The following is a 55,131-nucleotide window of genomic DNA, read 5'->3' as shown; positions in this document are numbered from 1 at the left end:
CTGAGCCTGCGAATGGTTTAACCCTTTACCCAAAAAGAGGTATAGATAATCAGAAAAATATTATTAATCCCCCGTACTGAATTTCGGGTAATAGCTCCCCATACCCATTTCCATTGGAGATGAGAGCCGACCTTAGCCTAATATGAATTAAGAATTTACTTACTTCTTAACTGATTCGCAGCATAACAAAATGTGGTATAGGCAACTACACCCACAATGTTAATGTGGTGTTACAACTAAGAAAAATCATGGGGTTTCTGGACAAACTCTTAAAAATGGCCTTTCAAATGAAACTAATAAAGTCATTGTTATTTAAGTGAAATTTAAAAATACCCGGATGTACATTTTTGCGTTAATTTCCACGCGCGTCAGACACAAAGATTTTCAAAGAAATGTCAACTTAAGTAGCGCCGCCCTATTTATTGGCATAAAAAACCTAGCAAATGCATTTTTTAGGAATTTTATTGGTTTAAATAGTTTCTTAATAGAACAACAAACCAGTAAAGCGAAATTAACTGGTTACAAAGTCCAAACAGCCAGATAAAACATCGTCATAACATATTGATTACCCTTAGAAACCGTTCACTTATATTTAATCAATAACAGCTCAATTATCACGCAACTGAACTAATGTGTGGTTGCCCTTTTCTCTGCGACAAAATGCTGTATTATGCGAACTATTGCGACATTTTGCAGGATTGCTGCCATGCACAAAACCGCGCGTCAAAAATATGTGCTCGACATCATCAGCGAGCAGGGACAGGCCAGCATCACTGAGCTGGCAGAAAAGCTGCAGGTCTCTGCAGATACCATTCGCCGCGATCTCACGGACCTCGAAAAACAAGGGCTGGCGCAGAAGAACCACGGAGGCGCTATCGCGCTCAATCTTTCGGCCATGAATCGCCAGGGCAGAAATACGCTCCTGCCGGCGACCAAGCAGCGGCTGGGAAAACAGGTGGCACAGCAAGTTCCGCCGGGCTCTACGCTGTTTCTGGATGCGGGCAGTACGGTCATGGCGGTGGCCTCTTTTCTTCAGGGGCCGCTGACGGTGATCACCACCTCGCTGGATATCGCCCACGCTTTTAGCGACCGGGAGGATATCGAGCTGATCCTGCTCGGCGGGAAATGGGATCAGAAGCAACGCCTGTTTGCTGGCGGTGCCACCCTCTCCCTGCTTTCACGGTATCGGGCGGATATCGCCATCCTTGGCGCCTGCGCCCTTCATTCATCACTCGGTCTGAGTGCCGGGACGGAAGCCGATGCAGAAGTCAAACGGGCGATGCTTGCCGCCAGCCAGACGCACTGGATCGTCGCAGACCATCTGAAAGTCAACCGCTGTGAGCCGTATCTGGTGTGCGGGTTAGACGAAATTCATCAACTGTTTTTAGATCGTCCCTGGCCTGAGCTTGGGGACCAGAGCACCGTGCCCGTCACGGTTTGCGCTCATTAACGTGGAGAAGGTCATGAGTAAAATGAAGACAATCAACATTGCGCTGATCGGGTATGGTTTTGTCGGTAAAACCTTCCATGCCCCGCTCATCCAGTCTGTGGACGGGCTTACGCTGGCGGTGGTTTCCTCCCGTGATGAGGAGAAAGTTAAGCGCGATCTGCCGGACGTGCAGGTGGTTACTACCCCGGAAGAGGCCATTACGCACCCTGATATTGACCTGGTGGTGATCGCCTCCCCTAACGCCACCCATGCTCCGCTGGCCACGCTGGCCCTGAACGCCGGAAAACACGTGGTGGTGGATAAACCCTTCACGCTCGATATGCAGGAAGCGCGCGATCTTATTGCCCTGGCGGAGGAAAAGCAGCTTCTTCTCTCCGTGTTCCACAACCGCCGCTGGGACAGTGATTTCCTGGGCATTAAGGACGTTATCACACAGGGCACCCTCGGGAAGGTGAAACTGTTTGAGTCGCACATTGACCGCTTCCGCCCGGAAGTGCGCGTGCGCTGGAGAGAACAGAACGTACCGGGAAGCGGACTGTGGTTTGACCTGGGGCCGCACCTGATCGACCAGACGCTACAGCTCTTTGGTCTGCCTCACTCGGTGCAAGGGAATATCGCGACGCTGCGCGACGGCGCAGAAGTGAACGACTGGGCGCATGTGGTCTTAAACTACCCTGATCATAAGGTTATTTTGCACGCCAGCATGCTGGTCGCCGGGGGTACCGCGCGCTTTACCGTCCATGGGGATAAGGGCAGCGTAGTGAAGGCCCGTATCGATCAGCAGGAAGCCCAGCTGCTGACCGGCATCGTTCCGGGAAGTGAAACCTGGGGTGAGGACAGCGACAGTATGGTGTTCTTTGGGGCTGACGGCGCGCCGCAGACCATTACCACGCCGAAAGGCGATCAGCGCCAGTATTACATTAATGTGCGCGATGCTCTGCTCGGGAAGATTGCCAATCCGGTTCATCCTGTCGAGGCATTAGCGGTGATGGCGGTACTGGAAGCGGCGGTGAAATCGTCAGAGACCGGGTCAACCCAGGGGCTGGCATTAACAGCTGAAGAGCGTGCTCTGCTGCAATAAAAAACGGGTTTTGTAGGCCGGGTAAGCGCAGCGCCACCCGGCGAGAAAGGCGGCAAAAGTGTTGAGGGCTATTGCCGCTTTTTCGGCATCATGCGCAGCAGCGTATTATCTTTCCAGAAATAGTGATGCATCAGCGCCGCCGCTGCGTGCAGGCCAATGACAAAATAGCCGAGGTTCGCCAGCGTCTCGTGCCACTCTTTTAGCCCATCAGCCAGATCAAAGTTGGATTCCGCCGCGTGCGGCATGGCGATGCCAAAGGCAAACCAGTCGTTTCCACGGTTATACATCATCACCAGGCCAATCAGCGGCAAAGCAATAAACAGCAGATAAATCACCAGATGCCCCAGATGCGAAAGGCCTGTGATCATCGCTTTCGGTTTCGGCTCAATCGGCGGCGCGCGGAACTTCAGGCGCACCAGCAGACGTGTCACCATCAAAACCAGGATAGCGATCCCGCATGAGACGTGGATCATATTGATCAGCGGTCGGTCGGTACGCGGAAAGAAGCCTCTGAACTCCATGGCGCAGTAGGCGACGATAACTAACAGAAACACCAGCCAGTGAATGCCGATTTGCAGGCCTGTATATTTAGTGCGCATGTGATTTTCCGATAAAAAACAGTTACCGCGCCAACATAACGACCTTTCCTTAAAAATTCATTAACTTTTCTGTATGGATTTTCAAATACTTCCCGGGGCATGAAGCATCTTCAATTGCTGCCCCGCCCCTCATGGTCTAAGCCTGGATAAGTTCAAACTGTCGCATCGACACGTTTACAGGAGAAAACCATGAGTAAAATTGGCATTAACGGATTTGGACGCATTGGACGCCTGGTACTTCGTCGCCTTCTTGAAACCCAGGACAGCAACACCGTCGTCGCCATTAACGACCTCACCTCTCCCAAAGTACTGGCCTATCTGCTCCGGCATGATTCTAACTACGGCGGCTTCCCATGGAGCGTGGATTTCACCGAAGACGCGCTGATTGTGGACGGTAAAACCATCGCGGTGTACGCCGAGAAAGAGGCCAGACATATCCCGTGGAAAGCCGCTGGGGTGGATATCGTCGTGGAATGCACCGGTTTTTATACGTCGGAAGAAAAATCCAGAGCGCATCTGGATGCTGGCGCCAAAAAGGTCCTGATCTCCGCGCCAGCAGGTGAGATGAAAACCATTGTGTTTAACGTTAACGACGACACCATTGACGCCAGTGATACCATTATCTCTGTCGCCTCCTGCACCACCAACTGCCTCGCCCCGCTGGCAAAAGCCCTGCACGATGCTTTTGAGATTAAAGTGGGCACCATGACCACCATTCACGCCTACACTGGTACTCAGGCGCTGGTGGATGGTCCGCGCGGGAAAGATCTGCGCGCCTCACGCGCGGCGGCGGAGAACATCATTCCCCACACCACGGGTGCTGCCAAAGCGATTGGCCTGGTGATCCCGGCACTCAGCGGCAAACTGAAAGGTCATGCCCAGCGCGTACCGGTGAAAACCGGCTCGGTAACGGAACTGGTCGCCATTCTGGGCAAAAAGGTCACCGTTGAAGAGGTGAATGCCGCACTGAAAAAAGCGACGCAGGGAAATAAATCCTTTGGCTATACCGATGAAGAGATTGTGTCGTCAGATGTCATTGGCTCGCACTTTGGCTCGGTGTTTGACGCCACGCAAACCGAAGTGACCGAGGCGGGCGAACTGCAACTGGTGAAAGCCGTCGCCTGGTATGACAACGAGTATGGCTTTGTGACGCAGCTGGTGCGCACGCTTGATAAATACGCCGCACTTTAATAACGCTGACGGGTGGTCATACCATCCGTCGCTCTCCCTTACCGCATGGCTTACTCTTCATCATCTGTTTTCCAGAATAAAATTATTCACGAAATTTTTGAATCACACGTTAATTATCATTAGAACTTCTAAAATGAAGTTTTAAATATGCTTGCTTTAATTTCATAAACACTCCCAATAATATAAATCACAAGACAGGCAAGCGGTCTGTCAAAACAAATACCCCCTATGAAATTGTTAAGGAACAACAATGAAAAAAGTTATTTTGGCTTCATTAATTGCACTGGCCAGCGCATCAGCTTTCGCAGAACCTACCGCTGTATTAAAAGTACACGGAGCGTTGACCAATGCGGCGTGTACGCCTTCTATCGGCAACGGCGGGGTCATTGATTACGGCTATATTCGCCTCGGAGAACTTTCTGCACTGGAAAATAATAATTTGGGACAAAAACAGGTGCCTGTCACCATTACCTGTTCTTCGCCAACCAAAGTGGGCTTTACCATTCTTGATAACCGTAGCGACAGCAACGCGCGGCTGCCGGTTGATATCGGTAAAAACTTAAACCAGTCGGTGAAATATTATACTTACGGCGTGGGTACCACGTCCGAAGGCGTAAATATTGGTGACTACGGCATGTGGATGACGGATGTCACGGCAGATGGCAAAGTCGTAGACCCGATTGTCAACAACCACGACTGGAATCCTGATATCTGGAAAAAAAGCGGTATTCCGCGTAGTGATGCGTTCCAGACCGTCGCCTTTGCTGATACAGGGACCACCGCACCGTTGGCTATCACCACAGCTAACTTTAACTTTGTTACTAATCTGACGATTCGTGACACTACTGCGCTGGCGATTACCGACGATACTCCTCTCGACGGTCAGGCGACGATGACCCTGGTATATCTCTAATCCTATAATTTGCTTATACCGGTTCAGCGTAACCCTGAACCGGTACTTTTCCCCGTTATATTCACACAACAAATAAAAAGCCTTCTTTTATTTGTCGCTTTCGCATATCTTTAGTTTTTCTACAAAATAAATTCAACTTTAATAAATATACCAAAAACTCAATACTCAATATTATTTCCGCCAGGTGAATGGGAACGCCATCGCTGCGTTCATTTATCATTCCCGCATGTCTTATATTCATGAAAAGGAAAAATCAAGGATGAAAAAAATCATTCTGGCTACAGCCATCGCGTTGAGCACCACATCAGCTTTTGCAGCCGGAACTGCTGTTATTAAGGTTAAAGGTACATTAACCAACGCAGCATGTACTGCTGAGCTGGGTAACGGCGGTGTTATCGATTACGGCTTTATTCGTCTCGGTGAGTTATCCGAAAACTCACATAATCAACTCGGTCAGAAACAGATACCTGTGACCATAAATTGCTCTGCGCCAACCAAAATAGGTTTCACTATCACCGATAATCGCAGCGACAGCAACGCACAACTTCCTGTTGATATTGGGAAGAATAAGAATATTACAAATAAATATTATACTTATGGCGTTGGTTTCACGAACGACGGGAAAAAGATCGGTAACTACGGCATGTGGATGACCGGTACCACCGCAGACGGTAAAACTGTAGACCCTATTGGGCATAACCACGACTGGCCTGCAACCAGCTGGAAATATTCCGGTATTCCACGCAGCGATACTTTCCAGACCATCGCCTTTGCTGAAACCGGCACCACCACCCCATTGGCTATCACCACGGCTAACTTTAACTTCGTGACCAACCTGGTGATTTGGGATACCTCCACCCTGGCCATTACCGACGATACCCCACTGGACGGCCAGAACACCATGACGCTGGTTTATCTGTAATTTTTCGCGCTTTATTCAATACCGGGTCAGCGGCTAACGCTGGCCCGGTATTTTTTTGCGTCCACATTCACAACAGGGATCGGCTTACCAGCGCATCGGTCAAAATGACATCGTTGCGTAAGATATTCCATGCCGCCGCAATCTCATCAGGTATCTCCACATGGGCAATAAAATCACGTCCTGCCGGACCGTAACCGTTAACATCGTCGCGAAGGCGCGGCAGTTCCCCCAGCACCAGCGACAAATAGCGTTCCACCGGCCAGAGCCCTTCACCGGAATCGCTGAACACCAGCCCATCGTCACCGTTTTGCAGCACGGGCGTAAAGCCCGCGTGGCTTACCCATTCCAGCGATACGGGTTCGTCCCGACATACACGGGCGAATGTTGCCATGGTGCGGCGCTGCATGGTTGGATCCTGCACCACCAGCACCCTTTCAGGGGCAAATTGATGGTGCTTCATTAATTCGCGGCTAAAGCGGGCGTTCTCCCCGCAGTTCGTCGATTGATCTTCCACCCACACCCGGTCGGCCGGGATCTGCCAGAATTGACGGGCGATATCCGCCAGGATAGCCGCCTCTGCCCGGCCCGTGGTGGGAATGGTGTGATAGCGCGGATGTTTCGCAATCGCGGCATAGAGAAAAGTGGTGGAGTGTCCGATGCCTCCGCTAATGATCATGGGCACCCCCTGCTCCGCCGCCAGACGGCAGGCAGCTTCGATGGTTGGAATGACGGCATTCCCCGCCAGAATCACCATATCCACAGACTGACCCGGTTGCAGGTCATCCTGCGCCAGCCACTGCCCAACCGTATTTACGGCACTGAGCGTGCTGCCGGGCAAACAGGGAAAAATTGTCGGTATCATCGTAACCTCCTTACAGCATTTGGATTAGCGTACCGCACTTATCGCGTCAAAACAGGCGTTGATTCCTAAAGTGCCAGAGATAAGGCCGCTCTTTTTCCTAAAACCTTCAGTTCAACATTTGATTAACATGCGTAAATCATATTCACTTGTATTATGTTTTACGGCAGACGTAGAATCGCCAGCCTGTTAATTCTCCCATTTTATCAAAGGTAAACGACGTTATGCGCCTGCCCGAACGCGACCCTTATGCTCCTCGCGAGTGGCAGCCACACGAGAAACCCGCCCTGCTGGGTTCACCCTCCACGCCGGAGCACAGTACGCCAAAGCGGATTGCCTATGGCGTTGTCGGTCTGCTGGTTTGCCTGACGGGCGCCCTGGGGAATGCGGTAGTCACCGCCAACCTGCAAAATTTGCAGGGCACCTTTGGCGCCTGGTCAACCGAGATCGCCTGGCTACCGGCGGTCTATGTAATGACCAATATCTCCATTAACCTGCTGCTGGTGAAATTCCGCCAGCAGTATGGTCTGCGCGCCTTCACCGAAGGTTTTCTGGTGCTGTATGTGCTGGTCACTTTTTTCCACCTGTTTGTCAACGATCTTAGCTCGGCGCTGATGGTGCGCGCCGCGCACGGGATGGTGGCCGCCGCGCTCAGCTCGCTGGGCATTTATTACCAGATCCAGGCCTGGCCGGCGAAACACCGCCTGAAGGCGTTGACCATTGGCATCACCGGCTCGTCACTGGCCATTCCGCTGGCGCGACTCTTTTCAACCGAGCTGTTGCAGCTTGATGAGTGGCGCGGGCTCTATTTCTTCGAGTTGGGGCTGGCCCTCATCTCGCTGGCGTGCGTGATTGCGCTGAAACTGCCGCCGGGCGATCGGCGTAAGGTCTTTGAGAAAAAAGACTTTATCACCTTCTTTTTACTGGCACCGGGGATGGCGCTGCTGTGCGCGGTGCTGTCGCTGGGCCGTCTGGACTGGTGGTTTGAAGCGCCGTGGATCGGCTGGTCGCTGGCGCTCTCACTGGTGCTGATTGTTTCCGCCATCGTGTTTGAACATAACCGCAGTAACCCGCTGCTGAACACCCGCTGGCTGTCGAGCGGCAGTATTGTGCGCCTTGGGTTGATTATGCTGCTGATCCGCATCGTGCTGGCCGAGCAAAACACCGGCGTCATCGGCTGGCTGCAGTACGTGGGGTTACAGAACGAGCAGATGACGCACCTGGCGTGGTCCATATTTGCCGGGATCGTCTGCGGGATCGTCACCAGCTGTCTGACCATTAAGCCGACCAAACTGGCATGGCCGATTATCACCTCCCTGGTGCTGATGATTGTCGCCTCGCTGCTGGACAGCCAGTCCAACAACCTGACGCGCCCGGATCAACTGATGCTCAGCCAGTTCCTGCTGGGCTTTGGCAGTGCCTTCTTCCTCTCCCCCGCGATGCTGGCCGCCATTGGCGGCGTCATCGCCGACCCGCGTAATCTGGTGAGCTTCTCGGTAATGTTCGGCATGAGCCAGAACCTCGGCGGCCTGCTGGGCTCGGCTATTCTCGGTACCTTCCAGACCTGGCGCGAAAAGTATCACTCCAGCCTGCTGGCGGACCAGCTCACCACGCTCAATCCGCTGGTTAACGAGCGGATTCAGCTTTATACCCAGATGTACAAAAGCCTGATTGGCGACAGCGCCCTGTTGGGCACGCAGGCGATCACCCAGTTGCAGACGGTGACCGCGCTTGAGGCAAACATTCTGGCTTACAACGACACCTATTTACTGACCGCGAGTATTGCCGCGGCCACGCTGGTCTGGATTTTATGGCGCTTGCTGCGCCTGCGCATCACTGCCCGTATGGCGCTTAAGAACGCCACCGGCAACAAATAATTGAAATATTTCTGGAGAGTTTATGAGTCAGCAGGATGCCGCCAAAGAGCAGGCCAACACCCGCAAAAATGTGCGCATTGTTTCCGTTTTCACCGCCGCTGCCATCGGTATTGTCGGCGTGCTGGTGATCCTTTACGCGTGGCAGCTCCCGCCGTTCACCCGCCACGCGCAGTTTACCGATAACGCTTACGTGCGCGGCCAGACCACGTTCATCAGCCCGCAGGTAAATGGCTACATCACCGAAGTGAAGGTACAGGATTTCGCGCAGGTTAAAAAAGGCGAGCTTCTGCTGCAGATCGATGACCGTATCTATCGCCAGCGGGTACATCAGGCCGAGGCGCAGCTGGCGATGAAAATTGCCGCCCTGAATAACAACCTCCAGCAGCGTAAAAGCGCGGAAGCCGTCATCGCAAAAAATGACGCCGCGCTGAAAAATGCCCGCGCCCAGAGTCTGAAAACCCAGGCGGATTTAAAGCGGGTGAAAGACCTGACGGCTGACGGATCGCTCTCCATCCGCGAACGCGACGCGGCGCTGGCCAGCGCGGCCCAGGGCAGCGCCGATATTGAGCAGGCCAAAGCGACGCTTGAGATGTCGCGCCAGGATCTGCAGACGGTGATTGTGAATCGCGGTGCGCTGGAGGCGGATGTGGAAAACGCCAAAGCGGCGCTGGAGCTGGCGCAAATCGACCTGCAAAACACCCGCATTGTGGCGCCGCGTGACGGCCAGCTGGGGCAGATCGCGGTGCGTCTGGGCGCGTATGTGACGGCCGGGACGCATCTCACCACCCTGGTGCCGCCGCAGCACTGGGTGATCGCCAATATTAAAGAGACCCAGCTCGCGGAGCTGCGCGTGGGCCAGCCGGTGAAATTTACCGTCGATGCGCTCAATAACAAAGCCTATCAGGGCCGCGTGGAGAGCATCTCCCCGGCGACCGGCGTCGAATTCAGCGCCATCACGCCGGATAACGCCACCGGGAACTTTGTCAAAATCGCCCAGCGTATTCCGGTGCGTATCGAAGTGCTGGATAAACCTGAAGAGTCAGCACTGCTACGTCCTGGCATGTCGGTACAGGTGACCATTGATACGCGGGAGGCGAAGCAATGACCCTTCGCCCGCTAGCCAGCCTGCTGGTTGCCGTTCTGCTTGCCGGATGCCAGTCGGTGGATGTAAAACCTGCCCAACCGTCACTGCATATTCCTGCCCAGTGGCGGGCGGCATCCGGCCCTGCCAGCGCGCCAGAACAACTCTGGTGGCGAAATTTTCACGACAACAATCTCAACCGCTACGTGGATCAGGCGCTGAAAAATAACAGCGACGTGCTGATCGCCCGCGAACGGATCAATGAGTATCAGGCAAGAGTCTATGCCGCTGACGGCAGCCTGTTTCCGTCGCTGGATGCGGGCGTAACCGGCACCCGCGCCCGGACGCAATCGGCCGCCACGGGGTTACCGGTATACAGTACTCTGTACAAAGGCAGCCTCACCGCCAGCTATGATGTGGATATCTGGGGCGTCAACCGCAGCACGGCCAATGCCGCGCAGGCCTCGCTGGAGGCGCAAAAAGCCGCCGCCGCTGCCGCAGATTTAACTGTCGCCTCGTCGGTGGCCTCCGGGTATGTCACCCTGCTCTCGCTTGACGAACAGCTTCGCGTCACCGAGTCCACGCTGAAATCACGCGAAGAGGCATTTAATCTTGCTAAACGGCAGTTTGAAACGGGCTACAGTTCGCGCCTGGAGCTGATGCAGTCTGACTCTGAGCTGCGGGCCACCCGGGCGCAGGTGCCGCTGCTGCAGCATCAGATCGCGCAGCAAGAGAATGCCCTGAGTCTGCTGCTGGGCAGTAACCCGGGCGAGGTGGCGCGCAGTGAAAGCTTCAGCACGCTTACACCGCTCAGGCTGCCTTCACAGTTGCCGTCATCGTTGCTTAACCGACGACCTGACATCGTTCAGGCGGAGCGTCAGCTTATTGCGGCCGATGCCAGCCTTGCCGCCTCGCGCGCCAGCCTGTTGCCGTCGATCAACCTGACGGCGACCGGATCGATTCAGGATCGCACCCTTTCCGGCCTGCTGGACAACCCGTTACAGCTCTGGAGCGCAGGCGGCAGTATTCTCTCCCCGCTGCTGAACCGCCAGGCGCTGAATGCGCAGGTGGATATCTCCCAGTCGCAGCGTAATCAGGCGCTGTACGCCTATGAGAAAACCGTGCGCAATGCGTTTGCCGAAGTGAACAACAGCCTTGACGCCATTACGCGTTATCAGGAACAACTTAGCGAACTGCTGGCCCAGCAGGAGGTGGCCCACGAGACGCTGCGCATTGCGCAGAACCGCTATCGCACCGGCTATTCATCTTATCTGGATGTGCTCGACGCACAGCGTACACTTTACTCGGTGCAAACCAACGTGGTGCAGGTGAAAAATAACCTGCTGCTGGCGCAGATTGATTTGTATAAAGCGCTGGGCGGCGGTTGGGTCAATGTCTGAAGGCGCTTAACGGGCCTGGCGTCACACAGGCCGGGTAAGGCGCAGCCGCCACCCGGCGATTCCCCCTCAGGAGACAATTTATGCAACAACAGTGGTCTGCAGTTGATAATTTCATGATTTCGTCGCTTATTCCTGAAGATGAGGTACTGAGCAAGGTACTGGAAAACAACCAGCGCGCCGGACTCCCCGAACACGATGTTGCGGCCAATCAGGGGCAACTGCTGGCACTGTTCGTGCGCATGACGCAGGCGCGGCGCGTTCTGGAGATCGGAACGCTGGGTGCTTACAGTTCAATCTGGATGGCGCGCGCCCTGCCGCCGGACGGAAAGCTGATTACGCTTGAGGCCGATTCCACGCATGCCCGCGTGGCGCGGCAGAATATTCAGCTTGCCGGTCTCAACCAACGCATTGAACTCATCGAAGGCCCGGCGCTGACTTCTCTGGAAAATTTTGGCGACGTTCCGCCGTTCGACCTGATCTTTATTGATGCTGATAAGCCAAACAATCCCGGCTACCTCGAATGGGCGCTGCACTACTCCCGCCCCGGCACGGTGATTATCGGCGATAACGTGGTGCGCGATGGCGAAGTGATTAACGGCCAAAGCGACGACGCGCGCGTGCAGGGTGTTCGCCGGTTTATCGAGATGATGGGGGACAATCCGCGCTTAACCACCACCGCGCTGCAAACGGTCGGGGTTAAGGGGTGGGATGGGTTTACGCTGGCAATTGTGAACGGGTGAAAATTGTGCGGCCTGATGCCCTCACCCCGGCCCTCTCCCACCGGGAGAGGGAGAAAACAGGGTGTTAAGCCGAAATCTGCTCCATCGCCTGCAAAATACGTTTATCCGAAATCGGATACGGCGTACCGAGCTGCTGGGCAAAGAAGCTGACGCGTAACTCTTCGATCATCCAGCGGATCGCCTGAACGTCTTCATCGTCACGACGTGCCGGTGGCAGTTTGTTCAACCACTGCTGCCACGCCTGCTGCACGTTTTCCACTTTCAGCATCTGGGCACGGTCACGATGCGGATCGATGGCCATTTTCTCCAGCCGTTTTTCAATCGCCTGCAGGTAACGCAGCGTGTCGCCGAGACGGTTGAAGCCATTGCCGGTGACAAAGCCCCGGTACACCAGGCCCGCCATCTGCGCTTTGACATCCGACAGCCCCAGCGCCATGGTCATATCCACGCGCCCTTTCAGGCGTTTGTTGATATTGAACACGGTGGTGAGGATCTGCTCGACCTGTTTGGCAATATCCACCACGGTGTCGTTCAGCTCCGCGCGTACCTTTTCATGAAGCTGAGCAAAGCCCTCTTCTGACCAGACCGGACCGCCCGCCTCGTGGATCAGCTTGTCCACGCCGCAGGAGATGCAGTCGTCGATCAGATCCAGCACTTTGCCGTACGGGTTAAAGTACAGCCCCAGCTTGGCTTTGTTCGGCAGCTTCTCGTGCAGATACTTGATCGGCGACGGGATGTTGAGCAGCAACAGGCGGCGCAGCCCGCGCCACATCATCTGCTGCTGTTCCTGCGGGTTATCAAACAGCTTGATCGCCACGCTGTCGCGCTCATCCACCAGTGCAGGCCAGGCCTTCACTTTGTAGTTGCCGCGTTTTTGCTCGTAGCTTTCGGGGAGCTGACCAAAGCTCCAGATGTGCAGCCCGCTCTGCTCAATCCCATCATCCGCCACCGCGGACAAGGTCTCCTGCACTTTGCCTTTCAGCGCCTCTTTCAGCGCGGTGAGCGAACGGCCTTCCTGCAGCTTCTTGTTTTTATCGTCCACCACGCGGAAGGTGATTTTCAGGTGATCGGGCACCTGATCCCAGTTCCAGTCTTCGCGGTCAATGGTGGTACCGGTCATGCGGCGGAACTCACGCTCCAGCGCATCCAGCAGCGGCATCTCCAGCGGCGTGACGCGGCCTAAAAACGCTTCGGCGTAGTTAGGGGCCGGAACAAAGTTACGCCGCACCGGTTTCGGCAGCGATTTGATCAGCGCAATCACCAGTTCGCGGCGCAGGCCGGGAATTTGCCACTCAAATCCACTCTCATCTACCTGGTTTAGCAGTGGCAGCGGGATATGAACGGTGACACCATCCGCGTCCGTTCCCGGCTCAAACTGATAGGTCAGCCGCAGCTTAAGGTTGCCCTGATGCCAGAAGTTCGGGTAGTCGAGCTTACTGACCGACTCCGCCCCTTCTTTAATCAGCATGCTCTTTTCAAAGTTGAGCAGATCCGGCGTCTCTTTGCTGGCCTTCTTCCACCAGCTGTCAAAGTGGCGGGCGGAAATGACATCGTGGCTGATGCGCTGGTCGTAAAATTCGAACAGCGTCTCGTCATCCACCAGAATGTCGCGACGACGGGATTTGTGCTCCAGCTCTTCCACTTCGGCACGCAGCTTGAGGTTTTCACGGAAGAAGGCGTGACGCGTCTGCCAGTCGCCCTCCACCAGCGCGTGGCGGATAAACAGCTCGCGGCACAGCGCCGGGTCAATCTGGCTGTAGTTGACCTTACGCGCGGCCACCACCGGCAGACCGTAGACGGTCACTTTTTCGGTTGCCATCACCGCCCCCTGCGCGCGCTCCCAGTGCGGTTCACTGTATGAGCGTTTCAGCAGGTGTTGCGCCACCGGCTCCACCCATTCCGGATCGATACGCGCGGCAATACGCCCCCACAGACGGCTGGTTTCCACCAGTTCAGCAACCATGGTCCACTTGGGTGGTTTCTTGAACAACCCGGAGCCGGGGAAGATGGAGAAACGGGCGTTGCGCGCACCGGTATACTCCTGCTTTTCGGCATCCTTCATGCCGATATGGGACAGCAGTCCGGTCAGCAATGCGATGTGAATTTCGCGGTACTCCGCCGGTTCACTGTTCACCGGAATACCCAGCTCTTTCACCACCTGGCGCAGTTGGGTGTAAATATCCTGCCACTCGCGCACGCGCAGGTAGTTGAGGAAATCCACGCGGCACTGACGGCGGAACTGGTTAGATGACAGCGCTTTCTGCTGCTCGCCGAGGTAGTTCCACAGGTTCACGAAGGCAAGGAAATCCGACTCTTTGTCGTGGAAGCGACGGTGTTTTTCATCCGACGCCTGCTGTTTGTCCATTGGCCGTTCACGCGGATCCTGAATGGAGAGCGCCGAGGTGATGATCATCGCCTCGCGCACACAGCCGTGTTTTTGCGCTTCCAGCACCATGCGCGCCAGACGCGGGTCCACCGGCAACTGGCTGAGCTGCCGTCCCAGCGGCGTCAGTTTATACGCGGTGGCCTGCTCGTCAGTGGTGATCGCCCCCAGCTCTTCCAGCAGGCGTACGCCGTCCTGAATATTGCGTTTGTCCGGCGCTTCGACAAACGGGAAAGCGGCGATATCGCCCAGCCCCAGCGCGGTCATCTGCAGGATGACGGAAGCGAGGTTGGTGCGCAGGATCTCCGGGTCGGTAAACTCCGGGCGGGAGAGGAAATCGTCTTCTGAATAGAGACGAATACAGATCCCCTCCGACACACGTCCACAGCGCCCTTTACGCTGGTTGGCCGACGCCTGTGAAACCGGCTCAATCGGCAGACGCTGTACCTTGGTGCGGTAGCTGTAGCGGCTGATACGCGCCGTACCCGGATCAATCACATACTTGATGCCCGGCACGGTCAGCGAGGTTTCCGCCACGTTGGTTGCCAGCACGATGCGGCGCCCGCTGTGTGGCTGGAACACGCGGTTCTGTTCGCTGTTGGAGAGACGAGCGTAAAGCGGCAAAATTTCCGTGTGGCGCAGATCGCGCTTGCTGAGCGCATCGGCGGTATCGCGGATCTCACGCTCGCCGCTCATAAAGATCAGAATGTCGCCCGCGCTCTCATTGCCCAGTTCGTCAACGGCGTCGAAAATTGCCTGCAACTGGTCGCGCTCGGTATCCTCCGCCTCCTCCACGATCGGGCGATAGCGCACTTCTACCGGATAGGTACGACCGGAAACTTCAATAATCGGTGCGTTATTGAAATGTTTTGAGAAACGCTCCGGGTCGATGGTCGCGGAGGTGATAATAATTTTCAGATCCGGGCGACGCGGCAGTAGCTCTTTCAGGTAGCCGAGCAGGAAGTCGATGTTCAGACTGCGCTCGTGCGCCTCATCAATAATGATAGTGTCGTACTGCATCAGCAGACGATCCTGCTGAATTTCCGCCAGCAGGATACCGTCGGTCATCAGCTTGACCATGGTGTTATCGCTCACATGGTCGCTGAAACGCACCTTATAACCGATGCAGCCGCCCGGCTCCGTTTGCAGCTCCTCGGCAATACGGTTCGCCACGGTACGCGCCGCCAGACGACGCGGCTGGGTATGACCAATCAGGCCCTTCACCCCGCGGCCGAGCTCCATACAGATTTTCGGCAACTGTGTGGTTTTCCCCGAGCCGGTCTCCCCCGCCACGATCACCACCTGGTGGTCGCGCACGGCGTTGAGGATCTCCTGCTTCTTCTGACTGACGGGCAGATTTTCCGGATAGGTAATTGCCGGACGAGCCGCTTCGCGCAGCACAACTTTCCCTGCCGCCTGTTCAATCTCTTTCGCCATCTCCTGGAAAATGGCCTGTTGTGCATCAGGATTTTTAACCTTCTTCACCCCGTGCAAGCGGCGAGCAAAGCGCTGTTTATCGCGCAACATCAGTGAATCAAGCTGTTGCAGGAGCATCGGGAAGGTCAATTTTTGTTGTTCTGTCATAGCATTAACGGGCAGTGCACTGCCGGATAAAATCTCTTTGTAATGATTGCTATAGAGTACCACATCAGCGCTTTCCACGCCTTATTCAAAAAATTCGAACATAGGCTTCGATATATTGCGCTATCTCTGTGGCAGGATTGTGAATAAAGTGTCAACAAGCAACGGGGCAACCCCCTTCAATCAAATGCAAAACAGGAATCACCCATGAGCAAAGTATTAGTTTTGAAATCCAGTATTCTGGCAGGGTACTCTCAGTCTGGTCAGCTGTCTGATTACTTCGTTGAACAGTGGCGTGAACACCATTCCGCAGACCAAATCACCGTGCGTGACCTGGCTGCAAACCCAATTCCTGTGCTGGATGGCGAGCTGGTTGGCGCGCTGCGTCCAAGCGATGCACCGCTGAGCCCACGCCAGCAGGAAGCCCTGGCGCTCTCTGATGAGCTGATTGCTGAACTGCAGGCGCACGACGTTATCGTGATCAACGCCCCAATGTACAACTTCAACATCCCAACCCAGCTGAAGAACTACTTCGACCTGGTGGCTCGCGCTGGTGTTACCTTCCGTTACACCGAAAATGGCCCGGAAGGTCTGGTGAAAGGCAAGCGTGCCATCGTGCTGACCAGCCGTGGCGGTATTCATAAAGATACCCCAACCGACCTGGTTGCGCCGTACATGAGCCTGTTCCTGGGCTTCATCGGGATCACCGACGTGAACTTCGTGTTTGCAGAAGGTATCGCTTACGGTCCTGAAGTGGCGACCAAAGCACAGACCGACGCGAAAGCCGCGATCGACAGCCTGGTGGCTGCCTAAGATTTCCCCCTCTCACCGCCCGGTGAGAGGATTTTTCTTTTCTCCCGCATTTCGTTATCATCCGCTCCCACTCTCCAGCCGGGCGGCCTGATGTCTGCGATTATTGATTCTTTTATTGCCCCACCGTGTCATGACGACATTGAGATCCTCTGGCAGGATGAACATCTGCTGCTGATCAATAAACCTTCCGGTCTGCTTAGCCTCTCGGGTAAAAATCCGCAAAATCTCGATTCGGTGCACTATCGTCTGGTTCAAAACTTTCCTGGCTGCACGCTGGTGCATCGCCTGGATTTTGGCACGTCCGGCCTGATGGTGATTGCACGTAATAAGTCGATCAACGCCGCGCTGTGTCAGCAGTTCAGCCAGCGCAGCGTGGAAAAAGTCTACAGCGCCCTGCTTTGCGGCCACCTGGAAAACAATGAAGGGATAATTGACGCGCCGATTGCCAAAGACCCGGCGCTGTTTCCGCTGATGTCGATCTGTGCCGTTAACGGCAAACCCGCCCGTTCACGCTATCGGGTGGTGGAACGCCTGCATCAAAACGCGGCGATGCCGCTCACGCGGGTAGAACTGACGCCTGAAACGGGGCGAACCCACCAGTTGCGCATTCACTGTCAGCTGCTGGGCCACCCGATTTTAGGCTGCGATTTATATGGAGGACGGACGTGGCCTGGCAGCGGAACAACGCCGAGGCTGATGCTGCATGCCAGTCAGTTGAATTTTATTCATCCGGTGAGCGGCGAGCCGGTTAACGCCCGTCACGCCGCACCGTTCTGAACCGTCTTACCACATCAAATCGTCAGGGATTTTGAAATCGGCATACGGATCGTCTTCATCCTGCTCTTCCTGACTCAGGGCGCTATTTAACACAATACTGTCGGCATCGCGCTGGGCAATTTTATCCGCCACCACCGCCGGGATAATGGCGTATTCGCAATCGCCATTAGCGTTAATCACCAGACGTGCGATGGCCAGACGACCGTTAATTAACTGGGTCTGGGTTGCCTTATCCACCTCGATTTTTTTGATCAAATTGCCGTCGGTGAAGTTAAAGGTGATGTTGCCTTTTGCCACCGTGATGCGGTTCATCTCAATCAACTGCTTCACCTGCGCCTTAAACTCTTTGGCGAGCACGGCCTGTTTTTGCTGCTCGCTCAACTGTTTGTCACGCTCAAGCTGCGCTTTTTTGTTCTCTTCTACCGCCTCTCTGGCCTCACGCGCCTGCACGCGGGATTTCTTGGCCGTGCGCTGAACTTTGGCCATTTTCTTGCTGGAGACTAAGCCCGCTTTCAGCATCTGCTCTTGTAAGGTGAGTTTTGTCATGAGTGTGTTTAAACCGGTTGGAAATTTTGGGCAGTATAACTGGAACTGAGCAGTTCATGAAGTTCGCTCATGTTGCTGTGAAATTAAGTCACTTCCCCTGCGCCACCGCGTCAGGCATAAATTATGCATTGATAACTTCCTGGCAACATGAACTTAGGATGCATAACCAAGATGAGTAAAGCTTTTACATTTACCCTTAAGCGCAGTTGCTTCGATGAAAATTATAACCCGTCAGAGAATACGCGTACGACCACCAACTTTGCCAACCTCGCCCGCGGGGAAAAACGTCAGGAGAACCTGCGTAATACTCTGGTGATGATCAATAACCGCTTTAATGCCCTGGCGCGCTGGGATAACCCCAATGCCGATCGTTACGCGGTCGAGCTTGAGATCGTCTCTGTGGATCTGAATATTGGTGCGGAGAAAACCTTCCCGGCCATTGAAATATTGCAAACCACAATCGTCGATAAAAAAACCAATGAACGCATCGACGGTATTGTCGGCAATAACTTCTCCTCTTACGTGCGCGATTACGATTTCAGCGTCCTGCTGCTGGAGCATAATAAAAACCAGCCCCATTTCACCATTCCGGAGAAGTTTGGTGTCTTGCACGGCAATATCTTCCGCCATTTTGTTAATTCACCGGAATACCGGGAGAATTTCAAAAAAGCACCGGTGATTTGCCTGAGCGTGTCCAGCAAAGACACTTATCGTCGCACGGGTAACCAGCACCCGGTGCTGGGCATTGAGTACACGCCGGATGGCGAGTCATTGACGGAGCAGTACTTCGCGAAAATGGGCCTGAAGGTACGCTATTTCATGCCTGAAAACAGCGTGGCGCCGTTTGCCTTCTTCTTCACCGGCGATTTGCTCAGTGATTACACCAATCTTGAACTGATCGCCACCATCAGCACGATGGAGACGTTCCAGAAGATCTATCGCCCGGAAATTTATAACGCTAACTCGGCGGCAGGACACTGCTATCGCCCCGATCTGAATCAGCAGGATCACTCATTAACCAAAATTGTTTACGACCGTGTCGAACGCAGCCAGCTGGCCATTGAGCAGGGTAAATTCACGGAAGAACAATTTATCAAGCCTTACAAACACGTACTCGAGCAGTGGTCTGATAACTACGCGCGTTAATTAATCGAATTTAAAAGGGTTATACATATGAAAACATTGCTCCCGACGTCAACCGCTGGCAGCCTGCCTAAGCCAACCTGGCTTGCACAACCTGAAACGCTGTGGTCACCGTGGAAATTAGAGGATCAGGAGTTACTGGCCGGTAAGCAGGATGCGCTGCGTTTATCGCTTGATGAGCAGATCCGCGCGGGGATTGATATCGTCAGCGATGGCGAACAGACGCGCCAGCACTTTGTGACCACCTTTATTGAACACCTCAGCGGCGTGGATTTTGAAAACCGTCAGACCGTGCGCATTCGTAACCGCTACGATGCGAGCGTGCCGACGGTGGTCAGCGCCGTGGCGCGTCAAAAACCGGTGTTCGTGGACGACGCAAAATACTTACGGCAGCTCACGGATAAGCCAATCAAGTGGGCCCTGCCGGGGCCAATGACCATGATCGACACTCTTTACGACGCGCACTATAAAAGCCGCGAAAAGCTGGCCTGGGAGTTCGCTAAAATCCTCAATCAGGAGGCAAGAGAGTTAGAGGCCGCAGGTGTCGATATCATTCAGTTTGATGAGCCGGCATTTAACGTCTTTTTTGATGAGGTCAACGACTGGGGGATTGCGGCGCTGGAGCGTGCCATTGAAGGGCTGAAATGCGAAACTGCGGTGCATATCTGCTACGGATACGGCATCAAGGCCAATACCGACTGGAAAAAGACCCTTGGCTCAGAATGGCGCCAGTATGAAGAGGCGTTTCCTAAGCTTCAGACATCGAATATCGACATCATCTCGCTGGAGTGTCACAACTCCCGCGTGCCGATGGATCTGCTGGAGCTGATCCGCGGCAAAAAAGTGATGGTAGGCGCCATCGACGTGGCAACCAACACCATTGAAACCGCGGAAGAAGTGGCTGACACCCTGCGTAAAGCGCAGCAGTTTGTCGATGCCGACAAGCTTTACCCGTCAACCAACTGCGGTATGGCGCCGCTTTCCCGTCAGGTTGCCAACGGTAAGCTGAAGGCGCTGAGCGCCGGAGCCGCGATTATCCGCAACGAGCTTGGCGCGTAATCACCTGCCCTGCGTTTGCCAGTACAGCGGCGTACCGAAACACCCGACGTAATGATCAATTACCGCCCTGACGTTAAGGGGCGGATGCCGCGCGTTTGGGTAGATCGCCGCAATATTCAGGGGCTCCGTATGAATGGCGCACTCCAGCCCTGGCAGGAGTGCGACCAGTTCGCCCTGCTGCACGCGGTCGCCAATCAGCCAGTCCGGAAACAGCACAATTCCCATCCCACCCAGCGCGGCAGCAAGCAGCGATTCCGCATTATTTGACGTCATTAATGGCATCACCGGGTAGTGCACCCACTCCTCCCCCGGACCGCGAAATAGCCAGCGGTTAGGCCCCGACGAACCACGGTAGACCAGGCATTTATGATGCGCCAGATCGTCCGGCCCTTGCGGCGCGCCGTGCTGTCGCAGATAGTCCGGCGAGGCGGCCAGATGGTAGCGCTGCTGACCAAAAATGCGCGCGTGAAAGGTGGAGTCCGTCAGCACGCCGATGCGAAAGATCACGTCGGCGGCATTCTTGTGCGGGTCGATAAAATCATCGGTCAGCGTCAGCTCGATATTCAGCCGCGGATAGCGCGCCGTCAGACCAGGCAGCCCTGGCGCAATGTGCCGCTGGCCGAAAAAGACCGGTGCATTAATGCGGATCGTGCCGGAAGGCTCCGTTGAACGTGCATCCAGCTCCCGACGAGCCTCCTCAAAACTCGTCATCATCTCCCTGGCATAGCGGATAAACAGATGACCACTTTCTGTGGGGATCACCGCCCGGGTATTGCGGTAAAAAAGCTGCTGGCCGAGTGCGTCCTCAAGCTGGTGGATAATGCGCGAAACCTGCGAGGCGGAAAGGCCCTCGCGGCGCGCGACCACGGAAAAATTTTCGGCTTCAAAAACCGCGATAAAAATCTTCAGCGAACGGAGGTTCATGCTCCCGGCATCGTACATTCGTGCATATCCTGCAAAGGTGTTTCCTGCATTATGGCATTTTTCTCATGACCAGACCGACGTAATCTTCTCCGCCTGCAAAACGGAGGAATAACAATGCAGCTTGTTTTGATTTTACTGGTGATTGCCGGGGGGATGGGGCTTTCCGTAGAGGCTGGCCTGCTGGGGCCGCTGGGTGGAAAAGTCGGTGATTTATGGGCCACGTTCAGCATTTTTGGCGTCGGCGCCGCGCTGACGTTTCTGCTGATGCTGTTCTTCAGCCCGCGCAACAGCCCGTCGTTTTTTGCCCAGCCTGGCTGGCAGTTGCTCGGCGGGGTACTTGGCCCGGTTTACGTGGTGATCCTGACCCTAGCCACCCCGGCCATCGGCATCGCCCTGACGATGATTGGCATTCTGGCGGGGCAGGTTTTTAAAAGCCTGCTGATCGACCATTACGGTCTGCTGGGCACACCGCACAGGAAGATCAACGCGAAACGGATCGTCGCGCTGGGTTTTATTATTGCGGCACTGATTCTGGTCGCACAGGGGTAACACGATGACACTGATGATGATTATTCTGGCCGTGTGCGGCGGCGCGACGCTGAGCATTCAGGCGGCGATCAACGGGCAACTCGGCAGCCGCGTGGGCGTATTCAAAAGCGCGTTCCTGACGTTCTCCGTTGGCGCGCTGGTCACCGCCTTGCTGATTTTTTTCTTTGAACCAAAACAGACAGTCACCCTGCTGGACGTGCCGAAATGGCAGCTTCTCGGGGCGATGTTTGGCGTGCCGTACATTGTGATCATGGTCGTGGCGGTGCAGCGCATCGGCACCGCCGTCGCCACGGTCGCGGTGATTTTTGGTCAGCTCACCATGAGTATGCTGATTGATAACTTTGGCTGGCTGGGCAATGCGGCCATTCCGTTTTCGACGAGCCGACTGGCCGCCGTCCTCTGCCTGGGTATTGCGCTGTTTTTCATTTACTCAGGCAGTAAAAACGCCCCTCCCCACGATTAACGTTACGCCTTGCGGGTAAAGAACAGCGTCACCGTGGCGACGGTGACGCCAAATTTCTTCATCTCGGTTTTATTAAACAGGTGTGTGCCATCCTGCAGGTACATCCAGTCGTCGAAGTGCAGCAGCCAGGTGCTGCCGTTGGCCTTCACGTTCATGCTGTACCTCCAGTTGAAGGCATTGCCCGCCGCCTGCCCCGTCGCCACGCCGTCGATATCGCCCGCCGTGCCCTCATAACGATCGGTCGCCACGCGGCGGATATGCCATACCCGCTGCTGTTTTTCACCATCGTCGTAGACAAAATGTTCATTCAGCGTCAGCGTGTCGCCAATCACGTCCCCGGCAATCTCCACGTGGAAGCGGCGGATCTGCTTCCCGCTGCGATCCTGCACCATCCCCCACGCTTCCGTTTTGCCCTGGAAATAGTGGAATATATCAAGCCGCGGCTGCTGCTGGCGGTACTCCGTCACGTCCGTGCTGCAGCCTGCCAGCAACATCGTCACACCCAGCGCCATGATCAAAAAACGTTTCATTGTTGTCCTCCGATTAACTGCTGACGCAGCTCAGGGTATTTCGTGCGGGGATCAAGCCAGATCCCCAGAAAACGTGTGCTGAACGCTTGCGACTGAGGCGGCCCCAGGGGTCTGAAAGTGCCCGATGCAGAAGGTGCGCGGTACCAGAACTGTCCTTGCTTATCGTTAAGCACGAACGCCAGCTGCGCCCCCGGCCCGACATCCGGCCACAGCGAGGCAAGCATTCGCAGCCAGGCTTCGCTCTGCGGTTCCTGCTGCAAAACCCCCTGTGCTCGCCACTGGTCGCGGGTTGCCTCGACCAGGTCTTCACTGTCGATGTCACGCGCGTAGGTGATAATGAGCGCCTGATCCTGCATCTTGCCGGTGTAGCGCCCTTCAGGGGTGCGCAACTGGGAGGTATAAACGGTGAAAGGCCCCCAGGTCAGCGTGGCATCCCCCACCTTGCGCCAGCCAAGCCAGTCGGCGGCCTGGGCGAAAGGCGTCGGGGTGATGAGCCAGAGGAACAGGAGTGCGGCTCTCATTGTTGCCTCCCTGTCAGCAGGTGGTAAAACAGCATCAGCACCAGCCAGCCCGGCACCATCCAGCTGACGACGATAAAGGTTGGCTCCAGAAAGGCGATGGCACCGAGCCGCTCACCGATAAGATACGCCACCGGACCGCCCACGGAAGCCAGCAGCATCAGCATCCAGCCGGGTAACGTTGTGGTGCGGGTGAGCTGCGTCCAGACGGTGGCAAACATCAGCCACAGCGCCACCATCCACACGGGCATCAGCGATTCACCGGTGAAGGCGATCAGCCCCGTCAGCGCCCAGAGTGCATCCAGCAGAGTGCCCGCGAGTGCCAGCAGAATGGCATAAACGCGGTGTGCAGGCGGCAACATCAGGCAGGCGAAGATCGCCAGCACGCACCAGATAATCAGGCCACGCTCGCGAAACAGCACCACCAGCGTCCAGTAGAGATCGAACGCGATAGCCAGGGCGAAAACCTGCACGTAACGTTTCATACGCGCTCGGCGGTCAGTTGCACCACGCTGATGGTGCGGGCGTTAAACCCGGCTTCGCAGTAGCCAAAGTAATAGAGCCACATCCGACGAAACCGCTCATCAAATCCCAGTTTTTCAATCTCCTGCCAGGCATGGAGAAAACGCTGACGCCAGTGCGCCAGCGTGCGCGCGTAGTCCGGCCCCATATCAAACAGGTTGCGCACCACAAAATCGGTGTGGCGCGTCATCAGCGCATTCATCGCCGTTATGCTCGGCAAAAAGCCGCCGGGGAAGATATACCGCTGAATAAAATCCACGCTTTTGCTGTAGTCGCGATACCGCTGATCCTGAATGGTGATGGCCTGAATCGCCATGCGCCCACCCGGACGCAGACGCGCCTGACAGGTGCGGAAGAACGTTGGCAGATAGCGTTGCCCGACGGCTTCAATCATCTCAATCGACACCAGCTTGTCGTACTCGCCGGTTAAATCGCGATAGTCGCAGAGCAACACCTCAACGCGGTCCTGCAGACCGGCCCGGGCAATCCGCTCTGTCGCCCAGCGATACTGCTCCTGCGACAGCGTGGTAGTGGTCACCCGGCAGCCGTAGTGACGGGCCGCGTATTCCGCCATCGCCCCCCAGCCGGTACCAATCTCCAGCAGATGATCGCTGGGGTTCAGCGCCAGCTGTTCGCACAGACGCGCCATTTTCGCCCGCTGCGCGTCGCTAAGATCCTGCTCCTCCCCGCTAAACAGCGCGCTGGAATAGAGCAACTCCTTGTCCAGAAAATGGGCATAAAACGCGTTACCCAGATCGTAATGTGCCGCAATGTTTTCCCGCGCCTGCGCCCGGGAGTTGCGCCGCGTCCAGTGGCGAAGCCGCTCCAGCGGTCTGCCAAGCAGGCGGAACCCGTTTTCGAGCCGCCCCAGTACCTGGCTGTTTAGCGCAAGCAGTTGCAGAAGCGGCGTGAGCTGCGTGGTTTCCCATTCGCCATCCATCCAGGCTTCCGCCGCGGCCAGGCTGCCTCCGGTCAGGACGCGCCAGTAGACGCCCGGGCTGAGGATCTGCACGTCGGCATGCAGCGCGGCAGACAGCTCACCGAAATGAAAGGTCTGCGCCCCTTCACGCAGCGTGAGCGAGCCGCCACGAAGGCCGCTCAGCACGCGAAAGAGCAGCCAGCGCGCGACGCGAACGTTGCGCGGGATATCGGGTTCAAGCGCAAAGACAGGATCGGTCATGAGCGTTCACTCCTGCTGACAGGATGGTTATACAGAGGCACGCGCTTAAGCCACAGCCGCAGCGCCTGCCAGTAAATCGCGAAAACGGTTTTGAGCGTCATCAGCGGAATACGCAGCAGCAGTCCACGCAGTGCCGGGCGGGTCAGCGGCGCGCGGCGAAGCGCCAGCGTGGCATCAAATACCTTTGACGCCTGATGATTTTCAATGTGCATATGCAGCGTGTTATCCGGGTTGTTGAAGCGCCAGTGGTAAATCATGTCCATGGGGTTAAACGGAGAAACGTGAAAGGCTTTCTCCGTGGGCTGGGCGTGCTGACCATTGACGGCGTAATAATGTCGTTCGTTCCAGGGCGTATTGCGCACTTCGGCCAGCACCCAGCGCAGCGTCTCTGCCGGGTCATAGCAGTAGTAAAAATTGACGGGATTAAAATGAAAGCCGAAGTAGCGCAGTTGCGTCAGGAGCATCACCCGCCCCTCAGGACGTTCGCCGGTCAGGCTTTCCAGCCGATTCAGCACGTTCTCTTTAAGCGGCGAACCCAGCGGATAATCCGCATCATGGAACGATGCGGCGGCAAACCGGTTGCGCCGCACGCCAACGGTGGGCAACTTATCCAGCTCGTCGAGATCGAGCCAGGCCATAAAGACGCCGTAGCTGAACTCATGCGTTTTCGGCTGGAGACGGCGGTGGCGTAATACGCCGTGATAGAGGCAACTGTTCATCGGTTTCCCTCCCCGGCTGTTATCGCATTGACGACGTCCAGCGCGCTGCGCACGCCATCTTCATGAAAGCCGTTGTACCAGTACGCGCCGCAGAACCAGCTCCGCTGGTGACCGTTGATTTCGCTGCGGCGTGCCTGTGCCCGCCAGCTTTGCGGGTTAAACAGTGGATGTTCATACACAAAGCGCCGCAGCACGAAGCGTTCGTCCACTGGCGTTTCCGGGTTTAAGGTGACGCAGAACAGCGGGCTACCGGCGGGCAGCCCCTGCAAGATATTCATGTTGTACGTTACGCAGGCGCTGGCCTGATCCTGGTCGCTCAGGCGGTAGTTCCAGCTGGCCCAGGCGCGCTGACGCACCGGCAGCCAGCGCGGATCGCTGTGCAGCACCACCTCGTTACGCTGCCAGCCAATATCGCCCAGCACCTCCTGCTCAGCGGCGGAAGGTGCGTCGAGGATGGCCAGCGCCTGGGCTGAGTGACAGGCAAAAATCACCTGATCAAAACGGTGGCTCGATTCTTCAAGATGGAGGGTGACACCCTGTGCATCACGGCTTACCCGCTGCACCGGCGCGTTGAGGTGCAGCGTGAGCCGGTCACCCAGCTGTGCCAGAATAGCGCGGATATACTCCCGCGAGCCGCCGGGCACCACGTACCACTGCGGGCGCTGAGTGATATCCAGCAGACCATGATTCTCAAAGAAGCGTAAAAAGAGCGGCAGCGGAAAACGTTTCATTTCCTGTAGCGACGACGACCAGATGGCCGCCCCCATCGGGAGAATATAATGACGCGCAAAGAACGGCGTAAAGCGATGCTGTTCCAGGAACGTTTGCAGCGTCGCGCCGGGCTCCACGTCCTCTTTCAGAGCCTGTTTCGCCAGGCGATTAAAACGGACAATCTCCCCAAGCAGACGCCAGAACGCCGGGTTCACCAGGTTACGACGTTGTGCAAAGAGCGTCGTCAGGGTGTGGCCGTTGTACTCCAGCCCACTTTGCGGATTGTGTACCGAGAAGCTCATCTGCGTTTTTTGCCCGCTGATGCCCAGCTCGCTAAGCAGCCCCATAAAGCGCGGATAGGTGCGGTCGTTGTAGACGATAAAACCGGTGTCGATGGCGTAGGTACCCTGCGGCGTCGGCACGTCAACCGTGGCGGTATGGCCGCCGGGGGTGGCACCGGCTTCAAACAGGGTGACCTCATGATGGCCGGCAAGGCGCCAGGCGCAGGTCAGCCCGGCGATGCCGCTGCCGATAATGGCGATCTTCATGAGCGCACCATCCTGCGCAGCAGTGCGCGCTGTAAGAACGCTGGCAGCCCGGAAAGCAGCCGCAGCGTCAGACCAAATCCCGCTGGAAACGCGATGTGGTTTTTACCTTTTTCCAGGCCACGGCGAATGGCTTTTACCGCCTCTTCAACGCTCACCCTGCCCGGCATAGCGAAATCATTTTTGCGGGTCAACGGGGTGTCGACAAAACCGGGCGATACCACGGTGACTGCAATCCCTTTTGGCTCCCAGTCGAGACGCAGGCTCTGCGCAAACCAGGTGAGCGCGGCTTTAGATGCACCGTACGCTTCAGCGCGTGGAAACGTCAGCCAGTGAGCCATAGAGCTCACCAGCACCACGCGGTTACCGGCCACAAGCTGTGGCTGCAGCGCGGCAAGGCAATTGACAGGCCCCTGAAAGTTAGTGGTCATCACCCGCTCTACCAGCGCGGCGTCCACCACGCCGTGTTCCAGATATTCGCAGGTTCCGGCACAGAGGATCGTCAGGTCGGCCGCGCAGCCCGTCAGCGCCTGGCGACAGGCGTCCCTGTCTGTCATATCGAACAGGCGTACCGTAATGTTTGAACTGTGCTGATGCAGGGCTTCCAGACGCGCCGGATCCCGCCCGCAGGCGATGACATGGTGACCGTCACGGGCAAAAGATTGCGCCAGCCCCGCCCCAATGCCTGAACTGGCGCCGGTGATCAGGACCGTCATCATGATTTCACCCTCCGCTTCACGCCGCGAACCGCCCAGCCAAGCAAAGGCAGATGTTCGTAGATCATCTCTCCGGCATCGTAGTAGTCCCGCTGGCGAATAATCCGATCCTTTTCCACGTCCACCACGGAGCAGCCAGGCAGTTCCAGAGGCTCGCCACCGGCAATGCGCGGGTGCGACCAGTGCATGACCCAGGTGACAACAAAGCGATGCTCGCCGATCAAAGGGGAATCAAGCGTGAAACGACAGTGTTCGACATTCGCCAGCAGATGGGTGAAATAGCGTTGCAGGGCGAACAGGCCGTTATGTTCACCAAACGGATCGATAAGCGTGGCATCGGGATGGTAAAGCCCCGCCAGCGCCGAGGGCGGCTGGGAATCCAGCGCGGTGTAGTAATCAACAAACCGACTGATGACGTCAGGCAAAAGGTTCATGGGTCACATCCTGGCGGTAAACAACGTAGCGTAAGCGCATAATTAAAACTTACACAATTCGAGTTATTTGTCCAAGTTTGTACGGAAATATATTTTTATTATTTTAATTATCAGTGAGTTGGGCAAGTTACTTTCGTGCCGGAACTCGAGGCGCAATAAGGGCTGACCGCCATCGGGCTACTTTTTCAGGTTAACCCTAAGGTAAATTCCCCCGTTCTCTTCCAGGCTTATTCTTTTTATTCATAAGGATGACATGCGATGAGACGTTTCTTTCTCTCCCTTTTCTCCAGCCCGGAATCGTTACTTCAGGTGATGAGTCAGCAGGAAATCATTGAAGCCGTTGAGGATGGCGACCGGATTATCATCGACCAGGATGGTAATGCCTCGGTGAACTATAAAAGCAACGAGGTACGCCAGGATTTTCTGCGCCACGTCAATGCGTTAAAGAGGGCGTAATATGGGAACGGCGATATTTATGGTGCTGATGGTCTGCGGGTACTGGTACACCAGCCGCGACCTCTCTACCCGCTTCAAAATCAAGCGATCCTTCGGCTGGGATGTCTATTTTCTGGTTGCCCTTTACGGCTCGATCTTCGTTCTGCAAGGCGTGATCGCCACCGGGCTGCTCTGGCTGCTGCTGCTCGCCCTCTCCGCGGCTGACAACACCTTCCACTTTACGTCAGAGCGTTATGCCGACTGGCAAATGGACTTTATGAACTGGAGTTTCCTGGGCATCCAGGCGCCCGTAGTGGTGATGCTGGCCTTCGCCATCCTGTTTTGTCTTTACCGCTCAAACTGGGCGGGCAGCGCCCGACTGGACGGTGAAGGCAGGAAAAAGCTCTATAAGCGCCTGGCGCAGGCGAGCGGGATTGAACAACTGCTTTATCAGTGCATGGAGCAAGGCGAGCTGGCGCAGGTGACGCTACGGTCGGGGCGTATCTATGTCGGCATGATCCATACGGCGACGCTGGAATATGAGAAAACGGCCAATATCGTGCTTATTCCCATGCTGAGTGGCTATCGCGATCGCCAGACGATGAATTTTCGCATCGAAAATAACTACAGCAAATGGTATGACGGGCATGACATCACCCTCGACTCTGAGCCCAGAAGTGCGATGGATTTCAGAAAGGTGATTATGCTCAACCAGATTGAGAGCCTTGCGCTGTTCGACCCGGCAAGCGCCAGCGTGCTCGACATGGCTCAGCGGGAAAAAGCCGCGCAATGAGCTTCTCATCCGTTCAGTAAGGCATGTAAACTACCTTCAGTAGTTAACTGATTTGAGGAAAAGATGGTTGTTAAGCGCTTAAGAAAAGAAGAACGCCGCGCACAGCTGCTGGAAGTCGCGCGCGGAATTGTGCGCCAGCAAGGCACTGAGGCCCTTACGCTGGGTTTCCTGGCCGAGCGCGCCAACGTCACCAAACCCATTCCTTACGATCATTTTGGCGATCGTGAAGGGCTGCTGATGGCACTCTACCAGGACTTCAGCGACAGGCAGCTCAAGAAATTTCGCGAGACGTTGAACAGAGACAATAAAACGCTGGCACAGACGATCCGTTTTTTCAGCGCCGCGTATATCGACTGCGCGATCTCTGCGGGCCCCGAAACGGGCCCCATAGCGGCGGCTCTGTCCGGCTCGCGGGCGCTGCAGATTTTCCGCGAGGCCTGCGTGGCCGACTGCGCAGACTGCCTGCGGATGGCGCTTTCCCCTTTTATTGTGCTGCAAGGGGTAACAGGTGAAGCGGCCCTGACGGCCATTATTGGGGCCGCGGATGCGCTCAGTACGGCTGCCGGAAATGGGATCCTCGCGCGTAACGTTGCGGAAGAGATGCTCAGCGGCGCGATGACCGGCGTCCTCAATACCTATCTGGACAGCACAAAATGAGTGCCCTGCCAGATTGACAGTTAAGTTACCAATAGTAACATAGAGACATCTTCACTCACCCTGTTGAGGTCTCTATGTCTGCATCAAACGTCATCAATACTGCCCTGATCGTGACGGCTCACCCGGTCGAAAATTCGTTATCCCAATCCCTCGCGCAGCGAATTGCCGGGAAGTTACAGGAACAGGGTACGCAGGTTGAAATAGCCGATCTGCATGCCGAAGGTTTTTCCCCGACCATGATTCGTCCCGACCTTGACCTCTACCACGGCGATGTCAGCGCGCTGCCGGACGAGGTGCTGCGCGAGCAGCAGCGTGTCGAGCGCGCGGATATGCTGGTATTTGTCTTCCCGATTTACTGGTGGTCCGTTCCCGCCCTTCTGAAAGGCTGGTTTGATCGGGTGCTGACCGTGAACTGGGCCTATAAAGTGGCTGAAGATGGTCGCATCGTGGGTAATTTACGTGATGTGCCCGTGCGCCTGGTCGCAACGGCGGGCAGCGATCTGGCCGGGTTCGATAAGCACGGTTATTCCGGTGCCATTCAGACCCAGATTGTTGAAGGGGTGTTTGGCTTCTGTGGCCTTAAAAACGTGACGCTCGATATCCTCTATCAGGCCGATTCAGCCACTCCTCAGCAGGTGGACGAATTCCTGCAAAGCCTCACTAAGATCTGAATCGTACGGCGCAGCCATTCCGAGGTTTGGCTGCGCACGCAAAGCCGTAATTAGCGCGGTATCAGCGCTTCAAGTCCCCTTCGCAACTGACTGACCACCTCTTTGGTATCCATGCCCATTTGCGCATGTATGATGGCCCCGTCTATCAGCATTAAAATCTGCGTGTTAATAGCCTCATCGGCAATACCGGTGAGGGTGGCAATTTTTTCCCGGGTTTCAGATTTATGGTTGCGGCAAATGGCTTTTATTTCACTTTCATTGTCTTCTGATTTTGCTTCTGCGCTGGCATTAATAAACGCACAGCCATGAAACAACGGGGAAATAAACCACCCGTTAAGCGTTGCAGCTAATGCGTCCGATGCAGCCCGCCCCTCTTCGAGATATTGTCGAAGCGTGGTTTCAAACCAGGTAATCCACAGCTCGTGCCGATATTGCAGATAGGCAAGAATAAGCAAACTCTTACTCGGGAAATGGCGATAAAACGTCACTTTAGTCACTTTTGCCTGTTTGATAAGCGTATCAACGCCCGTTGCTCTGAACCCGGTGGAATAAAAGAGTTCGTGCGCGGTGAGTAATATTTTATCTCTGGCGCTGACTTTTTGATCATTATTCGTAGTGAGAGTATTCACGCTTATCTGGCCTCAAACAGTGTGTTGACAGACGGTATTTACAGGCATAGATTAACGCAAGTAGACAGACCTGTCTACATGCTATCAACCCGAGGTAGCCGAGATGAACACACGCCCCCCTTTACCGCCGTTTACCCGTGAAAGCGCCATAGAAAAAGTCAGGCTGGCAGAAGATGGCTGGAACAGCCGCGACCCGGCAAAAATCGCACTGGCCTATTCGCTGGACACGCAGTGGCGTAACCGTGCGGAGTTCGCCACGAATCGCGCGGAGGCGCAGGCGTTCCTTGAGCGGAAATGGAAGAAAGAGCTGGATTATCGCCTGATAAAAGAGCTTTGGGCATTTACCGACAACCGCATCGCCGTACGCTATGCCTATGAATGGCATGATGATTCAGGGAACTGGTTCCGCTCTTACGGCAATGAAAACTGGGAGTTCGAGCCGGACGGCCTCATGAAGCGGCGTTTTGCCTGTATCAACGATATGCCCATCAAGGAATCTGAACGGCTCTTTCACTGGCCGCTGGGCAGACGCCCGGACGATCACCCGTCACTGAGCGATCTGGGGTTATAGGATTTTTCATCTCTCCGGGTTACTGACAGCCCTGGCTGTCGTGCTGGCATTCATACCGCTGACCCATTCCGTATTCTGGGGGACGCTGGCTTATACGCTGATTGGCGGGACGCTGGGCGGAACGATCATCACCCTTGTCTTCCTGCCGGCGATGTATGCGATCTGGTTCAGGATCCGTCCTGCGAGGTAATATGTTGGCGCAACACAACTCACACTCTTCCGGAGGTGAGTTGTGTTGTTAAAACAGGTGGGCTGTTTAGCGAAACGCTAAACGATTACCCATCCGTCGATCGCGTGACCTCTTCCCACCGATCAATTTCCTTCCCTAATGCGGCGAGCTTTTCCCGCACCAGGTTCAATGCGTCACTGCCTAACAATAAATGCGTTGGTGGGTTCTGACTCTCCATTATTGCCAGCATGGCGCGTGCAGCCTTCACGGGATCGCCCGGTTGCTTACCGCTTTTTTCCTTGCGTGCCTGACGAACAGGTTCGAATAATGCGTCGTAATCCGGGATAGTGCGCGCGCTGCGTACCATTGATCGTCCGGCCCAGTCGGTACGAAACGACCCCGGCGCCACTGCGGTCACATGTATGTTGAACGGTGCCAGCTCTTTGCTTAAAGTTTCTGATATCCCTTCCAGGGCAAATTTACTGCCGCAGTAATAACTGATGCCGGGCATGGTGATGAAGCTGCCCATCGAGGTGATATTGATGATATGGCCGCGACGTCGCTGGCGCATGCCAGGTAGCACGGCTTTGATCATCGCCACTGCGCCGAACACATTCACCTCAAACTGCCGGTGCATCGCGTCGAGCGAGGATTCCTCCAGTATCCCTTCATGGCCATAACCCGCGTTATTGACAAGAATATCAACCGGTCCAACGGTGGATTCTATCTCCGCCACCACCTCATCAATACGTGCAACGTCAGTGACATCAAGCAGGCGACCGTAAGCCCGCTGCGCATCAAGCGCTTCGAACGCCTGCTGTGCTTCACGGTTTCGCACAGTACCGACAACCCGATGGCCTGCGGCGAGGGCTTCCTCGGCCAGTGCACGACCAAAGCCGCTGCTGACGCCGGTAATTAACAGGTTTTTTGCAAATGTCATAAAAAGAACTCCTTTATGCGTGGAGTTTGCATGGTATCCTCTGACCTGCTGCATTTTTAGGCCATATTTTCTCTTTTTCTTGCCTGATTTTATGAGGGGCGATGATGTCCAAGATGCTCACCTTAATGAAATCACTTGCGGTGCAGGAGGGGTACAACCTGACGGCATTGCCTGATGTGCGAATTTTGCGCGCCGATCGCCCGCTTACCAGAACACCGGTTCTTTACGATCCGGGTATTGTGATTGTCTGCCAGGGAAGCAAACGTGGTTTTTTCGGGCAGCAGACCTATCTCTATGATGAGCAACACTATCTGGCGGTTTCGGTGCCGGTGCCGTTTGTGATGGAAACTGATGCCTCGGCAGAACATCCGTTGCTGGCGATTTACATGCATCTGGATTTTCAACTTGCTGCGGAGCTGATGTTGCAGATTGAACAGCACAACAACCCGCATCCTCCCGCCGCGCCGCAAAGTATGATGTCGAGCCCAATGGACAGTGCGGTCAAAACGGCCGTGCTGCGCCTGCTTGAAGTCCTGAACAATCCGTTTGAGGCGACGATCCTCGGTCCCGGGCGGGTACGTGAGCTCTATTTCCGCGTGTTAACGGGCGCCCAGGGAACCGCCATGCGCGCCGCACTGGCCCTACAGGGGCAGTTCGGTAAGATTGGCAAAGTGCTACAACGTATCCACATCACCTACGCAGAGCCGTTAACATTGACGCAACTGGCAATGGAAGCTGGAATGAGTGTGCCGACGTTTCATAGCCATTTCAAAGCGATAACCCAAATGCCGCCGATGCAGTATGTAAAATCGGTACGCCTGCACCAGGCGCGAATGTTAATGGTGCGTCAGCATATGACTGCCGCTGCCGCGAGCTATGCCGTCGGCTATGAAAGCCCGTCGCAATTCAATCGCGAATTTAAACGCCTGTTTGGTCTGCCACCGGCAGAGGAAATAAAACGCATGCAGCGTAACTTTGCTGTTCCGCCCATGCAGCAAGCGTCGGCGTTTGTTTCTTCGCATTAGGGCCTGCCCGGAAACCCGACTCACTCACCAACAGCCTGATGATTTTGTCCACGAGCATCTATGGGGCCGTGTTTGGCCTGGCTTCCGTTATTGGGCAGGTTCTGGGGGGCATCTTGATTTCTGCAGACCTGTTCCACCTTGGATGGCGGGCTATTTTCTTGTTAACCTGCCGGTTGCGCTGCTGGTTATTCTGTTTGGTCTGCCGCTGCTGAAAGAGAAGCGGGGGCAATCGGCACAGTGACTGGACCCCATCGGCATGCTGCTGGCCACCGTCACGCTGAGCGCGTTGATTGTGCCGTTGATCGAAGGCCGGGCGTCAGGATGGTCGTGATGGACGTGGCTGTCATTTATTGCGGTCCCGGTGCTGACCTTCAGATTTCGGCTACATGAGTCAAATATGAAAGAATGTATATGAATTTACTTGATAAAATCCCACCGAATCGACATCATTTTTGTTAAATGCAATACAGTGTGAAGTGGCATAAATCAGTTCAATGGTTCTAATTTACTTTTACTCAGAAGGTTGGTATGAGAGGTACATAATGGCTAAAAATACTGGCAAGGCTTATGAGGAGTTTGTTGGAGCAATTCAACAAAGCTTGATTCAAGCTGAGAAAATCTCTCACTTGAAAAATATTACAGTTGAAGTAAATAAAAAAATCATTGATAAAAATGGCATCGCTAGGCAATTCGATGTGTTTTGGGAATTTACCCTAGGGGGCTATGAATACAAGACAGTAATTGAATGCAAAGACTATAATTCATCTGTAAGTATCGAGAAAATTGACGCATTCATTGGTAAAACAGCTGACATCCCTGGCCTAAGACTAATTTACGCTACAAAAACAGGGTATCAAAGCGGGGCTCAAAAGAAAGCTGAGCAACATAAAATAGATCTTTTAATTGTCCGCGAAGCTGATAATGAAGATTGGCGCGCACCAGATGGTACACCGCTCATTAAAATTATTCAGTTGAATATTGTTGCGATCACTCCTCCGAGAATAACTGCCTTCTCTCCATTCATAGATGCCACTTGGCTTGACTCACAGAAGAATCTAAATATTGATGCTATAGAATCAGGATTCAGCCAACTACTCAACAACCAAATATTCATCCTTGATAAATCTTCTGAATCCAAATACTCTCTCCTAGAATTGGCAAACTCATTACCCGCGAGAATCCAAAATATCCAATATGGTGAGGGGACATACAAAGAAGAATTAGACGACGCTTACTTAGAGTCCGAAAATGGTGAACTAAACATTAAATTGAGAGGTTTCTCACTTAACTATATATATAGCAAACCGGCAGAAACATTTTCTACAATTGACTACTCGAAAGACTTATTGGGCATAGTACAGGACTATATTTCTGGCACTAAACAAATCGTTTACAAAGACGGAGTGATAAAGGACCACATTTAATTTAAATGTTAATTAAAATAGATACAGCATATATCCCCTTCAAGTTTGTGGCCCTCACCAGGGCCACCTCATTGTCATCATGAATATACAATACAGAATTAAAGCACAGTAATCTCAGCAGATTTACTACCAATTTGCATTTCATATACTTCGCCCAAAGTTAACCTGCGCTTCAACAAAGCAAGCTATGCATGAAGATCCCCCTAATGCGCCTGGTCACTAGCATACTACCCTTAATCCAATTGACAATGAACTGGCGAAAACACATAGAACTCCTAAGTGCTCTGCATTCTATATCTCTAAATTAGAATTAGTGCTAGCAGGGTCAATTTCAGAAGAAAGGAAGCAGCGATGCCATTTCTTGACCAAAATGGTGCTTTCCTCTTCTTTTCTTTTTACATACGTATAATATAATAGCTGGTTTCCCTTAGCTTTAAAGCCCTGCTATCTTCAACTTTGTGATTTCCTCCAAAATAACAAAGTTGAATACTTCGGTAATTGAAAAAGAGGGTCCAAATAAGTCCCTCTCTTTCTCTCACTGTAACTTAGGGCAACCGCCAATTAAGTTCACAACTTCAAAAACATCGTTCTGCACTTGTATTAATTCGCATTCGTCAACATCTATTTCGTCATAACGTAAACCGGCTCCACCTCTGATACCATCAAGTAAGCTCAGATCAATTTTTTCATGATAATATTCATTGAATTTTTTAGCAGCCGCCGCAAGATTATGGCTATAATTTCTCAGACAACTTCTCTCTAAACCTGCTTTCAGCAACCATGATTTAAGAATCTTCTCTACAAATTGATTGTAGGACCATTTCGCATTACCTAGATGTCTAACGTTAGACTTAATATTAGACTCAATAATCTTTAAGTCATTGACCGCAGCTTTTATCATATCCAGATCGCTACCCAACCACTCCGCTATAATAACTGAAGCATTAAGGCCTTTTTTAAATTTATTAAATATCTCTTCTTTTTCTTGATAAGAAAGACTTGAAGAAAATGCCTGAGTCATGCCGTCCATCATCAATAAGATATTCGTTTCGTTAGGGGCCATTTTAACGCTCAAATCCTCCTCAATGAGGAAGCAGCATTGCCCCATAAAGTTTGGAAGTCTGCAAATCATTAAATCACCGCGAACTAAAAGCAGTACATAACCAATGTCGATATTTTTATTTTTTCTATTGCCATACATTTCGTCATACCATGCTGATATAACATATGATATCCGATGCCCTTCGGACATATATCTTTTCTCTTTTGAAGCATAAATAGGTAAATCAACCTGAAGTTTCTGACTTAGAATTGCCATACATCTCATCGTCCGCTGAGGAATGGGAACAGATTCATGACAAAAGCCATCATCAATTTCTTTGATCAAAGCTCTAAGGGCCTCTGTTCTAATCATTTAACTTACCTTACTAGATTAAATTATGTTCGATTACCCACATTATACCCACTTCGACCACTCCCCTCTTACTGCCCACCAGTATTTTTGGTTATCCGCCTAAAAACCAGTATTGACGGGGGTTAGAGCGTTTTTACCCACTTTGTCCAAGTATATAGGCGCAAAGTGGGGAAAACAGAGGGACTTCCCCAGCCCTCCCCACTTACCACTAACTTTCTAACCCGCTTATCTTAACGATTGTATAGTTAATACGTCACCATTCTGGATAATCAATCCATCATCAACCAACTTTTGAACCCAGCGGCTAAAATGCTTAGTATCAGTGCCCGTCACTTTCAAATCATCGCGCAGAACAGCCCTGGTACAAGGTTCACCTTGCATTGTTCTACTTCGGATATCGTCGCGCTTCTGGCAATGGCGGTATGCCTCGCGACTAGCGCCGGATTGAGTATCCGGCTTATCCGTCGCGCCTGCTCTGGCGTGAGCGTATCTGTAACGGGCACCTGACAATACGTATTCGCCCCGAATATATCCCCGCTGTTTTCGGAAGTATATTTACATCGATCAATGATTGTTTTTTAACCCAATGGCCGCCTCCTTCAGGCAGCCCAAAGTTAAATATCGCTCCCTAGGTCAAATAATAAAAAAATACCAAAACTGGCAGTTGATTCTTATTTGTATGACTTTTAAGATTTGTCTGCAAGGCATTGATTAAATTTGATTTAGGGAAATTAAAATGACAAAAAATATTGTTGCCGGAATGATGATGGCCGCGTTTTCAGGGGCAGTATATGCAGGATCCGCACAAGCCATACCGGATTTTTCACCGGAAAGTTTATCGGTTTCAGCCTCTGCCGGGATGCTGAGCGGAAAATCCCATGAAATGGTGTACGACGAAGTCACAGGAAGAAAAATCAGCCAGCTCGACTGGAAAATCAAAAATGTCGCCATTCTGAAAGGCGATATTTCCTGGGATGCTTATTCATTTTTGACACTGAACGCCCGCGGCTGGACGTCTCTGGCATCAGGCTCGGGTCATATGGATGACTACGACTGGATGAATGCAAAACAATCCTCCTGGACAGACCATTCATCCCATCCTGCGACCAACGTCAATTACGCCAATGAATACGATCTCAACGTTAAAGGCTGGATCTTCCAGGGCGATAACTATAAAGCTGGCGTAACCGCAGGTTATCAGGAAACGCGCTTCAGCTGGACGGCGACCGGTGGCTCTTATAATTATGATAACGGCACCAATACGGGCAACTTCCCGGCAGGTGAACGCGGTATTGGCTATAGCCAGCGCTTCTCCATGCCGTACATTGGCCTGGCGGGTCAGTACCGTTTCAATGATTTTGAATTCAATGCCCTGTTTAAATTCAGTGACTGGGTACGCGCGCATGACAACGACGAGCACTATATGCGCGATCTGACCTTCCGTGAGAAGACCTCTGATTCCCGCTATTACGGTGCGTCGGTTGACGCAGGTTATTACGTCACGCCGAACGCCAAAGTGTTCGCAGAATTTACCTATAGCAGTTACGAAGAAGGTAAAGGCGGTACGCAGATTATTGATACCAATACTGGCGAATCGGGCTCTATTGGCGGAGATGCTGCCGGTATTTCAAACCGCAACTATACCATTACCGCGGGTCTGCAATACCGCTTCTGATCCCGTTGTGGTTAATCAAGATCGGGCCCCTGACGGGGCCTTTTTGTGATGTTGAGTTAAACTCACATTGATTCTGACTATTTGTCGTTTTTCAAACTCGTTGCTCCTGAAATATCATCCTTCAAAATTGATAAATGTTCAGGGAGCAAACATGACGCTTGACGTTATATTTCATTTAATGAAGCTGGTCTCACTAGATGAATATTCATCCGGCGCCAATTTATCGGCACTGCTGGAATCGCTGTCAGCAGAAAAAGAGAACGATGTTACCCTTGCGGCCTTTGTGCATCGCCTTCACATTCTGTGTGCCGCTCACAACGACCCCATGCAAGCTGAAGCGTTGCTCGCCGCTAATCTGCCAAAAGAAGGTGAGCCCCTTCCCGTACTGGATTTTTCAGGATGGCCGCTAGTGCGTTACGCCCTTTCAGGTGAATTACAAACGCCCGAGTCCGAGGCATACTTTCAGAAAGTCACGTCGGCTGCCACTATATTGCGTGCAGCGATAGTAGATTCAGAGCGCGCAAAAAATACGCCTGCGATCGCTATTCTCGATAAACTTCTCAACCTGAACGGTGCATTGCCGGAAAGGTATAAAAAAATGGCAAATATTCCATACGCCTGAAGTCTATAGAGCAGGATACGCCCGCGGCATATCCTGCTTTTGATAACTACAGCCGATGCTCGTCGTATTCCAGACAGATGATATCAAGAGAAGGAATGACCGGGGCATGCAGGTCAAGCCAGTCCAGCAGACATTCAATACTCTTTTTCCTGAGTGAATTTTTCGGCCAGACAATGTAATAACCGTCTCCGGTGGCGATGGCTTCTTTGAAAGGCAGCGCAAGCAGTCCGCTATTCAGCGCGTCAAGCGAAAGCAGCAGGTCGGCAATCGCGACGCCATGGCCGTTCATGGCGGCACTACTCCCCTGTTCAAGGGTGTCGAAAACCGCTCCGCGACTCATATCAAGCCCGGGGAATAACCCCGTCCTTCTCAGCCACCGCCGCCAGTCGCGTCTGTCCGGGGAAGGATGGATCAGATCGCACTGCGAAAGTTGCTCTCGGGCAGATTCCAGTAAAGCGGGGTTACAGACCGGAATAAGCCATTCACTGAAAAGCAATCGGCTCTCCGTTGACTCGCCAAAATGCCCGTTGCCCAGCAGGATCGCGCAATCATAGGGCTCTCGCGTGAAATCAACGGTATCGATGTCCATCCAGACGCTGGCTATTTCAACGTTGGGTTTTTCATGATGTTCACGAAACGATCGCAGGACGTTAAGCAACCATCTCATGGTGAGCGTACTCGGTGCCTTCAGCCGCAACAGGTGGTTTTCACTTCTGAAAGCCCGACAGGCCCACTCGATGCTCCTGAACCCTTCGTGAAGCTGCCCGGCCAGAACACGCCCCGCCTCACTGATCTCCACTCTCGGCCCCTGCCGTTTGAACAGCTCACAGTCGAACCACATTTCCAGGGTGCGGACATGTCTGCTGACCGCGCCCGGCGTAATATTGAGCACTTCAGCGGCTTTACTGAAGGAGTTTACTCGCGCAGCGACTTCAAAGGCGCGCAGGGCATAGAGTGGTGGTAAGGACATAATTCCCCTTTACAGGATGGCGGCCGAAACCAGAGCTTCATCTTGAGTGACTGGCAGGCGTAGTGATTTCAGCCAGCAGCCAGCGTTCAAACGTCACTAACGCCGCGTCATTGATTCCCGTTTCCGCCGGTTTAATGAAACAGAATGTCTTAATTAACCTTTCTGAGGCAGGCCATGGCGAAACCAGCATGCCGCTGCATAGTTCGTTTTCGATATACATGCGTGGTATCAATGCGACGCCGTGACCTGCCAGCACAGCAGCGATCGCCATTTCATGAAGATCGTAGCGTACGCCCTGAGACGGGTTATCAAGACTGATCCCGCTTTCCAGCGCATAGCGATGCCACGCATCCGGATTCTGCCGGCGATGGATCCGCGCAAGTGCATTGAGTTGCTCACCGTGTTCCTTATCCATTAACAGTGCAGGATGACACACCGGCACCAGTTTTTCCTCAAACAACGGCTGCAGTCGCATCCCGGCCCATGCGGGATGTTGAAAATGCACGACGGCATCAAAGCCGCTCCCGGGCAAAATAAACGGATCCGTTCTGGCCGCAAGATTGACTGAGATCTCAGGGAACTGCGAGGTAAAGCGGCTCAGGCGGGGAATGAGCCAGCGGCTGCAAAATGTCGGTAGCACGGCAATATCCAGACTCTGAGTCCCCTCCTGTATGCCCATGATGTCCTGAGTCTCCCTTTCGAGCCGCTCAAGGGTTTCACGTACATGATGAGCATAGCGCGCGCCAGCAGGATTTAGCTTTACGCGGCTCCCGGTACGGTCAAACAGTTTGCAGTTTAACAGCGATTCCAGACGTGCAATCTGGCGGCTAATCGCCCCTTCCGTCAGAAAGAGCTCCTCTGCAGCCCGGGCAAAATTACCGTGCCTGGCAGCGGCATCAAAAGCCTGCAGAGAGGCGCTACTGGGTATCTTTTTGCGCATTAAGCCTGGTCCTGATGCCACGCACATTCTGCGCAGTCGATGAGTTAATGTCACTGAACCATGACATAGTATCGATTTAACGCACGAAAAACAGCTTGTAGCATGATGAAAAGTCATTAAGCGAAGAGGTTGTGATGTTCTATATCGTGGAATGCTCGTATAACGATCCGCCAAGCGAAGCTGAGTGGAACGCGTTTTATAGTCAGGAGAAATTGCCCGCCCTTCTCTCCGTGACCGGATTTATGACGTCTCAGCGTTTTCGGGCCATCACGCCTGGCTGCCCGGTTTATCTTGCCCTGCATACCGTTACCAACGCGGATGTTTTGCACAGCGAAGAGTACCGTCTGAAAGGCGGCGGTAATTTTTCTCGCTGGCAGAGGTGCATAACTGACTGGCACCGTAATCTCTATGCCTGTGAAGATCCGGCGCCCGCTCTCTCCTGCGATCACATTTTGCTGTTAAGCACTCATCTCGTTAGTCCTGCCGGACACAGGGCCATCGACATGCAGGCCGTGGGGCTGGATTGTTCCCCGGAACGTCGCGTTGCGTGGGTGTTGCCTCGTGAAACTGCCATCCAGGCTTCGCCTCTTCCTGAGGTCTATCTCTACGAACCACTGACGCCGCAGTTGCAGCGTTCAGGCAACAATACGCAACCAGAACAGCGGAGTACGCGATGATTCAGTCCACCTTCCCGGTGCGCCAGATTGGCGATTTTGAGATTACCGCGCTCAGTGACGGCGTTCTGTCAGCTCGTCTCGATTTGCTCTCAGGAATAGAAAACGCAGCGGCAAACGAAATCCAGGAGCATGCAGGTGTCGCGGAACCCGGTGATATTCACATCAATGGCTACCTCATCCGGGGCCGGGGGAGAATTATTCTGGTTGACGCTGGCGCAGGTGGGGTGAACAACGTGGGGGGTGACCTTATCACCCATCTCGCCGCGGTTGGCGTGGTTCCTGACGAGGTGGATACCGTTTTATTAACGCACTGTCATCCGGACCATATTGGTGGTCTGCTGGATGCTGAACAGCGTCCTGTCTATCAACATGCAGATATTTTTCTTCACCCTCTGGAAGCGGAACACTGGTGGGACGATAACACGCTAAACAGTGCCGATGCGCGTACAGCGCGTAATTTCAGGCTCGTGCGCCAGACGTTACAGGCGTGTGGTCAACAGGTGCGTTTTTTCGATGAGAACAGTGTTACCGAAGGGATCCTGCCGGTCTGGTTACCCGGCCACACGCCCGGACATACCGGGTTTCTCATTCACTCGCATGACAAGGACTTACTGATATGGGGAGATATTGTCCACTACCCGCATATACAGTCTGCCCTGCCGGAGGTTCGCATCGCCTTTGACGCGGATCCTGCACAGGCCGAAGCAACGCGCAAAGAGGTGCTGGAACGCGCGGTCAGGGAAAATCTGCTCGTTGCGGGAATGCATATCGGGCCGCAAGGTTTTGCGCGCGTTCTCCGTATGGGAAGTGGATATCGACTCTCTTACTCTGGTTAAGACGTCAGGCTTGTTCATTCGCGTTCAGCATACGGGCTTTTCTCTTTCGTCAATCCAGCGCATCAATTCCGGAAGCTGCGTTTCTGAGAATACCGCGATCCCATGTTCAGCGAGTAATGCTGCCGCGACACCCATCCCCGTGTTGCGCACGCCGGTAAAAGAACCATCATAGATATGCTGGCTCCCGCAGGTTGGGCTGCCATCCGTGAGCAGCGCCGCGCGGCAACCATGCTCCTGTGCGGTACGTAGCGCCAGCCAGGCGGCAAGCTGATAGTGCTCTGTGACATCCTGGCCCGTATTCTCAATGATTCTGGCCTGCCCGCGCATGACATCCCGACCGTCGGCCGACAAAATCTCTGCTGGTGGTCGGGGCACCGGCAACCCGGCAGCCAGTTCAGGGCAGTGGATCACTAACCGCTGCTCCGCTTGCCAGCGGGAGAGTTGCGCCATCGCCTTCGCTTTTTCGCTGCCGTTGTAACGCACCCTGAACCCCATCAGGCACGCACTGACCAGAATTTTATTTATCATCGCTTCCCTGTCGTGTAGATGATGAAAGTGAGGAAGTGTAACACGCTGCGGTTACTGGCGTGGGTGGTGAAGGTTGGCAGTGTGCGCGAAAAACACGTACTTATCACATCAACGTCACCCGATTCAGCCCCTGCTAATCAGATCTTCGCGCGTTGGGCCTTGAAATAGATGTGGCTTATATGGCAACTGCGAGGTTGCATCAGTACAAAACGAATGGTTTCCCAGACCGAGCGCCCGTTCAGCAGACCGTCCCCCATTCTGGATTGATCATCAAAAGCTGGCTCTAATCCGGTATTTTCGAAATCGGGTGGATACAGACCAGTAACACGTATGTTTTCTTGAGACATTTGCCGCGACAGTTTCGTTATAAACCCGCTCAGCCCATGTTTACTGGCGAAAAAAGCGGGATGCGCAATTGAATCGGTGAAATTCGGGATCCCACAGGAAGAGATAATCGAGATGATATCAGCGCTGGCTGAACGTCTTAATCCGGGCAGTAATGCCTGAGTAAAGAGAATCGAACCCGTCAGACCTGAACTGATGGTATTGATAATTTCTGTCTCTGGCTGATCGTCTAACCTGCCTGACAACCACTGAGCAGCATTGAGGATTAAAATGTCTACAGGCTTGTCTGACGTTAACAGCTGTGAAGAAAACTGAGAAATGGAATCAGGTTGGGTTAAATCACAGAGATACCCTTTTGCCATGCCGCCTTCAGTAGTGATGATGCTGCAGGTGTTTTAAATATCATCAGCGCGCCGCGCGCAAAAATCCACCTCGACACCTTCTCGTGCCAACCACACGCACAACGCCTGTCCAAATCCCCCGCCGCCGCCAGTAATGACGGCTCTTTTACCTCCCAGCATCTTCATGTCTCCGTTTGTCGTGAGTATGTGTTGGTGGAAATATAGCATGGGGAGGCGGAGCGACATCTTTCCGTTAGTGCCATTTACATGTAAGAAAGACAGGCAACATCGAATATTGTCTACTCAATATGTCGATGAAGCCTGAAGATGATCATTCATAGCATCGTGATGACATCATCTAACCAGCCAGGAAGATGTTCCCTGTACCAGTCGAGATATAAAGGAAAGTCTGCGTTTTGCCGCTCATTAAGTAGCACAATGACTTCGGTGACAATCCATGCTTTGGCAATGGCAATTTCTCTCGCTAACGCATTACGGTCATGATGGAAAGAGAACTGGCAATAGCGTTCAGCAATATCAGTAAACATTAGCTTCGAACCCATCCCTTTTATCAGAGGGGCAAGATCGATCGCAGGACTCCCTTTTCCAAATCGTTCCCAGTCGAAAAGAACCAAATCACCGTTTTCTCTTCTTCCCCAATTGCCAGCATTGCTATCACCAGAGATCAGGCTTGGGTAAGCGAACAAAACATCACTACATTCCTGAAATAGCCGAAATTGCTGTGTACTTTTATCTGGTAACGCTAAAAGCATGAGGGACTTTTCGAGCGCCAGTTCTGACCACGAGTGGCTGTGGTAAATCCATTCAGAATTTGCGGGGAAACCATGCAAGCGTGCCAACATAGCGATGGCGTCGTCACCTGCGACATCGTTCTGTTCAACCTTTTCAGGAATATATTCCAGTATTAACTTGCGTAAAGGGGCATCAGCGGAAAAGAGCATTGGGGTAACAATGCCAGCCTGATTAAGCTCCGTTGCAGCGTACTGATAAAAGCTGTACTCCACCTCTCCGACAGGACATTTTTCAATCACTTTATGCCCGCAGTCACTTACACTCAGCATTACTTTCGCGGTGCCCATTTTTGATAAATCCGTAGCAGACATGCACTGTCTCTTATGAATGAGTTGGGACGGTGGCACGGAGAATCCACCTGAAGCAAGACGCTAACGTTGTATGCTCAGTAAAACTGACACGAAAACGTCCAGAGTCCCTCCGGTGATTTGTGAAAATAGCCGATACCATTATCCGCCCACATCCAGTTGACCTTTTCCTCTGATCCCACCTGAAAGACAAAGTCTTCTATCCCCACGCCATGTTGTATCTCCATCGGGTATCCTCCGACCTTGGTTCCCCTGTAGCGTTTAAAATCATCATGGAAGCGGTCACTTGCCTCCTGATCACCGTTTACGTCAGAAAGGTCGATAATATCCCAGGCATCCTCCCATCCCGGCGCATCATCATTAACGCCCTTCCATAGAACCGGAAATGCGCGATAAGGCGTGTCTGTTGCTGGCAATAACTCAAGCCCTTCAAGGGTGGCATATTCCCGTATGAGCCAACCTTCACCATGAGGTTTATCAAATGGATGGCTTTCAATATTGTGAAAGAGCACCAGGAGTGCCACGTCCTTCAGTTGCTCAGGGATAACGGGAAGCTCATCTATACGAATCTGAAGAAGCGGAAACATCGGCTGCTCCTTCCAGAGTGGTAATCCTTCACCGGGAAGAGCGACACCGTTTAAAAACCAGGATGTAAGGGGGTCTGCCGGGGGACGAAAACCGCCCACTTGTGCCACCGATGCAGGACGTAATTTGGATCTGAGCTCGTCTAAAACTAACGCACTCCTGGATTTCATATTTGTCGCCTTACGTATGGAGAGACTCTATACAATCTGAAATAAAGACGTTTTTATTATATCGTAATCATTATTCATCAGACCTGCATATAAAAAGGGCTTGTCATGTTTGCGGTTGAGAAATTAAAAGTGAAGTACCCAGGCGCCGGTGCCTGGCAAATGGGCGACAGCCCGGAACTGGCCAGCGAGCTTGCAGACCTGATTAAAAAAGGGATCAAAACCGCTTCCTGCGGATCTTTTGCCTCTTATCAGCAGGAGGAGTCTGCCCCGCGGATCGGGAGCTATAACATTATTCTTGATGGCCAGAATGTTCCGGTCTGTGTAACCCGGCTGGTTTCAATGCGACTGGTGCGTTTTTGTGATGTGACCGAGGCGTTTGCCCGTAAAGAAGGTGAAGGCGATTTAAGCCTTGAATACTGGCAGAAAGAGCATCAACGATTTTTCACCCGAGAAGGTCATTTTTCTGAAGATATGGAGTTGATCGCAGAAGAATTTGAAGTGGTTGAGGTGCTGTGAAATGAGAGAAAATTAATCGCCTGGGCCAGGACGTAGCAGTCAGGGTATGAAAGGCGCCACCGGCGCCCTGGTGTAAGACGTATTGCAGTATCTCGACTGTTTTTCCACCGTTAATGTCCCTGTCAGGCAGCTTTCACGGCTCGGATTTTTTTACTGCCAGCCTCATCAGATTCTGTTTTGTCGGTTACAGCGTTGAGATCGGGCAGTTTGCTGGTACGCAGAATATGCTGCACGGCCTCTTTCTGCTCGGCGAGATACAGCCCCAGATCTTCAGCCTGCGTTTCATCCATCTGCAGTCCGCTTTGCAGCAGCCAGTCGGTGAACGCGTCTGCCATGTCGAGCAGTTTGTCGTGCGCGTCAGCCTCTTTCTTACTGGCAAATGTCATTTTCTCTTCACCTTTTCTTACAACAACATATTTTGTTTCAACCGCCATGACGCGCCCCTTTCACTGTGTTTATATACAGTATAACCTTTCACGGTGTAGTTTGCAGCTAAAATTTATTTTCTGTCCGTCCCCCTTACCGCTGCCCCACTCTGCCCGCCAGTGGGTGAGCCTTAACCCAGACGGCCAGCGTATGAACTACACTTCTTAATTCGCGGCGGAGTCGGGCCGTATACCGCATTTCATTTCTGCCTTTCATGCAATCTGTCTATCTGAGTGGAGAATAATCATGGGTTATGTAACAACTCGCGATGGCGTCAATATCTACTACAAGGACTGGGGTCCAAAAGACGGGAAAGTGATCTTTTTCCATCACGGCTGGCCGCTAAGCAGTGATGACTGGGACGCCCAGATGCTGTTCTTCGTCAATAAAGGATTTCGCGTTGTGGCCCATGACCGTCGCGGTCATGGTCGTTCAGATCAGGTGTGGGACGGCCATGATATGGATCACTACGCTGACGATGTGGCCGCCGTTGTGGAACATCTTGGCGTACAGGGTGCGATGCATGTCGGGCATTCAACCGGCGGTGGTGAGGTGGTGCGTTATATCGCCCGGCACGGTGAAGACAAAGTTTCCAAAGCCGTACTGATCAGTGCTGTACCGCCCCTGATGGTGAAGACGGAGAGTAATCCTCAGGGTACGCCAAAGTCAGTGTTTGATGATTTTCAGGCCCAGCTGGCGGCGAATCGTCCTCAGTTTTATTATGACGTGCCCGCGGGACCGTTCTATGGATTTAATCGCCCGGGGGCGAAGCCTTCCGAAGCGGTCATCTATAACTGGTACCGTCAGGGAATGATGGGAAGCGCCAAGGCGCATTACGATGGGATTGTGGCCTTCTCGCAGACTGACTTCACGGAAGACCTCAAAGGGATATCCATCCCTGTTCTGGTCATCCATGGGGATGACGATCAGGTGGTGCCGTATGCGGATTCCGGCGCGATGTCAGTCAAGCTGGTCCAGAACGGAACCCTGCATACCTATAAAGGCGCGCCTCACGGTATCCCAACGACACATGCCGATCAGGTTAATGCCGATCTTCTCGCCTTTATAAACAGTTAACCCCGCGCATTACCCCCTCAGGCGGGAGCGAAACGGTTCCCGCCCAGGCTAGGGGGATGTCTGGCTTAAATGCTGCGTTTTCGTGCTGACAATGCTGCGACGCCATGCCCCCGGCGCCTGACCATACTGACGCTTAAAGCTGCGGTTGAAAGACTGCTGGGAGTCAAAGCCCAACGCAATCGCCACGTTCAGGATCGGCTCATCGCTATGGGTTAACCGCTCCATCGATTTTTGAAGTTTCTGCGCACGGATATACTCGGCAATAGGGTAACCCGTGTGTTCTTTGAAGATCCGCTGAAGATGCCATTTTGAATAGCCTGCACGCTTTGATACGGTCTCAATGTCCAGACGACTATCCAGGTTGTTATCGATCCAGTCGAGCAGATCGTGAATAACTGCGCCAGTGTACATCTTCTCCCCCACACGCCACGTAGTAAAAAGCACCTTTGTTTGTTGCATTTAAAGATGGCCCGTTTTGATGTTAAATGCAAGTTTTATTGTTGCATTTAATCCCTGCCGAAAACGCGCCTTTTTCCCCGGCCTCAAATAGCACATAAAGTGCAACAATTATTCTTGCACTAAATTTAGCGCCTACCTACAATCGCCGAGATAGTGTATTCACAATTGTTACAGTTTTGTGGCGATGAACGACACAAATGGCCTTAAGCCAGCCCGGACAAAGGAAGTGGCGCGGCGTCCCCCGTTGCGTCTTGCCCGGCGGCTACAACTACCGGAATAAAAATAATGAGCCTGCAAAAAACCTGGGGTAATTTTCATCTGAACGCGTTGGGCGCGGTGTTACTCTCCGCCCTGCTCGTCGGGTGTGACGAGGGTGTCGCGCAAAATGCCGCGCCACAAGCGCCCACCGTCAGCGCCGCTGACGTGGTCGTCAAATCCATTAGCCAGTGGGATAGCTTTAATGGCCGGATCGAAGCGGTGGAAAGCGTACAGCTCCGCCCTCGCGTCTCCGGCTACATTGATAAAGTGAATTACACCGACGGTCAGGAGGTCAAAAAAGGCCAGGTATTGTTCACGATCGATGACAGAACCTATCGCGCCACGCTGGAACAGGCGCAGGCAGCGCTGGCAAGAGCCAAAACGCAGGCCAGCCTGGCGCAAAGCGAGGCAAACCGTACCGATAAACTGGTCAATACCCATCTGGTATCCCGTGAAGAGTGGGAGCAGCGCCGCGCTGCTGCCGTCCAGGCCCAGGCCGACATTCGCGCCGCACAGGCGGCGGTGGATGCCGCGCAACTGAACCTGGATTTCACTAAAGTGACCGCCCCTATCGACGGGCGCGCCAGCCGCGCGTTGATCACCAGCGGGAACCTCGTTACCGCCGGTGACAGCGCCAGCGTGCTCACCACGCTGGTCTCGCAGAAGACGGTTTACGTCTACTTTGACGTGGATGAGTCAACTTACCTTCACTATCAAAAACTCGCCCTCAGCGGGCAAGGTGCCGCCAGCAATCACCAGGCGCTACCGGTTGAGATTGGGCTGGTGGGTGAAGACGGCTATCCCCATCAGGGAAAAGTCGATTTTCTTGATAATCAGTTAACACCCAGTACCGGCACCATCCGCATGCGCGCGCTACTGGATAACACACAGCGTCAGTTCACGCCGGGACTGTTTGCCCGCGTCCGCCTGCCGGGCAGCGCGGAGTTCCAGGCCACGCTTATCGACGACAAAGCGGTGCTGACCGATCAGGATCGTAAGTATGTCTATGTCGTTGATAAAGAGAGTAAAGCGCAGCGTCGTGATATTACGCCAGGGCGTCTGGCCGACGGTTTACGTATCGTCCAGCAGGGGCTGAAGCCTGGCGATAAAGTCATCGTCGACGGTTTACAAAAAGTGTTTATGCCGGGCATGCCGGTAAACGCGAAAACCGTTGCCATGACCACCCGCGCCGCCCTTAACTGATCCCTTATCTGAGAATCCGACCCATGGACTTTTCCCGCTTTTTTATCGACAGGCCGATCTTCGCCGCGGTGCTGTCGATACTGATTTTTATCACAGGATTAATCGCCATCCCGCTGTTGCCGGTGAGCGAATACCCTGACGTTGTGCCGCCAAGCGTGCAGGTGCGCGCGGAGTATCCCGGCGCCAACCCGAAGGTGATTGCAGAGACCGTGGCGACGCCGCTGGAAGAAGCGATCAACGGCGTTGAAAACATGATGTACATGAAGTCCGTCGCCGGCTCCGACGGCGTACTGGTGACCACCGTCACGTTCCGCCCAGGAACCGACCCGGATCAGGCCCAGGTTCAGGTACAAAACCGCGTGTCACAGGCCGAAGCGCGCCTGCCGGAAGACGTTCGCCGTCTGGGTATCACCACCCAGAAGCAGTCGCCGACGCTGACGCTGGTGGTGCATCTGTTTTCGCCCGGCGGTAAGTACGATTCACTCTATATGCGTAACTACGCCACGCTGAAAGTGAAGGATGAACTGGCGCGTCTGCCCGGCGTCGGTCAAATCCAGATTTTCGGCTCGGGTGAATACGCGATGCGCGTCTGGCTGGATCCGAATAAGGTGGCAGCGCGAGGCCTGACCGCCTCGGACGTGGTAACGGCAATGCAGGAACAAAACGTGCAGGTGTCCGCCGGACAGCTGGGCGCCGAGCCGCTGCCGAAAGAGAGCGATTTCCTGATCTCCATTAACGCTCAGGGTCGTCTGCATACTGAAGAAGAGTTTGGCAATATTATCCTGAAAACCGCGCAGGACGGCTCGCTGGTGCGACTGCGCGATGTGGCGCGCATTGAAATGGGCTCCGGCAGCTATGCGCTGCGTTCCCAGCTCAACAATAAAGACGCGGTCGGGATTGGTATCTTCCAGTCGCCGGGAGCGAACGCCATCGATCTGTCTAACGCGGTGCGCGCTAAAATGGCAGAACTGTCTACCCGTTTCCCGGAAGACATGAAATGGGCGGCACCGTACGATCCGACGGTATTCGTGCGTGACTCCATTCGCGCGGTCGTGCAGACGCTGCTGGAAGCGGTGGTGCTGGTTGTACTGGTGGTCATTCTGTTCCTGCAAACCTGGCGTGCGTCGATCATTCCGCTGATCGCGGTGCCGGTCTCGGTGGTGGGCACGTTCAGCGTTCTCTACCTGCTGGGCTTTTCGCTTAACACCCTGAGTTTGTTCGGGCTGGTGCTGGCGATCGGTATCGTCGTGGACGACGCCATTGTGGTGGTGGAAAACGTCGAGCGAAATATCGAAGAGGGTCTTGCGCCGCTGGCGGCAGCGCATCAGGCGATGCGTGAAGTCTCCGGGCCCATTATCGCGATTGCGCTGGTGCTGTGCGCGGTGTTCGTGCCGATGGCGTTTCTTTCGGGGGTTACGGGTCAGTTCTACAAGCAGTTTGCGGTGACGATTGCGATATCAACGGTGATCTCCGCCATTAACTCGCTGACGCTTTCGCCTGCGCTGGCCGCCCTGCTCCTGAAGCCGCACGGCGCGCCGAAGGACCTCCCTACCCGGCTTATCGATCGCCTGTTCGGCTGGATTTTCCGTCCGTTCAACCGCTTCTTCCACCGTAGCTCGAACGGTTATCAGGGGCTGGTGGGCAAAACGCTCGGACGACGCGGTGCGGTGTTTGTGGTCTATGTTCTGCTGCTCTGTGCCGCAGGCGTGATGTTTAAAGCCGTACCCGGCGGGTTTATTCCCACTCAGGATAAGCTGTACCTGATTGGCGGCGTGAAAATGCCGGAAGGCTCATCGCTGGCACGTACCGATGCGGTGATCCGCAAAATGAGCGAAATCGGTATGAACACCGAGGGCGTGGATTATGCGGTCGCCTTCCCGGGGCTGAATGCGCTGCAGTTCACCAATACGCCGAATACCGGGACGGTCTTCTTTGGCCTGAAACCGTTTGACCAGCGTAAACACACGGCGGCGGAAATTAACGCCGAGATCAACGCCAAAATCGCGCAAATCCAGCAGGGCTTTGGCTTCTCCATTCTGCCGCCGCCTATTCTGGGGCTGGGTCAGGGGTCGGGTTACTCGCTGTACATCCAGGATCGGGCCGGTCTGGGCTACGGTGCGCTGCAAAACGCGGTGAACACCATGTCGGGTGCAATTATGCAGACGCCGGGGATGCACTTCCCTATCTCCACCTACCAGGCGAACGTTCCGCAGCTGGATGTGCAGGTCGACAGGGATAAGGCCAAAGCCCAGGGCGTGTCGCTGACCGATCTGTTCGGGACGCTGCAAACCTATCTGGGATCGTCTTATGTGAATGACTTTAACCAGTTCGGCCGCACATGGCGTGTGATGGCGCAGGCCGACGGGCCGTACCGCGACAGCGTGGAAGATATTGCGAATCTGCGCACCCGTAATAATCAGGGAGAAATGGTGCCGATTGGCAGTATGGTCAATATCAGTACCACTTACGGGCCCGATCCGGTGATCCGCTACAACGGCTATCCGGCGGCGGACCTGATTGGCGATGCCGACCCGCGCGTCCTCTCCTCTACCCAGGCGATGACCCAACTGGAGGGGATGTCTAAGCAGATTCTGCCGAACGGGATGAATATCGAGTGGACGGATCTGAGCTTCCAGCAGGCCACTCAGGGGAACACGGCGTTAATCGTCTTCCCGGTCGCGGTTCTGCTGGCGTTCCTGGTCCTGGCGGCACTGTACGAAAGCTGGACGCTGCCGCTGGCGGTGATCCTTATCGTGCCGATGACGATGCTCTCTGCCCTGTTTGGCGTCTGGCTGACCGGCGGCGATAACAACGTGTTTGTGCAGGTGGGTCTGGTAGTATTGATGGGGCTGGCGTGTAAAAACGCGATTCTTATCGTGGAGTTCGCCCGCGAGCTGGAAATCCAGGGCAAAGGTATAATGGAAGCGGCGCTCGAAGCGTGCCGCCTGCGTTTACGCCCGATTGTGATGACCTCCATCGCCTTTATCGCCGGGACCATCCCGCTCATCCTCGGCCACGGTGCGGGTGCAGAAGTGCGCGGCGTCACCGGGATCACCGTATTCTCCGGTATGCTGGGCGTAACGCTCTTTGGCCTGTTCCTGACGCCGGTGTTTTACGTGACGCTGCGTAAATTTGTCACACGCGGCAAAGTGGAAAGAGAGGTCTTGCCCGCGTAATACGCTGCAGATAACAAAAAACCGCCTTCTCGATGAAGGCGGTTTTTTTATGCAGCCATTAATGCGCTTTCTTGTACTGGGCAATCAGTTCGGGCACCGGATCGCACCCGCTGGTATCCGCTTTCTTGAGCTCTTCCAGCGCGCTTGCCACGGTATGACCGGCTAAGACCGCGAGTGACGCCTGCTCGGCCTCTTCAGCAATGGATTTAAAGTACCAGCATGTATTCGCGCTCACTACGCAGCGCGCCGGTACGTCGGGGCGCGACGCCCACAGCTTTTTATCTTCTATAACAGAAAGGTAGATATCACGCAGGGTGATCTGTTCCGGCGGGCGGCCAAGATGAATTGAGCCGTTGCGACCAAGCGTTGAGACAATAATACCGTCACGCGTGAGGGGAACCATCAGTTTGCGGATGAAGCTCGGATTCGCTTCCAGGCCGTAGGCCAGAATCGCACTCGTCGAACGTTCACCCAATTGCTCCGCCATCGCTACGCTGAGAACCATCTGCAAAGCTGTCGGGAAGCGGTAATCTAACATTTACGTATCCTGGGTTGCGGTGAATCTTATTCTTTTTGGCACCGCAGAGGTGAATAATCAATAAGCAACAATATAACAAATACCGTAATTATTTTGAAGCTATCTACTTTGACCCGCCCCGTAAAAAAGAGTTTCCATCGCGCACGAAATGGGATCACCCTCCCGTTTTCTTCAGGCAAACGCCGGGTTGGGAAAATCAACCGTCACCCTGAGCCCGCCGTCAGCAGAGGTACTCAGGCTCACGCTGCTGTTGTGCTGCTGCGCCACCGCTTTAACGATGGCCAGACCCAGCCCGCTCCCGTTCTGCACCTGATTCGGATCGCGGAAAAACCGGTCAAACACCCGTTCCCTCAACGCAACCGGAATACCCGGCCCGGCATCGGAGACGCTGAATTGAGTGGACGTCTCCGCCGAAAAGAGATCGACCGCCACCCGCCCGCCTTGCGGGCTGTATTTAATGGCATTTTCAATCACGTTATCGATAAGCGACATCAGACGTTCTCTGACACCGCTCACCCAGCTTTCTTCCAGAGCGTAGAATTCAAGCTCAATATTACGTTCCGCGGCGAGCGGTGCCAGCACCGCCATGCGCTCCTGGATGAGCGTCGTAAGCGGCACCGGCTCCATCGCCGTATCCACGCTTGCTTCGCTGTGCATCATCAGCAAAAGCTGATTAACCAGACGTGCCGCCCGGCTATTGCTGCGAATAATTCCCGCCAGCAGCGCCTGTTGATTATCACTGCTGACGTAGGCCTGCAACGCCTCCACATTGATTCGCATCGCAGCCAGCGGCGTGCGCAGTTCGTGAGCGGCATCGGCAATAAATACCCGCTCCCTTTCCGTGCTTTCTCGCACCCTGGCAAGGAACTGATTAATCGCATTCACCATCTGGCTAAGCTCCCGGTGCGTTGGCACAGCCTTTAACGGAGAGAGATCTTCTGGCGCGCGTGAGGCAATTTCATTCACGACGTTGTTCCAGGGGCGCATAGCGATGCGGATTGACAGCCATGCGGGAAACAGCAGAAAAGGAATACACACCAGCAGCGGCATGATGTAGTAGCCACGCGAGTTGAGGTAGATAAAGAAATTCCACCCCGCAGCAGGCGTCACCAGCGTCACCTCCACGTCGGAATTCGCGGATTTTAGCGTGCGGCTGGTCCAGCTACGCCCGTCGCTGTGAATTCGCTCGATCTTCCCCAACCGGGTATTTTTCACGCCCATCGGCGCGCCAGCAGAGGCATACAGTATTGCGTTATGTTTGCGAATAATCATGGTGATGGAGAGTTCCGCATCGTCCCCTCCACCGTAATCTTCCCGCAACGCCTGGCTGAACTGCTCCAGCACCTCGCTTCGTTCCTGCGCACGCCCTTCCATGCGTTCAACAAGGGTAAATATGGTTTTATATGTCTTATCACCGGTCAGGATCGGGGGGCTACGCAAGTCATCCCATAGCATCCAGGTTAAAAAAAGACACCACAGCAGTGTCAGCAGAAGCATCTGAGCGACCATGATTCGCCGCACCAGCGTGGGCACCCGCAGGAAACGCCACAGGTTTCGCATCAATTTGCTTCCTTCTGAATCGCAACGGTGTCAATGACATACCCGACGCCCCGTACCGTTCGTACATAGCCGTCGCCAATTTTTCGACGCAGGTTCCCCATATGCACATCAAGCGCATTACTCATGTTTTCTTTCGCACCGAAGATCCTTTCTT

57 protein-coding genes and 2 pseudogenes (1 of these 59 cut by a window edge) are annotated in these 55,131 nt (G+C 54.0%); 32 read left to right on the top strand and 27 right to left on the bottom strand.

What is annotated here, in order from left to right; translation table 11 throughout:
* Positions 1-706 precede the first annotated feature (706 nt).
* Both ACOTZF_RS10200 and ACOTZF_RS10195 read left to right on the top strand, forming a co-directional pair.
* Positions 707-1,450 carry a DeoR/GlpR family DNA-binding transcription regulator gene (locus ACOTZF_RS10200; protein WP_020688693.1) on the top strand — a complete coding sequence of 248 codons (744 nt, stop codon included), beginning with the start codon at positions 707-709 and terminating at the stop codon, positions 1,448-1,450.
* A 13-nt stretch (positions 1,451-1,463) separates the two neighbouring features.
* The gene (locus ACOTZF_RS10195; RefSeq protein ID WP_058650331.1) at positions 1,464-2,531 is read left to right on the top strand and encodes an oxidoreductase; all 1,068 of its coding nucleotides are present in this window, start codon (positions 1,464-1,466) and stop codon (positions 2,529-2,531) included.
* A 68-nt stretch (positions 2,532-2,599) separates the two neighbouring features.
* On the opposite strand, the gene cybB is transcribed toward ACOTZF_RS10195, so the two are convergent.
* Complete coding sequence (gene cybB, locus ACOTZF_RS10190; RefSeq protein WP_013096695.1) at positions 2,600-3,130, bottom strand: cytochrome b561; 531 nt, start codon at positions 3,128-3,130, stop codon at positions 2,600-2,602.
* Positions 3,131-3,319: 189 nt separating this feature from the next.
* Between cybB and gap the strand changes: the two genes are divergently transcribed.
* The 3 genes from gap (at position 3,320) to ACOTZF_RS10175 (ending at position 6,156) form a co-directional block, all read left to right on the top strand.
* Positions 3,320-4,321: a type I glyceraldehyde-3-phosphate dehydrogenase gene (gap, locus tag ACOTZF_RS10185; protein ID WP_013096696.1), complete on the top strand. Its 1,002-nt coding sequence runs from the start codon at positions 3,320-3,322 to the stop codon at positions 4,319-4,321.
* Between the two features lie 250 nt (positions 4,322-4,571).
* Positions 4,572-5,234 carry a DUF1120 domain-containing protein gene (locus ACOTZF_RS10180; protein ID WP_421636089.1) on the top strand — a complete coding sequence of 221 codons (663 nt, stop codon included), beginning with the start codon at positions 4,572-4,574 and terminating at the stop codon, positions 5,232-5,234.
* Positions 5,235-5,493: 259 nt separating this feature from the next.
* Entirely contained in the window at positions 5,494-6,156 is a 663-nt protein-coding gene (locus ACOTZF_RS10175) for a DUF1120 domain-containing protein (RefSeq protein WP_095439430.1), read from the top strand.
* A gap of 67 nt (positions 6,157-6,223) precedes the next feature.
* Here the strand turns inward: ACOTZF_RS10175 and ACOTZF_RS10170 are convergent, their stop codons facing one another.
* On the bottom strand, positions 6,224-7,018 hold the full coding sequence (locus ACOTZF_RS10170; protein WP_129251651.1) for a YdcF family protein: 795 nt from the start codon (positions 7,016-7,018) through the stop codon (positions 6,224-6,226).
* A 221-nt stretch (positions 7,019-7,239) separates the two neighbouring features.
* Between ACOTZF_RS10170 and ACOTZF_RS10165 the strand changes: the two genes are divergently transcribed.
* The 4 genes from ACOTZF_RS10165 to ACOTZF_RS10150 all read left to right on the top strand — a co-directional run bounded on the left by ACOTZF_RS10165 (position 7,240) and on the right by ACOTZF_RS10150 (position 12,113).
* Positions 7,240-8,892 (top strand): MFS transporter, encoded by a 1,653-nt coding sequence (locus tag ACOTZF_RS10165; RefSeq protein ID WP_129251650.1) that lies wholly within the window; start codon positions 7,240-7,242, stop codon positions 8,890-8,892.
* Between the two features lie 22 nt (positions 8,893-8,914).
* Positions 8,915-9,997 (top strand): HlyD family secretion protein, encoded by a 1,083-nt coding sequence (locus tag ACOTZF_RS10160; protein ID WP_129251649.1) that lies wholly within the window; start codon positions 8,915-8,917, stop codon positions 9,995-9,997.
* Positions 9,994-11,373: an efflux transporter outer membrane subunit gene (locus tag ACOTZF_RS10155; protein ID WP_129318086.1), complete on the top strand. Its 1,380-nt coding sequence runs from the start codon at positions 9,994-9,996 to the stop codon at positions 11,371-11,373. The genes ACOTZF_RS10160 and ACOTZF_RS10155 overlap by 4 nt, the downstream gene beginning before the upstream one ends.
* 80 nt (positions 11,374-11,453) lie before the next feature.
* Positions 11,454-12,113 carry an O-methyltransferase gene (locus ACOTZF_RS10150; RefSeq protein ID WP_013096704.1) on the top strand — a complete coding sequence of 220 codons (660 nt, stop codon included), beginning with the start codon at positions 11,454-11,456 and terminating at the stop codon, positions 12,111-12,113.
* Between the two features lie 64 nt (positions 12,114-12,177).
* Here ACOTZF_RS10150 and hrpA read toward each other — a convergent pair whose 3' ends face one another.
* Positions 12,178-16,080, bottom strand: coding sequence for an ATP-dependent RNA helicase HrpA (hrpA, locus tag ACOTZF_RS10145; protein WP_040023281.1), 3,903 nt, complete (start codon positions 16,078-16,080; stop codon positions 12,178-12,180).
* Between the two features lie 204 nt (positions 16,081-16,284).
* Here hrpA and azoR point away from each other — a divergent pair, with 204 nt between their 5' ends.
* Entirely contained in the window at positions 16,285-16,890 is a 606-nt protein-coding gene (gene azoR / locus ACOTZF_RS10140; protein WP_013096706.1) for an FMN-dependent NADH-azoreductase, read from the top strand.
* Positions 16,891-16,980: 90 nt separating this feature from the next.
* On the top strand, positions 16,981-17,667 hold the full coding sequence (locus ACOTZF_RS10135) for an RluA family pseudouridine synthase (RefSeq protein ID WP_058650336.1): 687 nt from the start codon (positions 16,981-16,983) through the stop codon (positions 17,665-17,667).
* Positions 17,668-17,673: 6 nt separating this feature from the next.
* On the opposite strand, the gene ACOTZF_RS10130 is transcribed toward ACOTZF_RS10135, so the two are convergent.
* On the bottom strand, positions 17,674-18,213 hold the full coding sequence (locus ACOTZF_RS10130) for a DUF2058 domain-containing protein (protein WP_013096708.1): 540 nt from the start codon (positions 18,211-18,213) through the stop codon (positions 17,674-17,676).
* Positions 18,214-18,384: 171 nt separating this feature from the next.
* On the opposite strand from ACOTZF_RS10130, the gene ACOTZF_RS10125 reads away from it, so the two are divergent.
* Together ACOTZF_RS10125 and ACOTZF_RS10120 are read left to right on the top strand one after the other, a co-directional pair.
* Positions 18,385-19,359: a DUF1852 domain-containing protein gene (locus tag ACOTZF_RS10125; protein ID WP_013096709.1), complete on the top strand. Its 975-nt coding sequence runs from the start codon at positions 18,385-18,387 to the stop codon at positions 19,357-19,359.
* A gap of 27 nt (positions 19,360-19,386) precedes the next feature.
* Positions 19,387-20,415, top strand: a complete 1,029-nt coding sequence (locus ACOTZF_RS10120) for a methionine synthase (RefSeq protein ID WP_129251647.1) — start codon at positions 19,387-19,389, stop codon at positions 20,413-20,415.
* Here ACOTZF_RS10120 and ACOTZF_RS10115 read toward each other — a convergent pair whose 3' ends face one another.
* Positions 20,416-21,357 carry a LysR family transcriptional regulator gene (locus ACOTZF_RS10115; RefSeq protein ID WP_029883105.1) on the bottom strand — a complete coding sequence of 314 codons (942 nt, stop codon included), beginning with the start codon at positions 21,355-21,357 and terminating at the stop codon, positions 20,416-20,418.
* Between the two features lie 96 nt (positions 21,358-21,453).
* Between ACOTZF_RS10115 and ACOTZF_RS10110 the strand changes: the two genes are divergently transcribed.
* Both ACOTZF_RS10110 and ACOTZF_RS10105 read left to right on the top strand, forming a co-directional pair.
* Complete coding sequence (locus ACOTZF_RS10110; protein WP_013096712.1) at positions 21,454-21,888, top strand: DMT family transporter; 435 nt, start codon at positions 21,454-21,456, stop codon at positions 21,886-21,888.
* 4 nt (positions 21,889-21,892) lie between these two features.
* Positions 21,893-22,351, top strand: a complete 459-nt coding sequence (locus ACOTZF_RS10105; RefSeq protein ID WP_045901127.1) for a DMT family transporter — start codon at positions 21,893-21,895, stop codon at positions 22,349-22,351.
* A gap of 2 nt (positions 22,352-22,353) precedes the next feature.
* Here ACOTZF_RS10105 and ACOTZF_RS10100 read toward each other — a convergent pair whose 3' ends face one another.
* The 8 genes from ACOTZF_RS10100 to ACOTZF_RS10065 are packed head-to-tail and all read right to left on the bottom strand — an operon-like array spanning position 22,354 to position 28,226.
* Complete coding sequence (locus ACOTZF_RS10100) at positions 22,354-22,881, bottom strand: DUF3833 domain-containing protein (protein WP_020688129.1); 528 nt, start codon at positions 22,879-22,881, stop codon at positions 22,354-22,356.
* Entirely contained in the window at positions 22,878-23,402 is a 525-nt protein-coding gene (locus ACOTZF_RS10095; RefSeq protein ID WP_129251645.1) for a hypothetical protein, read from the bottom strand. The genes ACOTZF_RS10100 and ACOTZF_RS10095 overlap by 4 nt, the downstream gene beginning before the upstream one ends.
* Positions 23,399-23,884, bottom strand: a complete 486-nt coding sequence (locus ACOTZF_RS10090) for a DUF2878 domain-containing protein (RefSeq protein ID WP_013096716.1) — start codon at positions 23,882-23,884, stop codon at positions 23,399-23,401. The genes ACOTZF_RS10095 and ACOTZF_RS10090 overlap by 4 nt, the downstream gene beginning before the upstream one ends.
* The gene (locus tag ACOTZF_RS10085) at positions 23,881-25,101 is read right to left on the bottom strand and encodes an SAM-dependent methyltransferase (RefSeq protein ID WP_038980570.1); all 1,221 of its coding nucleotides are present in this window, start codon (positions 25,099-25,101) and stop codon (positions 23,881-23,883) included. The genes ACOTZF_RS10090 and ACOTZF_RS10085 overlap by 4 nt, the downstream gene beginning before the upstream one ends.
* Complete coding sequence (locus tag ACOTZF_RS10080) at positions 25,098-25,820, bottom strand: DUF1365 domain-containing protein (protein WP_038419351.1); 723 nt, start codon at positions 25,818-25,820, stop codon at positions 25,098-25,100. Before ACOTZF_RS10080 ends, ACOTZF_RS10085 begins: the two co-directional genes overlap by 4 nt.
* On the bottom strand, positions 25,817-27,079 hold the full coding sequence (locus ACOTZF_RS10075; protein WP_047351754.1) for an NAD(P)/FAD-dependent oxidoreductase: 1,263 nt from the start codon (positions 27,077-27,079) through the stop codon (positions 25,817-25,819). Before ACOTZF_RS10075 ends, ACOTZF_RS10080 begins: the two co-directional genes overlap by 4 nt.
* Positions 27,076-27,795, bottom strand: a complete 720-nt coding sequence (locus ACOTZF_RS10070) for an SDR family NAD(P)-dependent oxidoreductase (protein WP_020688135.1) — start codon at positions 27,793-27,795, stop codon at positions 27,076-27,078. Before ACOTZF_RS10070 ends, ACOTZF_RS10075 begins: the two co-directional genes overlap by 4 nt.
* Positions 27,792-28,226 (bottom strand): nuclear transport factor 2 family protein, encoded by a 435-nt coding sequence (locus ACOTZF_RS10065; RefSeq protein ID WP_013096721.1) that lies wholly within the window; start codon positions 28,224-28,226, stop codon positions 27,792-27,794. The genes ACOTZF_RS10070 and ACOTZF_RS10065 overlap by 4 nt, the downstream gene beginning before the upstream one ends.
* 258 nt (positions 28,227-28,484) lie before the next feature.
* Between ACOTZF_RS10065 and ACOTZF_RS10060 the strand changes: the two genes are divergently transcribed.
* From ACOTZF_RS10060 to ACOTZF_RS10045, 4 genes are all read left to right on the top strand, one after another.
* The gene (locus ACOTZF_RS10060) at positions 28,485-28,682 is read left to right on the top strand and encodes a hypothetical protein (RefSeq protein WP_013096722.1); all 198 of its coding nucleotides are present in this window, start codon (positions 28,485-28,487) and stop codon (positions 28,680-28,682) included.
* A gap of 1 nt (position 28,683) precedes the next feature.
* Entirely contained in the window at positions 28,684-29,454 is a 771-nt protein-coding gene (locus ACOTZF_RS10055; protein ID WP_038980562.1) for a hypothetical protein, read from the top strand.
* 63 nt (positions 29,455-29,517) lie between these two features.
* Positions 29,518-30,111 carry a TetR/AcrR family transcriptional regulator gene (locus tag ACOTZF_RS10050; protein WP_023620833.1) on the top strand — a complete coding sequence of 198 codons (594 nt, stop codon included), beginning with the start codon at positions 29,518-29,520 and terminating at the stop codon, positions 30,109-30,111.
* A 74-nt stretch (positions 30,112-30,185) separates the two neighbouring features.
* Positions 30,186-30,782 (top strand): NAD(P)H-dependent oxidoreductase, encoded by a 597-nt coding sequence (locus ACOTZF_RS10045; RefSeq protein WP_094915781.1) that lies wholly within the window; start codon positions 30,186-30,188, stop codon positions 30,780-30,782.
* 50 nt (positions 30,783-30,832) lie between these two features.
* On the opposite strand, the gene ACOTZF_RS10040 is transcribed toward ACOTZF_RS10045, so the two are convergent.
* The gene (locus ACOTZF_RS10040; protein WP_129317942.1) at positions 30,833-31,411 is read right to left on the bottom strand and encodes a TetR/AcrR family transcriptional regulator; all 579 of its coding nucleotides are present in this window, start codon (positions 31,409-31,411) and stop codon (positions 30,833-30,835) included.
* Between the two features lie 103 nt (positions 31,412-31,514).
* Here ACOTZF_RS10040 and ACOTZF_RS10035 point away from each other — a divergent pair, with 103 nt between their 5' ends.
* The gene (locus ACOTZF_RS10035) at positions 31,515-31,982 is read left to right on the top strand and encodes a DUF1348 family protein (protein ID WP_013096727.1); all 468 of its coding nucleotides are present in this window, start codon (positions 31,515-31,517) and stop codon (positions 31,980-31,982) included.
* A 40-nt stretch (positions 31,983-32,022) separates the two neighbouring features.
* A complete protein-coding gene (locus tag ACOTZF_RS10030) occupies positions 32,023-32,172 on the top strand; it encodes an efflux RND transporter permease subunit (protein WP_154693992.1) in 150 nt (49 codons plus the stop codon).
* Positions 32,173-32,257: 85 nt separating this feature from the next.
* Here the strand turns inward: ACOTZF_RS10030 and ACOTZF_RS10025 are convergent, their stop codons facing one another.
* Positions 32,258-33,091: an oxidoreductase gene (locus ACOTZF_RS10025; RefSeq protein ID WP_062934411.1), complete on the bottom strand. Its 834-nt coding sequence runs from the start codon at positions 33,089-33,091 to the stop codon at positions 32,258-32,260.
* A gap of 104 nt (positions 33,092-33,195) precedes the next feature.
* Between ACOTZF_RS10025 and ACOTZF_RS10020 the strand changes: the two genes are divergently transcribed.
* The 3 genes and pseudogenes from ACOTZF_RS10020 (at position 33,196) to ACOTZF_RS10010 (ending at position 35,540) form a co-directional block, all read left to right on the top strand.
* On the top strand, positions 33,196-34,116 hold the full coding sequence (locus ACOTZF_RS10020; RefSeq protein ID WP_062934410.1) for an AraC family transcriptional regulator: 921 nt from the start codon (positions 33,196-33,198) through the stop codon (positions 34,114-34,116).
* A gap of 44 nt (positions 34,117-34,160) precedes the next feature.
* A pseudogene (locus tag ACOTZF_RS10015) lies at positions 34,161-34,522 on the top strand (MFS transporter); the annotation flags it as partial.
* 136 nt (positions 34,523-34,658) lie between these two features.
* Positions 34,659-35,540 (top strand): restriction endonuclease, encoded by an 882-nt coding sequence (locus ACOTZF_RS10010; protein WP_074135422.1) that lies wholly within the window; start codon positions 34,659-34,661, stop codon positions 35,538-35,540.
* 535 nt (positions 35,541-36,075) lie between these two features.
* Here the strand turns inward: ACOTZF_RS10010 and ACOTZF_RS10005 are convergent.
* The gene (locus ACOTZF_RS10005) at positions 36,076-36,954 is read right to left on the bottom strand and encodes a hypothetical protein (protein ID WP_129317941.1); all 879 of its coding nucleotides are present in this window, start codon (positions 36,952-36,954) and stop codon (positions 36,076-36,078) included.
* A 736-nt stretch (positions 36,955-37,690) separates the two neighbouring features.
* On the opposite strand from ACOTZF_RS10005, the gene ACOTZF_RS10000 reads away from it, so the two are divergent.
* A complete protein-coding gene (locus ACOTZF_RS10000) occupies positions 37,691-38,629 on the top strand; it encodes an omptin family outer membrane protease (RefSeq protein ID WP_013096729.1) in 939 nt (312 codons plus the stop codon).
* A gap of 151 nt (positions 38,630-38,780) precedes the next feature.
* Positions 38,781-39,251 carry a hypothetical protein gene (locus tag ACOTZF_RS09995; RefSeq protein ID WP_062934407.1) on the top strand — a complete coding sequence of 157 codons (471 nt, stop codon included), beginning with the start codon at positions 38,781-38,783 and terminating at the stop codon, positions 39,249-39,251.
* A 46-nt stretch (positions 39,252-39,297) separates the two neighbouring features.
* On the opposite strand, the gene ACOTZF_RS09990 is transcribed toward ACOTZF_RS09995, so the two are convergent.
* Positions 39,298-40,221, bottom strand: coding sequence for a LysR substrate-binding domain-containing protein (locus ACOTZF_RS09990; RefSeq protein WP_061771639.1), 924 nt, complete (start codon positions 40,219-40,221; stop codon positions 39,298-39,300).
* Between the two features lie 37 nt (positions 40,222-40,258).
* The gene (locus ACOTZF_RS09985) at positions 40,259-41,161 is read right to left on the bottom strand and encodes a LysR substrate-binding domain-containing protein (protein WP_129317940.1); all 903 of its coding nucleotides are present in this window, start codon (positions 41,159-41,161) and stop codon (positions 40,259-40,261) included.
* A 134-nt stretch (positions 41,162-41,295) separates the two neighbouring features.
* Here ACOTZF_RS09985 and ACOTZF_RS09980 point away from each other — a divergent pair, with 134 nt between their 5' ends.
* Positions 41,296-41,838: a sugar ABC transporter gene (locus tag ACOTZF_RS09980; protein ID WP_097533524.1), complete on the top strand. Its 543-nt coding sequence runs from the start codon at positions 41,296-41,298 to the stop codon at positions 41,836-41,838.
* On the top strand, positions 41,835-42,674 hold the full coding sequence (locus tag ACOTZF_RS09975) for an MBL fold metallo-hydrolase (protein WP_062934403.1): 840 nt from the start codon (positions 41,835-41,837) through the stop codon (positions 42,672-42,674). Before ACOTZF_RS09980 ends, ACOTZF_RS09975 begins: the two co-directional genes overlap by 4 nt.
* Positions 42,675-42,698: 24 nt before the next feature.
* Here ACOTZF_RS09975 and ACOTZF_RS09970 read toward each other — a convergent pair whose 3' ends face one another.
* The 4 genes and pseudogenes from ACOTZF_RS09970 to ACOTZF_RS09955 form a co-directional block, all read right to left on the bottom strand.
* Entirely contained in the window at positions 42,699-43,202 is a 504-nt protein-coding gene (locus ACOTZF_RS09970) for a DUF523 domain-containing protein (protein ID WP_038980538.1), read from the bottom strand.
* Between the two features lie 123 nt (positions 43,203-43,325).
* Positions 43,326-44,068: pseudogene (locus ACOTZF_RS09965) on the bottom strand (SDR family oxidoreductase).
* 155 nt (positions 44,069-44,223) lie between these two features.
* A complete protein-coding gene (locus ACOTZF_RS09960; protein WP_040023218.1) occupies positions 44,224-45,012 on the bottom strand; it encodes a phosphotransferase in 789 nt (262 codons plus the stop codon).
* 74 nt (positions 45,013-45,086) lie between these two features.
* On the bottom strand, positions 45,087-45,764 hold the full coding sequence (locus ACOTZF_RS09955) for a DUF1963 domain-containing protein (protein ID WP_057072217.1): 678 nt from the start codon (positions 45,762-45,764) through the stop codon (positions 45,087-45,089).
* Positions 45,765-45,869: 105 nt separating this feature from the next.
* Between ACOTZF_RS09955 and ACOTZF_RS09950 the strand changes: the two genes are divergently transcribed.
* Entirely contained in the window at positions 45,870-46,280 is a 411-nt protein-coding gene (locus ACOTZF_RS09950) for an ASCH domain-containing protein (RefSeq protein ID WP_013096735.1), read from the top strand.
* A 122-nt stretch (positions 46,281-46,402) separates the two neighbouring features.
* On the opposite strand, the gene ACOTZF_RS09945 is transcribed toward ACOTZF_RS09950, so the two are convergent.
* On the bottom strand, positions 46,403-46,714 hold the full coding sequence (locus ACOTZF_RS09945) for a YebG family protein (protein WP_038419338.1): 312 nt from the start codon (positions 46,712-46,714) through the stop codon (positions 46,403-46,405).
* Between the two features lie 238 nt (positions 46,715-46,952).
* On the opposite strand from ACOTZF_RS09945, the gene ACOTZF_RS09940 reads away from it, so the two are divergent.
* The gene (locus ACOTZF_RS09940; RefSeq protein ID WP_020688164.1) at positions 46,953-47,783 is read left to right on the top strand and encodes an alpha/beta fold hydrolase; all 831 of its coding nucleotides are present in this window, start codon (positions 46,953-46,955) and stop codon (positions 47,781-47,783) included.
* 48 nt (positions 47,784-47,831) lie between these two features.
* Here ACOTZF_RS09940 and ACOTZF_RS09935 read toward each other — a convergent pair whose 3' ends face one another.
* Positions 47,832-48,194, bottom strand: coding sequence for a helix-turn-helix domain-containing protein (locus tag ACOTZF_RS09935; RefSeq protein ID WP_129251641.1), 363 nt, complete (start codon positions 48,192-48,194; stop codon positions 47,832-47,834).
* A gap of 333 nt (positions 48,195-48,527) precedes the next feature.
* On the opposite strand from ACOTZF_RS09935, the gene ACOTZF_RS09930 reads away from it, so the two are divergent.
* Positions 48,528-49,703, top strand: coding sequence for an efflux RND transporter periplasmic adaptor subunit (locus tag ACOTZF_RS09930; RefSeq protein ID WP_020688166.1), 1,176 nt, complete (start codon positions 48,528-48,530; stop codon positions 49,701-49,703).
* 23 nt (positions 49,704-49,726) lie between these two features.
* The gene (gene oqxB, locus ACOTZF_RS09925) at positions 49,727-52,879 is read left to right on the top strand and encodes a multidrug efflux RND transporter permease subunit OqxB (RefSeq protein WP_020688167.1); all 3,153 of its coding nucleotides are present in this window, start codon (positions 49,727-49,729) and stop codon (positions 52,877-52,879) included.
* 58 nt (positions 52,880-52,937) lie between these two features.
* Here the strand turns inward: oqxB and ACOTZF_RS09920 are convergent, their stop codons facing one another.
* From ACOTZF_RS09920 to ACOTZF_RS09910, 3 genes are all read right to left on the bottom strand, one after another.
* Entirely contained in the window at positions 52,938-53,417 is a 480-nt protein-coding gene (locus ACOTZF_RS09920; protein ID WP_013096741.1) for an RrF2 family transcriptional regulator, read from the bottom strand.
* Between the two features lie 171 nt (positions 53,418-53,588).
* Positions 53,589-54,977: a sensor histidine kinase gene (locus ACOTZF_RS09915; protein ID WP_129251639.1), complete on the bottom strand. Its 1,389-nt coding sequence runs from the start codon at positions 54,975-54,977 to the stop codon at positions 53,589-53,591.
* On the bottom strand, positions 54,977-55,131 hold the final stretch of the coding sequence (locus ACOTZF_RS09910) for a response regulator (RefSeq protein ID WP_040023207.1). The gene runs 523 nt beyond the window's last position; only the last 155 of its 678 coding nucleotides appear in the window; the start codon falls outside the window, past its right edge — the gene reads right to left on this strand; the stop codon is at positions 54,977-54,979. Before ACOTZF_RS09910 ends, ACOTZF_RS09915 begins: the two co-directional genes overlap by 1 nt.

It is taken from the genome of Enterobacter cloacae complex sp. SHL021 (assembly GCF_049237765.1).
GTDB classification, from domain to species: domain Bacteria; phylum Pseudomonadota; class Gammaproteobacteria; order Enterobacterales; family Enterobacteriaceae; genus Enterobacter; species Enterobacter cloacae.
This window is presented reverse-complemented; position numbering and strand designations above follow the sequence as displayed.

Excerpts from the sequence above, each read along its gene's own strand:
- ACOTZF_RS09980 (WP_097533524.1), top strand. The coding sequence starts at position 41,296 with ATGTTCTATATCGTGGAATGCTCGTATAACGATCCGCCAAGCGAAGCT.
- ACOTZF_RS09975 (WP_062934403.1), top strand. The coding sequence starts at position 41,835 with ATGATTCAGTCCACCTTCCCGGTGCGCCAGATTGGCGATTTTGAGATT.
- ACOTZF_RS09950 (WP_013096735.1), top strand. The coding sequence starts at position 45,870 with ATGTTTGCGGTTGAGAAATTAAAAGTGAAGTACCCAGGCGCCGGTGCC.
- ACOTZF_RS10000 (WP_013096729.1), top strand. The coding sequence starts at position 37,691 with ATGACAAAAAATATTGTTGCCGGAATGATGATGGCCGCGTTTTCAGGG.
- oqxB (WP_020688167.1), top strand. The coding sequence starts at position 49,727 with ATGGACTTTTCCCGCTTTTTTATCGACAGGCCGATCTTCGCCGCGGTG.
- ACOTZF_RS10100 (WP_020688129.1), bottom strand. The coding sequence starts at position 22,881 with ATGAAACGTTTTTTGATCATGGCGCTGGGTGTGACGATGTTGCTGGCA.
- ACOTZF_RS09915 (WP_129251639.1), bottom strand. The coding sequence starts at position 54,977 with ATGCGAAACCTGTGGCGTTTCCTGCGGGTGCCCACGCTGGTGCGGCGA.
- ACOTZF_RS10175 (WP_095439430.1), top strand. The coding sequence starts at position 5,494 with ATGAAAAAAATCATTCTGGCTACAGCCATCGCGTTGAGCACCACATCA.
- ACOTZF_RS10005 (WP_129317941.1), bottom strand. The coding sequence starts at position 36,954 with ATGATTAGAACAGAGGCCCTTAGAGCTTTGATCAAAGAAATTGATGAT.
- ACOTZF_RS10200 (WP_020688693.1), top strand. The coding sequence starts at position 707 with ATGCACAAAACCGCGCGTCAAAAATATGTGCTCGACATCATCAGCGAG.
- ACOTZF_RS10105 (WP_045901127.1), top strand. The coding sequence starts at position 21,893 with ATGACACTGATGATGATTATTCTGGCCGTGTGCGGCGGCGCGACGCTG.
- ACOTZF_RS10020 (WP_062934410.1), top strand. The coding sequence starts at position 33,196 with ATGTCCAAGATGCTCACCTTAATGAAATCACTTGCGGTGCAGGAGGGG.
- ACOTZF_RS10055 (WP_038980562.1), top strand. The coding sequence starts at position 28,684 with ATGGGAACGGCGATATTTATGGTGCTGATGGTCTGCGGGTACTGGTAC.
- ACOTZF_RS10110 (WP_013096712.1), top strand. The coding sequence starts at position 21,454 with ATGCAGCTTGTTTTGATTTTACTGGTGATTGCCGGGGGGATGGGGCTT.
- ACOTZF_RS10085 (WP_038980570.1), bottom strand. The coding sequence starts at position 25,101 with ATGACCGATCCTGTCTTTGCGCTTGAACCCGATATCCCGCGCAACGTT.
- ACOTZF_RS09930 (WP_020688166.1), top strand. The coding sequence starts at position 48,528 with ATGAGCCTGCAAAAAACCTGGGGTAATTTTCATCTGAACGCGTTGGGC.
- ACOTZF_RS09990 (WP_061771639.1), bottom strand. The coding sequence starts at position 40,221 with ATGTCCTTACCACCACTCTATGCCCTGCGCGCCTTTGAAGTCGCTGCG.
- ACOTZF_RS10130 (WP_013096708.1), bottom strand. The coding sequence starts at position 18,213 with ATGACAAAACTCACCTTACAAGAGCAGATGCTGAAAGCGGGCTTAGTC.
- ACOTZF_RS10155 (WP_129318086.1), top strand. The coding sequence starts at position 9,994 with ATGACCCTTCGCCCGCTAGCCAGCCTGCTGGTTGCCGTTCTGCTTGCC.
- ACOTZF_RS10115 (WP_029883105.1), bottom strand. The coding sequence starts at position 21,357 with ATGTACGATGCCGGGAGCATGAACCTCCGTTCGCTGAAGATTTTTATC.
- ACOTZF_RS10025 (WP_062934411.1), bottom strand. The coding sequence starts at position 33,091 with ATGACATTTGCAAAAAACCTGTTAATTACCGGCGTCAGCAGCGGCTTT.
- ACOTZF_RS10035 (WP_013096727.1), top strand. The coding sequence starts at position 31,515 with ATGAACACACGCCCCCCTTTACCGCCGTTTACCCGTGAAAGCGCCATA.
- ACOTZF_RS10080 (WP_038419351.1), bottom strand. The coding sequence starts at position 25,820 with ATGAACAGTTGCCTCTATCACGGCGTATTACGCCACCGCCGTCTCCAG.
- ACOTZF_RS10010 (WP_074135422.1), top strand. The coding sequence starts at position 34,659 with ATGGCTAAAAATACTGGCAAGGCTTATGAGGAGTTTGTTGGAGCAATT.
- ACOTZF_RS10180 (WP_421636089.1), top strand. The coding sequence starts at position 4,572 with ATGAAAAAAGTTATTTTGGCTTCATTAATTGCACTGGCCAGCGCATCA.
- ACOTZF_RS09960 (WP_040023218.1), bottom strand. The coding sequence starts at position 45,012 with ATGTCTGCTACGGATTTATCAAAAATGGGCACCGCGAAAGTAATGCTG.
- gap (WP_013096696.1), top strand. The coding sequence starts at position 3,320 with ATGAGTAAAATTGGCATTAACGGATTTGGACGCATTGGACGCCTGGTA.
- ACOTZF_RS10125 (WP_013096709.1), top strand. The coding sequence starts at position 18,385 with ATGAGTAAAGCTTTTACATTTACCCTTAAGCGCAGTTGCTTCGATGAA.
- ACOTZF_RS09935 (WP_129251641.1), bottom strand. The coding sequence starts at position 48,194 with ATGTACACTGGCGCAGTTATTCACGATCTGCTCGACTGGATCGATAAC.
- ACOTZF_RS10170 (WP_129251651.1), bottom strand. The coding sequence starts at position 7,018 with ATGATACCGACAATTTTTCCCTGTTTGCCCGGCAGCACGCTCAGTGCC.
- azoR (WP_013096706.1), top strand. The coding sequence starts at position 16,285 with ATGAGCAAAGTATTAGTTTTGAAATCCAGTATTCTGGCAGGGTACTCT.
- ACOTZF_RS09985 (WP_129317940.1), bottom strand. The coding sequence starts at position 41,161 with ATGCGCAAAAAGATACCCAGTAGCGCCTCTCTGCAGGCTTTTGATGCC.
- hrpA (WP_040023281.1), bottom strand. The coding sequence starts at position 16,080 with ATGACAGAACAACAAAAATTGACCTTCCCGATGCTCCTGCAACAGCTT.
- ACOTZF_RS10195 (WP_058650331.1), top strand. The coding sequence starts at position 1,464 with ATGAGTAAAATGAAGACAATCAACATTGCGCTGATCGGGTATGGTTTT.
- ACOTZF_RS09920 (WP_013096741.1), bottom strand. The coding sequence starts at position 53,417 with ATGTTAGATTACCGCTTCCCGACAGCTTTGCAGATGGTTCTCAGCGTA.
- ACOTZF_RS10165 (WP_129251650.1), top strand. The coding sequence starts at position 7,240 with ATGCGCCTGCCCGAACGCGACCCTTATGCTCCTCGCGAGTGGCAGCCA.
- ACOTZF_RS10075 (WP_047351754.1), bottom strand. The coding sequence starts at position 27,079 with ATGAAGATCGCCATTATCGGCAGCGGCATCGCCGGGCTGACCTGCGCC.
- ACOTZF_RS10150 (WP_013096704.1), top strand. The coding sequence starts at position 11,454 with ATGCAACAACAGTGGTCTGCAGTTGATAATTTCATGATTTCGTCGCTT.
- ACOTZF_RS09955 (WP_057072217.1), bottom strand. The coding sequence starts at position 45,764 with ATGAAATCCAGGAGTGCGTTAGTTTTAGACGAGCTCAGATCCAAATTA.
- ACOTZF_RS10160 (WP_129251649.1), top strand. The coding sequence starts at position 8,915 with ATGAGTCAGCAGGATGCCGCCAAAGAGCAGGCCAACACCCGCAAAAAT.
- ACOTZF_RS10060 (WP_013096722.1), top strand. The coding sequence starts at position 28,485 with ATGAGACGTTTCTTTCTCTCCCTTTTCTCCAGCCCGGAATCGTTACTT.
- ACOTZF_RS10095 (WP_129251645.1), bottom strand. The coding sequence starts at position 23,402 with ATGAGAGCCGCACTCCTGTTCCTCTGGCTCATCACCCCGACGCCTTTC.
- ACOTZF_RS10090 (WP_013096716.1), bottom strand. The coding sequence starts at position 23,884 with ATGAAACGTTACGTGCAGGTTTTCGCCCTGGCTATCGCGTTCGATCTC.
- ACOTZF_RS09970 (WP_038980538.1), bottom strand. The coding sequence starts at position 43,202 with ATGATAAATAAAATTCTGGTCAGTGCGTGCCTGATGGGGTTCAGGGTG.
- ACOTZF_RS09945 (WP_038419338.1), bottom strand. The coding sequence starts at position 46,714 with ATGGCGGTTGAAACAAAATATGTTGTTGTAAGAAAAGGTGAAGAGAAA.
- ACOTZF_RS10135 (WP_058650336.1), top strand. The coding sequence starts at position 16,981 with ATGTCTGCGATTATTGATTCTTTTATTGCCCCACCGTGTCATGACGAC.
- cybB (WP_013096695.1), bottom strand. The coding sequence starts at position 3,130 with ATGCGCACTAAATATACAGGCCTGCAAATCGGCATTCACTGGCTGGTG.
- ACOTZF_RS10065 (WP_013096721.1), bottom strand. The coding sequence starts at position 28,226 with ATGAACCTTTTGCCTGACGTCATCAGTCGGTTTGTTGATTACTACACC.
- ACOTZF_RS10120 (WP_129251647.1), top strand. The coding sequence starts at position 19,387 with ATGAAAACATTGCTCCCGACGTCAACCGCTGGCAGCCTGCCTAAGCCA.
- ACOTZF_RS09995 (WP_062934407.1), top strand. The coding sequence starts at position 38,781 with ATGACGCTTGACGTTATATTTCATTTAATGAAGCTGGTCTCACTAGAT.
- ACOTZF_RS10070 (WP_020688135.1), bottom strand. The coding sequence starts at position 27,795 with ATGATGACGGTCCTGATCACCGGCGCCAGTTCAGGCATTGGGGCGGGG.
- ACOTZF_RS10045 (WP_094915781.1), top strand. The coding sequence starts at position 30,186 with ATGTCTGCATCAAACGTCATCAATACTGCCCTGATCGTGACGGCTCAC.
- ACOTZF_RS10050 (WP_023620833.1), top strand. The coding sequence starts at position 29,518 with ATGGTTGTTAAGCGCTTAAGAAAAGAAGAACGCCGCGCACAGCTGCTG.
- ACOTZF_RS09940 (WP_020688164.1), top strand. The coding sequence starts at position 46,953 with ATGGGTTATGTAACAACTCGCGATGGCGTCAATATCTACTACAAGGAC.